Annotated in this window: 49 protein-coding genes, 1 tRNA gene, 1 rRNA gene, 1 pseudogene and 1 riboswitch; of the genes and pseudogenes, 9 read left to right on the forward strand and 43 right to left on the reverse strand. The window is 40.2% G+C overall.

Annotated elements, in window-relative coordinates:
* Positions 1–172 precede the first annotated feature (172 nt).
* The 5 genes from INF20_RS06640 to INF20_RS06660 form a co-directional block, all read right to left on the reverse strand.
* Entirely contained in the window at positions 173–1,486 is a 1,314-nt protein-coding gene (locus tag INF20_RS06640; protein ID WP_226385592.1) for a Na+/H+ antiporter NhaC family protein, read from the reverse strand.
* Positions 1,487–1,489: 3 nt separating this feature from the next.
* Positions 1,490–2,266, reverse strand: coding sequence for a TSUP family transporter (locus INF20_RS06645; RefSeq protein ID WP_226385593.1), 777 nt, complete (start codon positions 2,264–2,266; stop codon positions 1,490–1,492).
* 9 nt (positions 2,267–2,275) lie between these two features.
* On the reverse strand, positions 2,276–2,806 hold the full coding sequence (locus INF20_RS06650) for a putative ABC transporter permease (protein WP_226385594.1): 531 nt from the start codon (positions 2,804–2,806) through the stop codon (positions 2,276–2,278).
* A gap of 85 nt (positions 2,807–2,891) precedes the next feature.
* On the reverse strand, positions 2,892–5,492 hold the full coding sequence (clpB, locus tag INF20_RS06655; protein WP_226385595.1) for an ATP-dependent chaperone ClpB: 2,601 nt from the start codon (positions 5,490–5,492) through the stop codon (positions 2,892–2,894).
* A 138-nt stretch (positions 5,493–5,630) separates the two neighbouring features.
* Positions 5,631–7,016: a TrpB-like pyridoxal phosphate-dependent enzyme gene (locus INF20_RS06660; RefSeq protein ID WP_226385596.1), complete on the reverse strand. Its 1,386-nt coding sequence runs from the start codon at positions 7,014–7,016 to the stop codon at positions 5,631–5,633.
* Between the two features lie 676 nt (positions 7,017–7,692).
* On the opposite strand from INF20_RS06660, the gene INF20_RS06665 reads away from it, so the two are divergent.
* The gene (locus INF20_RS06665; protein WP_226385597.1) at positions 7,693–8,067 is read left to right on the forward strand and encodes a type II toxin-antitoxin system HicB family antitoxin; all 375 of its coding nucleotides are present in this window, start codon (positions 7,693–7,695) and stop codon (positions 8,065–8,067) included.
* Positions 8,068–8,123: 56 nt separating this feature from the next.
* Here INF20_RS06665 and INF20_RS06670 read toward each other — a convergent pair whose 3' ends face one another.
* The 3 genes and pseudogenes from INF20_RS06670 to INF20_RS08040 form a co-directional block, all read right to left on the reverse strand.
* Positions 8,124–10,013, reverse strand: a complete 1,890-nt coding sequence (locus INF20_RS06670; RefSeq protein ID WP_226385598.1) for an extracellular solute-binding protein — start codon at positions 10,011–10,013, stop codon at positions 8,124–8,126.
* A complete protein-coding gene (locus tag INF20_RS06675; protein WP_226385599.1) occupies positions 10,000–10,866 on the reverse strand; it encodes an ABC transporter permease in 867 nt (288 codons plus the stop codon). The genes INF20_RS06670 and INF20_RS06675 overlap by 14 nt, the downstream gene beginning before the upstream one ends.
* A 598-nt stretch (positions 10,867–11,464) precedes the next feature.
* A pseudogene (locus INF20_RS08040) lies at positions 11,465–12,448 on the reverse strand (ABC transporter ATP-binding protein); the annotation flags it as partial.
* 201 nt (positions 12,449–12,649) lie between these two features.
* Here INF20_RS08040 and INF20_RS06685 point away from each other — a divergent pair.
* Together INF20_RS06685 and INF20_RS06690 are read left to right on the forward strand one after the other, a co-directional pair.
* Positions 12,650–12,886, forward strand: coding sequence for a DUF6110 family protein (locus INF20_RS06685; RefSeq protein WP_226385600.1), 237 nt, complete (start codon positions 12,650–12,652; stop codon positions 12,884–12,886).
* Positions 12,887–12,904: 18 nt separating this feature from the next.
* Positions 12,905–15,055, forward strand: coding sequence for a heavy metal translocating P-type ATPase (locus INF20_RS06690; RefSeq protein WP_226385601.1), 2,151 nt, complete (start codon positions 12,905–12,907; stop codon positions 15,053–15,055).
* Between the two features lie 21 nt (positions 15,056–15,076).
* On the opposite strand, the gene INF20_RS06695 is transcribed toward INF20_RS06690, so the two are convergent.
* Positions 15,077–15,304 (reverse strand): hypothetical protein, encoded by a 228-nt coding sequence (locus tag INF20_RS06695; RefSeq protein ID WP_226385602.1) that lies wholly within the window; start codon positions 15,302–15,304, stop codon positions 15,077–15,079.
* Between the two features lies 1 nt (position 15,305).
* Positions 15,306–15,857 (reverse strand): HdeD family acid-resistance protein, encoded by a 552-nt coding sequence (locus INF20_RS06700; RefSeq protein WP_226385603.1) that lies wholly within the window; start codon positions 15,855–15,857, stop codon positions 15,306–15,308.
* 109 nt (positions 15,858–15,966) lie between these two features.
* Between INF20_RS06700 and INF20_RS06705 the strand changes: the two genes are divergently transcribed.
* The gene (locus tag INF20_RS06705) at positions 15,967–16,677 is read left to right on the forward strand and encodes a Crp/Fnr family transcriptional regulator (RefSeq protein ID WP_226385604.1); all 711 of its coding nucleotides are present in this window, start codon (positions 15,967–15,969) and stop codon (positions 16,675–16,677) included.
* Between the two features lie 88 nt (positions 16,678–16,765).
* Here INF20_RS06705 and INF20_RS06710 read toward each other — a convergent pair whose 3' ends face one another.
* The 17 genes from INF20_RS06710 to INF20_RS06790 form a co-directional block, all read right to left on the reverse strand.
* Positions 16,766–17,185 (reverse strand): DUF4854 domain-containing protein, encoded by a 420-nt coding sequence (locus INF20_RS06710; protein ID WP_226385605.1) that lies wholly within the window; start codon positions 17,183–17,185, stop codon positions 16,766–16,768.
* Positions 17,186–17,309: 124 nt separating this feature from the next.
* Complete coding sequence (thiC, locus tag INF20_RS06715; RefSeq protein WP_226385606.1) at positions 17,310–18,614, reverse strand: phosphomethylpyrimidine synthase ThiC; 1,305 nt, start codon at positions 18,612–18,614, stop codon at positions 17,310–17,312.
* A 253-nt stretch (positions 18,615–18,867) separates the two neighbouring features.
* Positions 18,868–18,974, reverse strand: a riboswitch (TPP riboswitch).
* Between the two features lie 51 nt (positions 18,975–19,025).
* On the reverse strand, positions 19,026–19,553 hold the full coding sequence (locus INF20_RS06720; protein ID WP_226385607.1) for a flavodoxin family protein: 528 nt from the start codon (positions 19,551–19,553) through the stop codon (positions 19,026–19,028).
* A gap of 53 nt (positions 19,554–19,606) precedes the next feature.
* The gene (locus INF20_RS06725; RefSeq protein ID WP_226385608.1) at positions 19,607–20,173 is read right to left on the reverse strand and encodes a sugar O-acetyltransferase; all 567 of its coding nucleotides are present in this window, start codon (positions 20,171–20,173) and stop codon (positions 19,607–19,609) included.
* Between the two features lie 116 nt (positions 20,174–20,289).
* A complete protein-coding gene (locus tag INF20_RS06730; RefSeq protein WP_226385609.1) occupies positions 20,290–21,024 on the reverse strand; it encodes a cyclase family protein in 735 nt (244 codons plus the stop codon).
* Between the two features lie 52 nt (positions 21,025–21,076).
* The gene (locus INF20_RS06735; RefSeq protein ID WP_226385610.1) at positions 21,077–21,559 is read right to left on the reverse strand and encodes a GNAT family N-acetyltransferase; all 483 of its coding nucleotides are present in this window, start codon (positions 21,557–21,559) and stop codon (positions 21,077–21,079) included.
* Between the two features lie 77 nt (positions 21,560–21,636).
* Positions 21,637–21,933, reverse strand: coding sequence for a thiamine-binding protein (locus INF20_RS06740; RefSeq protein WP_226385611.1), 297 nt, complete (start codon positions 21,931–21,933; stop codon positions 21,637–21,639).
* Positions 21,930–22,592, reverse strand: coding sequence for an HAD family hydrolase (locus INF20_RS06745; RefSeq protein ID WP_226385612.1), 663 nt, complete (start codon positions 22,590–22,592; stop codon positions 21,930–21,932). Before INF20_RS06745 ends, INF20_RS06740 begins: the two co-directional genes overlap by 4 nt.
* On the reverse strand, positions 22,589–23,416 hold the full coding sequence (gene thiM, locus INF20_RS06750; protein WP_226385613.1) for a hydroxyethylthiazole kinase: 828 nt from the start codon (positions 23,414–23,416) through the stop codon (positions 22,589–22,591). Before thiM ends, INF20_RS06745 begins: the two co-directional genes overlap by 4 nt.
* Before the next feature lie 219 nt (positions 23,417–23,635).
* Positions 23,636–24,700 (reverse strand): Fic family protein, encoded by a 1,065-nt coding sequence (locus tag INF20_RS06755; RefSeq protein ID WP_404812930.1) that lies wholly within the window; start codon positions 24,698–24,700, stop codon positions 23,636–23,638.
* Positions 24,701–24,741: 41 nt separating this feature from the next.
* Positions 24,742–26,184 (reverse strand): 23S rRNA (uracil(1939)-C(5))-methyltransferase RlmD, encoded by a 1,443-nt coding sequence (gene rlmD, locus INF20_RS06760; RefSeq protein WP_226385614.1) that lies wholly within the window; start codon positions 26,182–26,184, stop codon positions 24,742–24,744.
* Positions 26,163–27,122 carry a DNA-binding protein WhiA gene (gene whiA, locus INF20_RS06765; protein WP_226385615.1) on the reverse strand — a complete coding sequence of 320 codons (960 nt, stop codon included), beginning with the start codon at positions 27,120–27,122 and terminating at the stop codon, positions 26,163–26,165. Before whiA ends, rlmD begins: the two co-directional genes overlap by 22 nt.
* Positions 27,123–27,152: 30 nt before the next feature.
* Positions 27,153–28,010 carry an RNase adapter RapZ gene (gene rapZ / locus INF20_RS06770; RefSeq protein WP_226385616.1) on the reverse strand — a complete coding sequence of 286 codons (858 nt, stop codon included), beginning with the start codon at positions 28,008–28,010 and terminating at the stop codon, positions 27,153–27,155.
* Positions 28,011–28,049: 39 nt separating this feature from the next.
* On the reverse strand, positions 28,050–28,784 hold the full coding sequence (locus INF20_RS06775; RefSeq protein ID WP_226385617.1) for a PHP domain-containing protein: 735 nt from the start codon (positions 28,782–28,784) through the stop codon (positions 28,050–28,052).
* Positions 28,785–28,799: 15 nt separating this feature from the next.
* Positions 28,800–29,729 carry a UDP-N-acetylmuramate dehydrogenase gene (gene murB, locus INF20_RS06780; protein ID WP_226385618.1) on the reverse strand — a complete coding sequence of 310 codons (930 nt, stop codon included), beginning with the start codon at positions 29,727–29,729 and terminating at the stop codon, positions 28,800–28,802.
* A 4-nt stretch (positions 29,730–29,733) separates the two neighbouring features.
* Complete coding sequence (locus INF20_RS06785) at positions 29,734–30,981, reverse strand: AI-2E family transporter (protein ID WP_226385619.1); 1,248 nt, start codon at positions 30,979–30,981, stop codon at positions 29,734–29,736.
* Positions 30,982–31,018: 37 nt separating this feature from the next.
* Positions 31,019–31,558 carry a metallophosphoesterase family protein gene (locus INF20_RS06790; RefSeq protein ID WP_226385620.1) on the reverse strand — a complete coding sequence of 180 codons (540 nt, stop codon included), beginning with the start codon at positions 31,556–31,558 and terminating at the stop codon, positions 31,019–31,021.
* A gap of 116 nt (positions 31,559–31,674) precedes the next feature.
* Between INF20_RS06790 and INF20_RS06795 the strand changes: the two genes are divergently transcribed.
* Positions 31,675–32,082, forward strand: coding sequence for a hypothetical protein (locus INF20_RS06795; protein ID WP_226385621.1), 408 nt, complete (start codon positions 31,675–31,677; stop codon positions 32,080–32,082).
* A gap of 52 nt (positions 32,083–32,134) precedes the next feature.
* Here INF20_RS06795 and INF20_RS06800 read toward each other — a convergent pair whose 3' ends face one another.
* Positions 32,135–32,401, reverse strand: a complete 267-nt coding sequence (locus tag INF20_RS06800; RefSeq protein WP_226385622.1) for a type II toxin-antitoxin system Phd/YefM family antitoxin — start codon at positions 32,399–32,401, stop codon at positions 32,135–32,137.
* Between the two features lie 69 nt (positions 32,402–32,470).
* The gene (locus INF20_RS06805; RefSeq protein ID WP_226385623.1) at positions 32,471–34,369 is read right to left on the reverse strand and encodes a thioester domain-containing protein; all 1,899 of its coding nucleotides are present in this window, start codon (positions 34,367–34,369) and stop codon (positions 32,471–32,473) included.
* Between the two features lie 163 nt (positions 34,370–34,532).
* Here INF20_RS06805 and INF20_RS06810 point away from each other — a divergent pair.
* Positions 34,533–34,609, forward strand: a tRNA-Arg gene (locus INF20_RS06810).
* 62 nt (positions 34,610–34,671) lie between these two features.
* Here INF20_RS06810 and INF20_RS06815 read toward each other — a convergent pair.
* The 5 genes from INF20_RS06815 to INF20_RS06835 all read right to left on the reverse strand — a co-directional run bounded on the left by INF20_RS06815 (position 34,672) and on the right by INF20_RS06835 (position 40,830).
* Positions 34,672–35,379, reverse strand: a complete 708-nt coding sequence (locus INF20_RS06815) for a signal peptidase I (RefSeq protein ID WP_226385624.1) — start codon at positions 35,377–35,379, stop codon at positions 34,672–34,674.
* Between the two features lie 127 nt (positions 35,380–35,506).
* Positions 35,507–36,916 carry a SipW-dependent-type signal peptide-containing protein gene (locus INF20_RS06820; RefSeq protein ID WP_226385625.1) on the reverse strand — a complete coding sequence of 470 codons (1,410 nt, stop codon included), beginning with the start codon at positions 36,914–36,916 and terminating at the stop codon, positions 35,507–35,509.
* A gap of 42 nt (positions 36,917–36,958) precedes the next feature.
* Positions 36,959–38,290 (reverse strand): hypothetical protein, encoded by a 1,332-nt coding sequence (locus INF20_RS06825; RefSeq protein ID WP_226385626.1) that lies wholly within the window; start codon positions 38,288–38,290, stop codon positions 36,959–36,961.
* A gap of 33 nt (positions 38,291–38,323) precedes the next feature.
* Positions 38,324–39,430, reverse strand: coding sequence for a hypothetical protein (locus INF20_RS06830; protein WP_226385627.1), 1,107 nt, complete (start codon positions 39,428–39,430; stop codon positions 38,324–38,326).
* 2 nt (positions 39,431–39,432) lie between these two features.
* Entirely contained in the window at positions 39,433–40,830 is a 1,398-nt protein-coding gene (locus INF20_RS06835) for a hypothetical protein (protein ID WP_226385628.1), read from the reverse strand.
* A 258-nt stretch (positions 40,831–41,088) separates the two neighbouring features.
* Here INF20_RS06835 and INF20_RS06840 point away from each other — a divergent pair, with 258 nt between their 5' ends.
* From INF20_RS06840 to INF20_RS06850, 3 genes are read left to right on the forward strand one after another with little or no spacing between them, the layout of a single operon-like run.
* On the forward strand, positions 41,089–42,015 hold the full coding sequence (locus INF20_RS06840) for a selenium metabolism-associated LysR family transcriptional regulator (protein WP_226385629.1): 927 nt from the start codon (positions 41,089–41,091) through the stop codon (positions 42,013–42,015).
* Positions 42,012–42,452 carry a D-aminoacyl-tRNA deacylase gene (dtd, locus tag INF20_RS06845; RefSeq protein ID WP_226385630.1) on the forward strand — a complete coding sequence of 147 codons (441 nt, stop codon included), beginning with the start codon at positions 42,012–42,014 and terminating at the stop codon, positions 42,450–42,452. The genes INF20_RS06840 and dtd overlap by 4 nt, the downstream gene beginning before the upstream one ends.
* 38 nt (positions 42,453–42,490) lie before the next feature.
* The gene (locus INF20_RS06850; RefSeq protein WP_226385640.1) at positions 42,491–43,609 is read left to right on the forward strand and encodes an aldo/keto reductase; all 1,119 of its coding nucleotides are present in this window, start codon (positions 42,491–42,493) and stop codon (positions 43,607–43,609) included.
* Between the two features lie 80 nt (positions 43,610–43,689).
* Here the strand turns inward: INF20_RS06850 and INF20_RS06855 are convergent, their stop codons facing one another.
* The 9 genes from INF20_RS06855 to rrf all read right to left on the reverse strand — a co-directional run bounded on the left by INF20_RS06855 (position 43,690) and on the right by rrf (position 51,234).
* Complete coding sequence (locus INF20_RS06855) at positions 43,690–45,651, reverse strand: fructose-1,6-bisphosphatase (RefSeq protein ID WP_226385631.1); 1,962 nt, start codon at positions 45,649–45,651, stop codon at positions 43,690–43,692.
* A gap of 69 nt (positions 45,652–45,720) precedes the next feature.
* Positions 45,721–46,986 (reverse strand): UDP-N-acetylglucosamine 1-carboxyvinyltransferase, encoded by a 1,266-nt coding sequence (gene murA, locus INF20_RS06860; RefSeq protein ID WP_226385632.1) that lies wholly within the window; start codon positions 46,984–46,986, stop codon positions 45,721–45,723.
* 17 nt (positions 46,987–47,003) lie between these two features.
* Positions 47,004–47,246: an AbrB/MazE/SpoVT family DNA-binding domain-containing protein gene (locus INF20_RS06865; protein WP_226385633.1), complete on the reverse strand. Its 243-nt coding sequence runs from the start codon at positions 47,244–47,246 to the stop codon at positions 47,004–47,006.
* A 56-nt stretch (positions 47,247–47,302) separates the two neighbouring features.
* Positions 47,303–47,686 (reverse strand): hypothetical protein, encoded by a 384-nt coding sequence (locus INF20_RS06870; protein ID WP_226385634.1) that lies wholly within the window; start codon positions 47,684–47,686, stop codon positions 47,303–47,305.
* 103 nt (positions 47,687–47,789) lie between these two features.
* Positions 47,790–48,527: a tRNA1(Val) (adenine(37)-N6)-methyltransferase gene (locus INF20_RS06875; RefSeq protein WP_226385635.1), complete on the reverse strand. Its 738-nt coding sequence runs from the start codon at positions 48,525–48,527 to the stop codon at positions 47,790–47,792.
* Positions 48,527–49,426, reverse strand: a complete 900-nt coding sequence (locus tag INF20_RS06880) for a PSP1 domain-containing protein (RefSeq protein WP_226385636.1) — start codon at positions 49,424–49,426, stop codon at positions 48,527–48,529. Before INF20_RS06880 ends, INF20_RS06875 begins: the two co-directional genes overlap by 1 nt.
* Positions 49,427–49,430: 4 nt before the next feature.
* Entirely contained in the window at positions 49,431–50,255 is an 825-nt protein-coding gene (locus tag INF20_RS06885) for a DNA polymerase III subunit (RefSeq protein WP_226385637.1), read from the reverse strand.
* Positions 50,236–50,889 (reverse strand): dTMP kinase, encoded by a 654-nt coding sequence (gene tmk, locus INF20_RS06890; RefSeq protein ID WP_226385638.1) that lies wholly within the window; start codon positions 50,887–50,889, stop codon positions 50,236–50,238. The genes INF20_RS06885 and tmk overlap by 20 nt, the downstream gene beginning before the upstream one ends.
* A gap of 228 nt (positions 50,890–51,117) precedes the next feature.
* Positions 51,118–51,234: ribosomal RNA gene (rrf, locus tag INF20_RS06895) — 5S ribosomal RNA — on the reverse strand.
* Positions 51,235–51,243: the final 9 nt, after the last annotated feature.

Genomic DNA, 51,243 nt, shown 5'->3' on the forward strand with positions numbered 1-51,243 from the left:
AATTTCTATATTAATATTATATCATAAATACCGCCATAAGCGTTGATATTTCAACGATTTATATGTGTTTTATGCAAAAGAAAAAGCCCAATCTCAAAATTGAGATTGGACCTTTGTCTACAGTCTGAACGGAACTCCATTAAAGCGGAGTTCCGTTTTATATTAGTATTCTTTATCTTTTCTTAAAAAATAATCTTTTCGTAAATATATAGCATATCGGATTCATGTAAAGGAATATGCACCACGGTATTGCACCGTTACCTATATCCAACATGGAAAGAGGTACTGCACATGCCACGGACCACGGCACAAGACCGCAGATGGTTATAAGCGAATTTCCGATGTCCATTGCCAATTCCTCATTGCTGGCTCCCTTTCTCTTATATGTATCCCCTAGCAGCTGCACTGAAAGTATAGTTGCTATGGTCTGATTGCAGAAAATCATAACGGAAAGCACCGAAAACACCAACTGCAAACCGAACAGCCCAATCTTAGTTGCCGCCTTGTCCATCTTATCCTTAAGGCTATTTAGCATTCCCGTTTCTTCAAAGATTCCCGCATAGGAGCTGGACAGAATAACAACTATCATAACCTCCACCATGGAAATGACACCGCCTCCTGCCATAATATCTCCCAAAGCCGCCGAATCCAGCTCATATCCTGTTACCATATAGGTGACCAGAGCAGCCGGACTTTGATTTTGAAAGATAACAGCCACCACAAAGGAAGTAATTGCACTTATAAGTATCGTATTACTGACACTGACTTTCATCCACGGCAAAACTAAAAGCACAATGGCTGGCACCGCCGCCCACAGGGATATATCATATGTCCCGGAAAGGGATTCCATTACGCTCTGCGAAACACCGCTGATAGGATTTTTAAAGGAAAGAACAGTAAATATTATTCCAGTAACCCCCAGCGGGAAAACGCCCGTCTTAAGCAGCCATTTTTTATTTTCTTCGGGACTGACTCCTGACATGGTCGCAGTCAGAAAGGCTGAAGATGATACCGGAGAAGATCTGTCTCCAAAGTAAGCCCCGGAAAGTATAGCTCCCGCAGTTATAAACTCATTTACGCCCCCTGATCTTGCCAATATCATAAGCATAACTCCCGCAGTACTTGTTACACCGAAGCTGCTTCCTAAAAAATATGACATAAGTGCAGTAAGTAAAAAAGCTATAATTATAAAGGCTTGCGGCGTTATTATGTCCATGCCGTAATAAACAAAGAATGCTATCGTACCGCTAGCGCGCCACAATGCAGTAAGACATCCTATGAGAAAGAGAAGTTTCAACACAACCCAAGATGTTTTAACTCCTTCGAGGGACATTTTAAATACATGACGAGGCTTGTACTTTCTTGCCACAGCAACAGCAAAAAAACAAATAAAACCGCCGATGAGAGCTATCACCACTGAAAGGTTCATGGCGATGCAAACTATCATCAGCACCATAAATACTCCAAAAGCAATAATAAGATCCATAGGTCACCCCGCTATCATGTCATATATCATCTTAATCATCATCATCGCTACCACTGCAAACATCATAGGCCTTATGATTTTTGCACCGTTTTTCAATGCCATTTTACTTCCTATCCAGCTTCCGCACAAAGCAGCAATTGCACACGGCACTGCGATTGAAAAAATCATCAGCCCGTTTAAAATAAAAGTCGCAAGGGCAGCTGCATTGCTTGCTACATTTATCACTTTGGAATTGCCGCCCGCAGTAATATAATCATAATGCATCAGTGAAGCAAATGCGATAATCGCAAAGGTTCCCACGCCTGAGCCGATAAGGCCGTCATAGGCACCTATTGCCAGTCCGATACCGGCAGCTTTTAAAACCTTACTGAAGGTCAGCTTTCTTAAAGCATGCTCACCGTCCGGATCGTTTTTATGAAATACCATAGCAAGAGCCACAAGAGGAATCGCTATAAATACAAGTATCTCTAGCACCCTGTCTGATAAAAGCATTACAACACCGGCGGATACTAGGCCACCCACTGCACTTCCTGCAGCAGCAATAACAGATACCTTTATATCAACTGCTCCTCCGCGTATATATTTAACTGCGGCTGTTACAGAGCCTGTTACCGCAGCCAGTTTGTTGATGGCATATGCATTGTGCGGGGGTATTCCGGCAAACATATATGCAGGCAGAGTAATTACCCCGCCTCCTCCGGCTACCGCATCTATAAATCCGGCTATACCTGCTATGAATATCACAAAAATATACATTCCCGGGGATATCATGTCCATCATTCCGCTCCTCTATAAAAACGCATGCAGCACATCAGCCAGAAAAAGTACACCTGTCACACCTGCTGTGATATTAAGTGCTTTGTCCGAGAGCCTTCCCGTCATCTTTTCAAACAGAGGCTGCAGAATATACATGAATATCATGCCGCCTATTCCAAATCTTATACTTGGATTCAATGCAATCCTTCCCTGAAAATTAAAGGCGAACCTATCATAGTCCCACATCCATCCACCTCTGGTAAGCTCCATAATATAGCTTGCTATAAGTTCAATAACAGTGGCTATAATCACAATGCCTAAAAAAACCAGTACAGGAGTGATGTTTATCTTTCCTGCATATATTTTTCTTTCCTTAAGTTTTCGCAGTGAAATAACAAAAATCAGTGCTCCGATGCCGTATACAGGAAGCCATGGACCAAACAGCACTCCTCTGTTTGAAAAGCCCCATCTGTATACAACCACTTCAAGAAATACTTCATATATCCATCCTATCATGGCATACATGATAAAATACAGAAAATATTTTTCTATTGCTTTTTTCATAATAATAACCTCTCTCGGATTATTATAGCATAAAAGCATTAAAATAAGCCCGGAACTTTTCTTTCACGGGCTTATAAAGTCAATATTATTCTGTATCTTCAACACTGAATATCAGGTCTTTTCCATCACTGTCCACTATCACTTCCTGATCTCCGGTCAGTGTGCCTTCTATAATCATTGAAGCTATATTTGTTTCGACATGTTTTTGCAGATATCTTTTTACAGGTCTTGCGCCGTAGTTTGGTGAGTAGGAATCATCTGCAATCTGTTTTATACCTTTATCTGTCAAAGTGAGTTTTATATTTCTCTCTTCCAGCCTTGCCTCTATATCCTTTAAAGACAGCTTTATAATGCGTATGATTTCGCCTTCTGTCAGCGGTGAAAATACAACTATATCATCTATCCTGTTTATAAATTCAGGTCTGAAATGCTTTTTCATTTCGTCTTCCACCTGTTGTTTTATCTCTGGAGCTATGCTGCCGTCTTCCTGAATATTTTCTGTCAGATATGCGCTGCCGATATTGGATGTCATTATGATGATTGTATTCTTAAAGTCTACGGTTCTTCCCTGATTATCAGTCAATCTGCCATCATCAAGAAGCTGCAGCAGTATGTTAAACACATCAGGATGGGCTTTTTCTATTTCATCAAAGAGCACTACGCTGTACGGTCTTCGTCTTACGGCTTCCGTCAGCTGTCCTCCTTCATCGTAGCCCACATATCCCGGAGGCGCTCCCACAAGTCTGGAAACGCTGTGCTTTTCCATGTATTCGGACATGTCGATTCTTACCATGTTCTTTTCTGAATCAAACAACGCTTCCGAAAGAGCCTTTGCCAGTTCAGTCTTTCCGACGCCTGTAGGACCAAGGAATATGAATGAACCTATCGGTCTATTTTCGTCTTTAAGTCCTGCCCTTGCTCTGAGTATAGCCTCACTTACTGCCTCTATACCTTCTTCCTGACCGATTACTCTCTTATGGAGTATTTCCGGCAGATGCAACAGCTTTTCTCTTTCGCTTTCAACAAGCTTTGACACAGGTATACCTGTCCATGAGGATACTACCTCTGCGATTTCCTCTTCGGTTACCTCTTCTTTGAGGATTCTGTTTTCCTCGGCAGCATCGGCCTTTGCCTTTGCTTCCTCAAGTTCCTTTTCCTTTTCAGGAAGAGTTCCGTATTTCAACTGAGCCAATTTTTCAAGGTCGTAGTTTCTTTCTGCGTCCTCAATCTCCTGCCTTACATTTTCTATTTCCTGTTTTATCTCCTTGACTCTGGTGATGACCTTCTTTTCATTTTCCCACTGAGCCCTCATGCTGTCGCTTTCGCTTTTCAGCTGAGCAAGTTCCTCCTCAAGGGCCGCCATTCTCTTTTTAGAAGCATTGTCATCTTCCTTACCGAGGGCCTGCTTTTCAATTTCCAGCTGCATTATCTTTCTGGATATCTGGTCAAGCTCTTCAGGCATTGAGTCTATTTCAGTTCTTATCTTAGAAGCGGCTTCATCCATCAGGTCGATGGCTTTATCCGGTAAAAATCTGTCGCTTATATATCTGTCTGAAAGTGTAGCACAGGCAATCAGTGCATTATCGGTTATTCTTACGCCGTGATGAATTTCAAACCTTTCCTTCAGTCCCCTAAGTATAGAAATTGTATCCTCAACAGTAGGCTGATCCACCAGCACCTTCTGGAATCTTCTTTCCAGAGCTGCATCTTTTTCGATGTACTTTCTGTACTCATCCAAAGTAGTTGCTCCTATGCAGTGAAGCTCACCTCTGGCAAGTTTAGGCTTGAGCAGGTTACCGGCATCCATGGAGCCTTCTGTTTTACCTGCTCCCACGATGTTATGGATTTCATCGATAAACAGGATTATCCTTCCTTCGCTCTTTTCAATTTCATTTAAAACAGCTTTCAGTCTTTCTTCAAATTCTCCACGGTATTTTGCTCCTGCTATAAGAGAACCCATATCAAGGGCATATATTGTCTTATCCTTTAAGCCCTCCGGCACATCTCCTTTAAGGATTCTCTGGGCCAAGCCTTCAACAACAGCTGTTTTACCTACGCCCGGCTCACCTATAAGGACAGGATTGTTCTTTGTCCTTCTGGAAAGTATCTGTATAGTATGTCTGATTTCTTCATCCCTTCCGATTACCGGATCGAGCTTGCCTTCCTTTGCCATCTGCACAAGGTCACGACCATACTTTTCCAGAGCCTCATAATTGTCTTCAGGATTTTGGCTTGTTACCTTCTGATTTCCTCTTACATTTTCAAGGGCCTTTAAAAAATCATTTTTATTTATTCCGTACTGTTTAAAGAGATTTGCATTGACAGTACCTCTTTCCTCCATAAGAGCCAGATAAACATGTTCAACGCTGACATATTCATCTTTAAAATCGCCGCAAATTTTTTCGGCTTTCATAAATAGCTCGTTAAATTTTCTGGAAGCATATATGTTCTGATCTCCACCAGTTACCTTAGGCAGCTTGTCAAGTTCGCGCTGCAGGTCACCTTTTATCGCTTCAACATTAACTTCCATATATGTCAAAAGCTTTGGAATCAGACCATCCTTCTGCTGAAGCAGTGCCATATGAACATGTTCACTATCCACCTGGGAATTTCCAAGCCCTATGGCAATGTTTTGTGCATCCAGCAGAGCTTCCTGGGTCTTGCTTGTGTATCTTTCTATATTCATGTCATTTCACCTCCACGATTTAATTGTACCCCAATCAAATCAAAAAGCAACACTTTTTTAGCACTCTTTTTGATAGAGTGCTAACAAAAGTGCCACTTCATAACTTGCTTGATTGTATTTTCTTATCTTGTCTAATGATTATTCATCTATATCACTCATATCCGGCAATCCATTAAAGCCTATCTGAAGTTCATCATCTGTAGGTATATAATCTTGCATTTCGCCATCATTAAATTTACCGTAAGCCACCATATCAAAGTAACCTGTTCCTGTAAGTCCAAAGAGTATAGTCTTTTCCTCTCCGGTTTCCTTACATTTCATAGCCTCATCTATGGCGACTTTTATGGCATGGCTGCTTTCCGGCGCAGGAAGTATTCCCTCCACCTTGGCAAATTCCGTCGCTGCTTTAAACACCTCTGTCTGTTCAACGGCTCTTGCTTCCATATATCCATCATGATACAGCTGGGAAAGCGCCGGACTCATGCCGTGATATCTAAGACCTCCCGAATGGCTTGCCGACGGAATAAATCCGCTTCCCAAGGTGTACATCTTAGCCAACGGACATACCTTTCCTGTATCACAGTAATCGTAAGCAAATTTACCCCTTGTAAGAGTTGGACATGAAGCCGGTTCAACTGCAATAAACTTATATTCTTCTTCACCACGAAGCATCTCACCCATAAACGGAGCGATAAGGCCTCCCAGATTTGAGCCACCTCCGGCACAGCCTATGATTATATCAGGCTTAATGCCGTATTTGTCCATGGCTATCTTAGTTTCCATACCGATTACAGACTGATGAAGCATTACTTGGTTTAAAACGCTTCCTAAAACATATCTGTATCCCGGGTCCTTTGATGAAACCTCTACAGCCTCAGAGATTGCACAGCCAAGGCTTCCTGTTGTACCTGGATGCTCTGCAAGAATCTGCTTACCTACTTCCGTAGTCATAGATGGTGAAGGAGTAACATCAGCTCCATAGGTTCTCATAACTTCCCTTCTAAATGGCTTCTGTTCGTAGGAGCATTTAACCATATACACCTTGCAATCCATTTCCAAATATGCGCATGCCATAGCAAGTGCAGTTCCCCACTGACCTGCTCCCGTTTCAGTGGTAACGCCTTTAAGCCCCTGCTCCTTTGCATAAAAGGCCTGGGCAATGGCTGAATTAAGTTTATGGCTGCCACTTGTGTTATTGCCTTCAAACTTATAATAGATCTTAGCCGGTGTCTGCAGCTTTTCTTCAAGACAGTAAGCTCTCACTAAAGGTGCCGGTCTGTACATCAGATAAAAATCCCTTATCTTCTTTGGAATAGGAATATACCTGTTATCATTATCCATTTCCTGCTTCACTAGCTCATCACAAAATACCTCACCCAATTCCTCAGCTGTCATCGGCTTATGTGTTGCTGGATTGAGCAGCGGTGCCGGCTTATTTTTCATATCAGCGCGGACATTGTACCATTCTTTAGGCATTTCGTGTTCTTCAATATAGATTTTGTAAGGTATTTTCTTTTCAGTCATAGTCTTTTCCTGCCTTTCTCCGGTCAATGTGCCGGCTTCCTAGATGGGACAGCAATTTACCTTCGGTAAATTGGGTTAGGTCATCACTGAAGAATTGCACTGCGGCTAACTGAAAAATTACCCTGCATCTGAAGCCGCGCAATTTCTGTGTTTGACCTTCCGCGATTTCTCTACGATAAATCGGGATAGGTCATAAAAAAACTCCTGTCCCCAACAAATAACTGCAGGGACAGGAGTAAATATACACAACTCCTGCGGTGCCACCCGGCTTGACGCGTCCTCGCGCCCACTTATGAGCATACCATCATATGCTTCGTTTGATTACGAAGTACTCTCTCCGTCTCGCCTACCTACGCTTTTGCGCCCTTCAGCTCGCCCTCGGAAGCCCATTCCTCTCCGCCTTTATCCGCCGCGCTCTCACCTACCGCAGCTCTCTGTGGGACAAGTATCGAAAAGTACTTGCTCTTCTTCATCGGTTTACAGTACCTTACCACCAGTTTAAGGAATTGTCAAGAAAAATCCGAAAATATTTATTTACATTATTTTCCAATTATGATATTTTTATTTTACTCACTGATTAAATGCTGCTTAAGCGGATTGACATTACGTAAATTACGTAATATTATGAGGTTGTGAAATGAAAGGAAGAGAATTAGTATAGAAAGAAGGTATATAAATGTTAAAAGTATATCCTGCAATATTTCATGAAGAAGGCGGGTACTGGGTGGAATTCCCTGATCTTGAGGGATGTCAAACTTATGGAAGCACTTTAGAAGAAACTATGCAGCTTGCTCAAGAAGCTCTTGGCCTATATCTTGCCACCCTTATAGAAAACGGTGAGAATATTCCGGTCCCCTCTTCAATTAAAGATATAAGCACAAAAGAAATTGCTTCTTATGTAGCTGTTGATATTAACCGATACATCAGAAACAATCATTCTGTAAAAAAGACCCTGTCTATACCTGCTTGGCTCGCTAAAGCTGCTGAGAGGGAACATCTTAGTCTTTCTAAGATTCTTCAAGAGGGATTAAGAAATAAACTTGGATTATAAACAGATAAGGAGGCATCATTACGATAGCCTCCTTAATACATATTCAGTCAAACATCTCAGTTGTTCGATGCCGCTAGCTTTACCTTGCTCCAGAGATTTGAGATTATTACTCTAGTATCTTCATTGTAGGTAAATATCTCATCGTTTTCATTGTCTGTTCTAGGAACATAGGCATTTATACCTTCATAATCTCCGCCAGGGCCCTTAAGCTCATTCATGACCTCCTCGTTCGGGGAAGTGTAACCCACATATGAGGAATTATCCATAGCCCCTTCATAGGCGGATACAAAGTTGATAAATTCATGAGCCAGATCGACATTCTGGGCATTTTTCGGAATTACCATGGCATCGGACCACAGATTTGTTCCGCTTTCCGGCATATAGTATCCCATATCTGGATTTTCTGCCATTACATAGCTAGCATCACCGGAATATATGAGTCCGAGAGCTTTCCTGCCCTGGGCCATGTTATCTATTATCTCATCTGTTACGATTTCAGGATCAGTGTTTTCTACACACTCTACCAGCCATTCATAGGCTTCGTTAAGCTCCGCTTCACTGTCAGTATTCATGGAATAGCCTAAAGCCTTCAGAGCCATCATAAAGGAATCCCTTTCCGAATCGTAAAGGTATGTCTCTCCTCTGTACTTAGGGTCTTTAAATATATTGAAGCCTTCCCTTTCCAAGTCCTCAATATCGACCTTTGTCTTGTCGTATACAATACCCACTGTACCCCAGAAATACGGTACTGAGTATTTGTTGCCCGGGTCGTAGGAAAGATCTAATACGCCTTCAGACAGTTTTTCAAAGCAGTCCAGCTTATCATGATCCAGAGGCTGAAGCCTGTCTTCCTCAATCAATCTTTGTATCATATAGTCGCTAGGCACTAGCACATCGTAGCTTTCACCGTTTGCAACCTTGATATACATCTGCTCGTTTGAATCAAAAATATCCAAAACCACCTTTGCCCCTGTGGCTTCTTCAAAGTCTCCTATGATGTTTTCACCGGTATATTCGCCCCAGTTATATACATGAAGAGTCTGTCCCTCGTATTCACCTGTTGGAGTAACTACATGTCTTATACCAAAGAAACCGATAAGTACAGCCACCACGAGAATTCCCGCTGTAACCTTTGCTCCCCTATGGCTTGCTATCTTTTCCTCCTTCATCATCTTTTTTCGTATGGCAGGAATCACATTTACCAGTATCAGCACTATGGTTATAAGAACAACCACCAGTGTCGATATGGCGTTTATGCTCGGATTTACCCTCTTGCTCATGGTATATACCATTATACTGAGGTTCTTTACTCCGTCCCCCGTTACAAAATAAGAAATGATAAAATCATCAAAGGACATGGTGAAGGCTATTATAGCCCCTGCAAATATTCCCGGTGCAATTTGCGGCATGATCACCTTTCTGATTGCCTGCCAAGGTGTTGCACCTAAGTCCATGGCCGCATCTGCAAGATTAGGGTCAAGGGTTCTTATCTTAGGCATAACGCTCAGTATTACATATGGAATACAAAATGCTATGTGTGCCAAAAGCAAAGTCATAAAGCCTTTGTTTATACTAAAGGTTATAAACAGCAGCATCAGGCCTATGGCTGTAACGATTTCCGGATTCATTATAGGAAAATCGTTAATCTGTGAAACCAGATTTCTTACGGCCTTTCTGGATTTTGACAGTCCAATGGCCGTTATCGTTCCAACGAAAGTGGAAATCAACGTCGCCAATATCGCAACGATTATCGTTGTATAAAGTGAAGTCATCATATCGTGGCTTTCCAGCATTTTAACATACCACTGCATGCTGAATCCTTCAAAGCTCGTCAGCGATTTTGACGAGTTAAAGGAAAACACCACCATATATACAATCGGCAGGTAAAAGAACAATATCGTAAGGACGATGAGCACTTTACCGAAAATTCGTCTATCTTTCTTCATCGCTCACCCTCGCCTTTCTGTTCCTCTTAACACCGCTGTTCCTGTTTTCGATGCTTCTTACAGCCCAAATGCTTATCATCATTATTACGGCTATAATCATTGAAACAGCACTGCCGAAGGACCATTCTCCAACGGTTATGAACTGGTTTTCGATTACATTACCTATCAGGAAGTATTGTCCGCCTCCTAAAAGCTTAGGTATAAAGAATGAGCTTACCGCAGGTAAAAATACCAGTGTTATTCCGCTTATTACTCCCGGCATGGAAAGAGGCAGTACAATCCTTTTAAATATCTGGAATTTGCTCGCTCCAAGATCAGCTCCCGCCTCTATAAGAGATTTATCCATCTTACTTAAAGCCGAATTTATCTGCAATATCATAAACGGTATAAAGTTATATACCATACCCAGCATAACGGCTCCCTCTGTATACAGCAAATCTCCATTACCTAGACCGATAAGCTGTAACAGCTTTTGTGCTATACCGCCTTCAGAAAGAATACCTATCCATGCATATGTTCTCACCAGCATGTTTATCCACATAGGCAAAGTTACCAGGAGTATCAAAACACCCTGAGTCCTCGGCTTGCTGCCGGCAATAAAATATGCAATTGGATATCCTAAAATCACGCATATAATCGTAGTCTTTATGGCAATTTTAACAGAACGCCATAAAACTATAAGAAAATCTGGATCTGTAAAAAACCTTTTATAGTTATCAAAGGTAAAGCTTACATCCACGATTCCGTTGCCGCTATCCGTTACCGAATAAAATGCAATAAGCAGCATAGGCAGTACAATCATCAGGACGATCCAGACTATATATGGAATTGTCAACTGCGAAAATTTCTTCATAATCCTAATAAACCATTTTCTTCATCACATGGATGTCTTCCGGAAAGAAGGTCAGACCAACTTCTGCTCCTTCTTCGACGTAATCTGTAGTGTTAATTTTAAATTCACGTCCGGCAGTCATAAATGTTACCGGATATATGCCTGGAGTGATTTCATCGGCATCAAAGCTGTAATCCACATAAATTTCTACAGCTTCTTCTTCGTTGCTCAGCTTCCAGCCCTGAGCGCCTGCCCACATCTTAAGGTCATTGTCGAGGGCTGCTGATTCTGAAATTTCCTCCGGAGTTTTGTAGAAGTTAAATGCACTGACCGCTTCATTGGCCTTTTCATTTGAAACATATGGCTGATCAATGACATAAATTTTTCGTTCTATGCTTGTACCTGCGGAAGTTGAAAATCTAACAGGATATGCTCCTATTTTTTCTTCCAGCTCATACTCGATTTTGGAAATTGAAATATATTCATCGGTTGCAGGATCCCATGCCTGGGCATCGGCCCTTGCAATAATTTCTCTTTCATCTAGTTCTGCCATATCCTCTAAATCCACATAAAAGTCATTTGCGGATATCTTTTCACTTCCGTCTTCACTGGTAACATCATGCTCCGTTATAACATGCATATTAACAGTCACATTTGTTCCTGGTATCGTCTCAACGGTCACATCATAATAAACACCCTTAAAGAACACGTCCTCTACAGTTCCTGTCATTTTACCTTCTTCCGGCTTTACTATATCTATATCTTCCGGTCGTATAACCACATCAATTTTTTCGTTTTCACGAAATCCGAAATCAACGCAGTCAAAGGTAATATCATCAAATCTGACCTTATAGTCCTCAAGCATTATTCCGGATACTATATTGCTTTCTCCAATAAAATCAGCAACATATCTATTTTCCGGCTCGTTGTATATTTCCTGAGGTGTTCCCACCTGATATATTTCACCCTTGTTCATAACGACAATCTTATCTGACATAGTCAGGGCCTCTTCCTGATCGTGGGTAACATATATAAATGTGATACCTACCTCTTGCTGAATTCTTTTGAGCTCATACTGCATCTCTTTTCTGAGTTTTAAATCCAAAGCAGCTAAAGGTTCATCCAAAAGCAGCACTTTAGGCTCGTTTACCAGCGCCCTTGCGATAGCTACCCTCTGCTGCTGTCCTCCGGAAAGCAGATTTACATTTTTATTTTCAAAACCTTCAAGACCGATGAGTCTCAACATCTTCATGACCTTCTGATCTATGACATCCTTACTCATCTTTTTAATCTTAAGACCGAAGGCGATGTTTTCACCCACTGTCATATGAGGGAAAAGGGCATATTTCTGAAACACCGTGTTGACCTCCCTTTTATGAGGCGGAACGCTGCTTATGTCTTTTCCGTCAAAGATTATCTGTCCCTCGTTGGCATCCAAAAATCCGCCGAGTATCCTCAGTAGCGTCGTTTTACCGCAGCCTGACGGTCCCAGCAGAGTCACGAATTCGTTTTCATATATATCCAGGTCTATGCTCTTTAACACTACCTGGCCATCGAATTCTTTTACTATGTTTCTGAATTGAATAAGCTTATTTGTTTCCATCACTACCGTTTCCTTTCAAAACGATTACAATCCTTGAAAAGTCATAGATGTATTATATATAAACCACCTTGTGTTTTCAATATAAATATTGACTCTATAATAAAAAAGCGTTATTCTTATGAGTGGATAGTTTAGACTAACTAACGTGCGCTATAAAATAAAAATTTTAAAGTATTTAACAGTTCTAAGGAGGAATAAAAAATGAAAGCCAAAGATATTTTTTCAAAGAAAACAGTAATACCTTTCGTTGGAGGTGCAATCGCGGCACTTTCAGGCAGCAAATTTGTTAAAAGTGATACAGCTAGAAAGGTTGCAGTAACTTCCATGGCAAAAGGCATGAAAGCCAAAGATGATGCAATGGCCGCCTTTGAAACAATCAAAGAAGATGCAAAGGACCTTTGCTACGAAGCAAAAACCAAAAAAGATGAAGAAAACTAACCTGGAGACAATACACATATGAAATCCTATAAAATAGTTTTTGATATGCCCGGACGCCTTCGCATAAGATATGGTAACTACGCTTTTGACAGCGAAACAGCGGTAGCATTAAGATATGAAATTAAAAGGAAAGCTCCCGTAACAGATGTCCAGGCAAACGATATCACTGGTAGCCTTCTTATAACCTATGAACAGGAAAACAGAGATGAGCTTATTTCTTATCTAGACGATTTCGATCTAGACGGTTTTGATAAAAGGCCTTATATGGCTCTAATTAGGGAAAATAATTCCTATGAGCTTATGCAAAAGGAAATGTCCCGAGCATATGTAAAGAAATTTGCCAAAATGATAGGGCGCAGATATATATTAAGGTTACTGTTGCCTGTACCATGTAGACGAGTGATGATTGCCATTAAAGCAGCAAAATATATTAAAGCTGGCCTTATTTCACTTAAATCCGGACATATTGATGTTCCTGTTCTTGATGCCACTAGCATAACAACTTCCATGCTTAACGGCAACTTCAAAACTGCAAGAGATATCATGTTCTTACTATCAATATCAGAACTTCTTGAGGATTACACAAAGAAAAAGACATCTCTACAGCTTAAAGAAACACTCTCTCTAAATATCGACAAAGTGTGGATACTGCGTGAAGAGCAGGAAATTCAAATCCCTACAGCTGAACTGAACAAAGGAGATATAGTAATCGTAAATACCGGTCAAATGGTCCCTGTAGACGGTGAAATACAGGCCGGAGAAGCGATGATAAACGAATCAAGTTTTACGGGCGAACCTCTCAGTAAACATGTCTCTTGCGATGACACCGTATTTGCAGGAACAGTTGTTGAAGAAGGACGCATATTCGTAAAGGTGAGAAATCTTCAAAGCGAAAGCCGTATCAATAAGATTGTTGATATGATTGACAGTAACGAATCACTTAAAGCTTCAATACAGTCAAAGGCAGAACATCTGGCAGACTCCATCGTTCCTTATAGTTTTCTGGCATTTTTTGGACTGCTAGCTGCAACCCGTAGCCTGACAAGGGCTTGTTCTGTACTTTTAGTGGATTACTCATGTGCAATTAAATTATCCACTTCCATATCAGTCATAAGCGCTATGCAGGAAGCCGGCAAACAATCTATAATGATTAAAGGTGGTAAGTATCTCGAATCTATGGCAGAAGCGGATACTATAGTATTTGATAAAACAGGAACTCTCACTAACGCATCTCCTTTCGTAAAAACGGTAATGCCATGTGAAGGTTATACTAGAAATGAGGTTCTAAAAATAGCAGCATGTCTAGAAGAGCACTTTCCTCACAGCGTAGCCAATGCCATTGTAAAGCAAGCGCAAACAGAAGGCTTAAATCATCGTGAGGAGCACGCAAAGGTTGAATACATTATAGCCCACGGGATAGCCACAAGCTTATATGGTAAGCGCACCATAATCGGCAGTGAGCATTTTATATTCGAGGACGAAGGCATCAAACGCACTGCAGAAATTGATGGGATGATTGAAACTCTGCAAAAAGAAGGAGCAAACTCTCTAATCTACCTTGCTGTAGGTGACAGCCTTGCAGGAATCATAAGCATATATGATCCTCTTAAACCAGAATCTGCTGCCACAGTTCAACAACTAAGAGAAGCAGGATTTAATCATATTGTCATGCTGACAGGCGACTGTGAAAATGCTGCATCCCATATAGCCGATGAATTGGGAATAACCGAATATCGTTCGGGAATGCTTCCTGAAGGCAAGGCTGAATACATAAAGCAACTTAAATCCGAAGGTCACACCGTTGTAATGGTTGGTGACGGAGTCAACGATACTCCGGCTCTATCATGTGCCGATGTATCAATATCAATGCAGGATAGTTCTGATATAGCTAGAGAACTTGCAGATGTGACCCTTACATCTGGAAACCTTGCAGATATAGTAACATTCAGAGAACTTTCCGTTTGTCTCATGAATAGAATAAAAAACAACTATACAGGAATAGTTACATTTAACAGCGTTCTAATAGGTGGTGGGCTTCTTGGACTGTTACAACCGGGAACTAGCGCATTTCTACATAACGCATCTACTTTCGGTTTTGCTATTTCCTCTACAAGAAAGCTGATTAAAGAGGACAAATCAAAGCAAGATAATAAAAAATCCTCTCTGTAATTATACTCAGAGAGGATTCTTTTAAATTTCCTTTATCAATTCTCCTGTTTTTTCCGTACGCTTTTTAATAATACTGTCATCTACATACAATCTTTCCGATATTATCAGTCCGTTTATGTCTATCCAATGTTCCATCATTTCATATACCATAGAGCTTTTTCCGAATTCTCTTTCCGGAACCGGCATTCTTGCCAAGCTGTCCCTTAAGGCATCGGTGCTTTCTTTCAATTCACATATGCAATTTCTCATTTTAAACACCAGCTTCCTTTCTTATCACTCTGTTAATCATCATAATGCTTATAATATCCATAACACCTACCGCTGTCATAAATGCTCCGAAGCATGCTACCATTGCTGCAATTCCTGCTATAGGATAAGCAATCAGTACAATCCCCAGTATGATCGGAAGAGCAATAGCCAATATCAATGGTAACAGTGAAGCCTTGTGTTCCTTATACACCGCTACCGCAGAAGGTATTTTTACAGCTCCATCGGCAATCAGTAATCCGCCTGTTACTACCGGCAGAAATGCCACAACCCACGGAATATTGAATATCATCACCAGTCCGGCTAAAGCGATTATAATTCCTGACACAAGGTCTCTGCCGTAGGCTTCTCCTTCCTTACGACTTCTAACCCATTTCATTATCCCCGACACTCCGTATATCAGTATCAAAACCGATACAACATTGGCAAAGAGAAATGCGGTCATTGCCGGATACAGCATTATTATCAGTCCCGCCAGTATATATATGATGCCTCCCGATATTCTCGGTGTCCATAACTCGTAATTCTTAAACATTTTCTTCCTCCTATTCACTTTACATTCAATTGTTATGTTTATCTGTCCACATTATATGGTATGATTGATTAAGAGTATGTGTCACAGACAACAGAGAGGAGGACACATTATGATTGAGGGAAAGGATATACTTAAGAAAAATATACTGTTTAGAGGGCTTACAGACGATGAAATAGACCGTATGATAAATTATCTCAACGGAAAAGTTGTACAAATTCCCAAAGGAAATATCTTAAAAAACGAAGGAGATATGATGGAAAATATATGTGTAGTACTTTCCGGAGATATCTATGCACAAAGAGTTGACGAAAACGGTGTCAATTGCATAATTCAGATTTTTAACCCCGGAGATTCCTTTGGAGAAATGAATGCCATAGGCGGTTATCCCATGAATGTTTCCCTTATGGCAAAGGATGATTCATCCGTGCTATGTCTTTCCGCTGGAAGCTTATTTCGCCACGAAGAGCATGTATCGCCTTTTGCCGCAAAGGTATTTCATAATTTATCACTCGTGCTGGCCCGCAAGGCCTATTACATGTCCGACAAGCTGACTGACAGGATACATCGCACCACACGCCAGCGCATACAGGATTATCTTTCGGAGCAGTATCATATAAACGAGCAGAGGGAATTTACTATTCCTTTGGATAGACAGGACCTTGCCGATTATCTCTTTGTGGATAGAAGCGCCATGTCTAAGGAGTTAGGTAAAATGAAGGAGGAAGGACTCATCAGTTTTGACAAGGCAGACTTCAAGCTGATGATTTCCATGCCAATAACCGATAAAAAGCCGGAGCCCGAAGAAAACTCAGGCAAATAAGAATTATAGGGTTATAGGACAAAAAGGACCCGCAGCCATGTGACTGCGGGTCTTAGATTTTTCATAAACTTTTATAATCGGTTATAAATTATTCAAAATCCTTTTCAAGTATAGCGGAGCCATCTCCGTTCTGATATAAAACTTTAATTACTATACCGTCTATGCCTGTTTCATCTTCAAGCTGAGTTCCCAGGGATTCAAAGGTTGAAGCCATGTTATCAAGCGCTGAATCCATAATACCCTTCATGTAGTCAACCTGTTCAGCAGTATAGGTTGTATCGTACTTGTAAATATAAGTAAGAGTATTATCCTTTATCTCTATTTCCATTCCGGAAGAAGCTGCTACGCTGTCAATTCCTTCTTCTGCTTCTGGGTTTTCTGCGATGTACTCTTCAAGTGTGCTTGGGCTTCCACAGGAAGTCATGGTCATAACAACCAGTACGCAACACAGAAGCAGAGCTAAAAGCTTCTTTACCATTGACTTGTTTTCACTTTTTGAAATCATCATATTGCTACCTCTCTTTCATCCTTTCGTTGATTTATAGTAAAATCAACAAGTTCATTTGTTACTTTAATAATACTACGCTTTAAAGCAGTTAACAATCTGATATTTTAAAACCATACTATATTTTTTACAAAATATCTATATATTCTCCAGCTAAGGCTTTATTCATACTCCTTACAGCGCAGAATTTTCCGCACATGGAACATGTATCGTCATGCTCCGGCTTTCTGTCATCTCTGATTGCCTTTGCAGTTTCCGGATCCATGGCACATGCCCACTGAGCCTCCCAATCCAGCTCTCGTCTAGCATCCGCCATCTTATCATCTATTTCTCTTGCCCCTCTTACGCCTTTAGCTATATCTGCCGCATGGGCCGCAATCTTTGATGCGATAATGCCCTGTTTTACATCATCCACATTAGGAAGTGCAAGATGTTCTGCCGGCGTTACATAACAGAGGAATGCAGCTCCTGCCGCTGCTGCAACCGCTCCGCCGATGGCAGATGTTATGTGGTCATATCCCGGTGCAATGTCTGTTACGATAGGTCCAAGTACATAGAACGGAGCTCCTCCGCAGATTGTCTGCTGTACCTTCATGTTTGCTTCAATCTGATCGAGAGGCACATGACCCGGTCCTTCGACCATTACCTGAACATCCTTTGCCCAGGCTCTCTTTGTCAGTTCACCCAGTCTTACCAGTTCTTCAATCTGGCATACATCCGTTGCATCTGCAAGGCATCCCGGTCTGCAAGCATCCCCTAAAGATATAGTCACATCGTATTCTCTGCAGATTTCAAGAATCTCATCGTAGTATTCGTAGAAAGGATTTTCCTCACCTGTCATTGACATCCAGGCAAATACCAAAGAACCCCCTCTTGATACGATATTCATTTTTCTTTTGTGCTTTCTTATCTGCTCGATGGTCTTTCTTGTTATTCCACAGTGAAGCGTCACAAAGTCAACACCGTCTTCGGCATGAAGTCTTATTACATCGATAAAGTCTTTTGCAGTCAATGTTGCCAGATCTCTCTGATAGTGAATAACCGAATCGTACACAGGCACTGTTCCTATCATTGCAGGACATTCGCTGGTTAGCTTTCTTCTAAAAGGAATCGTATCTCCGTGGGAAGAAAGGTCCATAATCGCATGTGCTCCGAGATTTACGGCGCTCATAACCTTTTCCATTTCCACATCGTAATCCTTACAGTCTCTGGAAACACCGAGGTTTACATTGATCTTGGTTTTTAGCATTGAGCCTACTCCTTCAGGGTCAAGGCATTTGTGATTTTTGTTGGCGCATATCACCACTTTGCCTGCTGCCACCAACGGCATAAGCTCTTCTGGTGTCATTCTTTCCTTTTCTGCAACTCTTTTTAGTTCTTCGGTAACGATACCCATTTTCGCTGCCTGCATCTGTGTTTTATATTCTCTCATTTTAAATCCTCCTATTCGTTGTCCGAGAGATAAAACACCGATACCGCACTATCAGCTTTATCTGTTATGTGTGATTATCGGCGCCTGCGCAAAATGCGCTGTGTTAAGCATATGTGCATAAGCACTTTTGTTATGCGATATAAAGTGGTGCCCCCGATATACCGCTCCACCATTTTATGCAATCTGCAAATAGCAAGATTCACATAAAAACGGCAGTACCTTTTTCTGATACTGCCGCTACGTTTTTACGTGTATACAATTTACTTCGCATTCCTACGTCGGCATTATCCGAATCAGGTATATGGGTCGAAGTTCCTTTCGGAGCTTCCTCTCAGCTGTTACGCTCCCCATGCATATTCATTTAATTCATTAAACTACTTTTCGAGTGTTTTGTCAATCTTATGGTTGCATTTACAGGTTTCTGCCCATATCATAGGCTTCCTTCATCTTAGGAGATTCAAGCATGCTTCCCTTCTTTGCCATGCCAGGAGCTTTGATTACTCCCTTGTTTTCCCATTTGAGGAATCCTGTCAGATCTTCAAACATCTTTTCTGCTGCGCCGTATACATTGTCGGAAGTGGAATCCAGCAGCATTGCCGCGCAGCTGATGTTATATCCCTTGGAAGCTCTTGCATAAAGTCTGTCGATTACAGCTTTAATCTGAGCCGTTACATTAAACCAATATATTGGGGAAGCAAGCACTAGACAGTCTGTTTCATCGAGTTTCTTAATTATCTCTGTCATATCGTCCTTCTGTACGCATTCTCCATCATGGGCAAAGCAATATTCGCAGGCTTTACAACCGCCAACATTTTTATCAGCCAGTAAAATCTTTTCCACTTCATGGCCTACTTCCTTTGCACCTTTAACAAATTCATCAACCATAAGTTCTGTATTTCCGCCTTTTCTAGGGCTACCAACCAATACTGTAACCTTCATTTCCATTACCTCCTTTTATTTGTTATCCTTATTTTGTATTATATCACATCAAGTTATTCTATATTCTTAATAAATTTAGCTGGTACACCACCAACTATAGTATTAGGTTCCACATCCTTTGAAACAACTGCTCCTGCGGCAACAATAGCTCCATCTCCTATGGTAACACCTGGTAGTATAGTGCAGCTTGCTCCTATCCAAACATTTTTACCGATTTTTACTGGCGATGGAAAGAGCGATTTTCTATCTTCAGGTGCCATGGCGTGATTGAGGGTTGCGATAACTGTATTATGACCGATTAAGCTACCATCACCGATATATATGCCACCGTGATCTTGAAAAAAGCATCCGGCATTTATAAAAACATTTTTACCAACATGAATGTTTTTCCCAAACTCAGTATAAAATGGCGTAAACATGGCAAAAGTCTCATCTTCAGGATCACCTGTTATCTGAAAGAAAAGTTTTCTTATCTCTTCAGCCGTATGAGGACTGTCATTTAACTGATGACATAGAGCTGAAGCTTCTTCACTTATATCATGCATAAACTGATGCACTTCGGATCCGCCTACAATCTTTTCTCCTGTTTTAACATACTCCTTAAATTCTTTTAAATCCATTTTATCCTCCATTTCATATATTAAAATATCTTTTTCAAAATACAGCCGGAGCAACTATACTCCGGCTGAAATATCATATTTACTTGTAAACTATAAGCTATTGCGTTTTACCAATCCTATTTAGGACATACGGCAATACATCTTACTGGGAATCCCGGTCCATCTTTTACCTTAGGAGCCATTACAAATATTATGCCTCCTGTAGGCGGAACCTCAGACAGATTTATCATCAGCTCAACCTGATATCTGTCATGCTTAAGGATTGCTATTTCCGCAAGGAATCCTTCAGATGCTGCAACCACTGCCGGGTCAGTATCACTTGTTTCGTGACCGATTGCCCTTACATTTCTTTCCTCTACGAGGAAATCCACTGCAGCTACGCTCCATCCCGGATAATGCTTATTGCCATCAGCATCCACATTGTCCAGTTCGCTGTCTGGCCTCTTTGACCAATCCGATTTGAAAGCCACAAATGCGTTTTCAGGTATCTGTCCGTGCTCTGCTTCCCATTCCTTAATATCATCAACAGTTAAAGCATAATCCACATTATCCTTAACCTTGTCGCTCTTATCGATTACGCACAGAGGACATACCATTTCAATAGGCTCAATCTCATTCAGATAACGTCCACCTTCAATAAAATGAATCGGAGCATCAATATGAGTACCATACTGTGAAACTGTTGTATACTTATTTACATAAAAACCGTCTGCCAATGTAAATATAGTTTCAACTTCCATAGGTTTAAATCCTGACCAGTGAGCAGTCTCAGGACTCATCTCACGGGTAAGATCCACCCATTTCATTTCCTTCTGCCATTGATTTACCTGATCCCAAAGTACATTTTTCATAACAAGCCCTCCTTTTTCCAAGGCCCGCTATCACCTCAAATCAAGTCGCGTTTTACAGGTCATATTTCATATATATAAGATGTCCAAGCGGTGCCCCGTTATAGCTATCTATCTCGTAAAACCCTAAATTTTGATAGAGCTTTATGGCACTTTTCAGAAAAGGCAGAGTGTCTAAAAGCATATGCTTATAGCCTATTTCTCTAGCATCTTCTATAAGCTGTTTTACCAACTTTTCACCCAGCTTATATCCTCTGAATTCAGGCTTTACAAACAGCCTTTTGACTTCTGCGTTTTCCTCATCTATTTTTCTTAAGGCTATGCATCCTGCAACCTGATCATCAACCAGAGCTGCATACAGTCTGCCTTCTGGCATTCCGTATTTTACTTCTAGATTTTTTATCTCTTCGTTATAGTTCTGAACGTCGAGATACATTGCCATCTCCCTGTCGTTTTCTCTGAGCATATCCGTATATTCGGAAAACAGTTCTACTACATCGTCGTGCATATGATATGCCTTTACAAGCTTGATTTCCAAATTCGCATCCTCCTTGATATGTTTTCTACATTATATCACGGGACAAATTTTCAGACAACTTCCGCAGACATTAGACTTTATCTGTATTTACCTATTTTATCGTCAATGGTAAGAATCTGTTCTTCCGGATTGTATACTACTTTAACATAAGCAGATACCTGAGGCGCACCAGCTTTTATTGCCACATGCTGACACTCTTTAACAATATCCATCAGCTGATCATAATCATCACCTTCGATTGTTGTTTCAAAAGGTCCAACTTCGTACTTAAGGCCTGTGCTTTTTATATAAGCTATAACTTCATCCACCATACGGCAAAGTTCCTTATCGTTTTCTGCCTTAGGTAATACCTGTAATGCTATACTTGCGCTCATAATATTTCTCCTTTCAATTTTTTAAAATCGCAAATTGTTCCATCTGCAATTTTCTTTATCTTATCCCAGCGCTCCCTGGAATTTTCATCGTAAACACCAATAACATAAAATCCTGCGTTTTTAGCAGTCTTTACTGCATAAAATGCGTCTTCGTACACAACAGTTTCTTTTCGAGAAGCACCAAGCTTTTTTGCTGCCATCTCGTACACTGCCGGACTGTTTTTCCCTGCACCTGCACTGTCACAGGAAACGGCAAATTCAAAATACTCATATACACCTAATCGCGAAAGACACTTTACAACCAGTTCCTCTGCTGTGGCAGAGGCAACGCACATGTGCACACCTGCTCTCTTAAGATTATCGAGATAATCCTTAACACCTTCTTTGAGTCCCACATCATTTATGTAATGAGCATCCATCATATGATTCATCTCATCTTCAACATCTTGCACAGTGCCCTTTATCCCAAACTCATCTATAAACATAGCTGCCGATTCTGTCATGGTCATGGGCTTGATTTTCTCATTCAAATCTACAGGCAAATCCTTTATTCCTTTTGAATGTAAATACTCTGCTGCAAGGCCTTTCCAATATTTCATGGAATCCACCAGCGTGCCGTCCATATCAAAAATTGCGTATTTAATCTTTTCTATATTCATCGTATAATCTCGTATCTGGCACCTTTATTAAGTCCTTCACCGGTCATATTAAATACTGCATCTATCAAATCCGTACGGAAGGTCGCATTGCCTGTACCTTTAGCAATTCTGTCCGCCTCCGCCTTTTCACCGGCTATACCCATGGCTGCCATTGCGCTGCACACTGCCGTAATACCATCATCAGGCATAGCTCCGCAAAAGGCACCTATCATTGAAGTTACCATGCAGCCGCTGCCTGTTATTCTAGACATGGTTGCGCAGCCATTTTTAAGGATAACTGTTTCCTTTCCATCGGAAATTATATCTGACTCTCCGGACAATGCTATTACGCTGCCGGTGCTAATTGCCAGATTTTTTACAAGGTCAGCTGTTTTAAGCAAACTTACGGATGTTACGGCATCCTCTCTACTCACATCAACCCCGCTGCCCAGAGTTTCCTGACCTGCAAGATATTTGATTTCCGATGCATTGCCTCTTATTGCAGTAAATTTTACATTTTCTAAAAGCTGTTTTGCTGAATCTCTGCGAAGCTGCGTGCCTCCAACTGCCACCGGATCTAGCACAACTGGAATTCCCCGTCTGTTAGCCTCTTTTCCGGCCAGTATCATCGCTTCTGTATCTTCAATTGCCCCCATATTACAAACAAGGGCCTGAGAAACAGCCACCGATTCCTCCACTTCTCTCTTATCGTGAGCCATGGACGGCGACCCTCCGCAGGCCAGTATTATGTTGGCGCAGTCATTGACTGTGACAAAATTAGTAATGCACTGGACCAGCGGTTCTCTTTCTCTGACGCTTTCGAGCGCCTTTCCCATATCGTTCATCTTAACCTCCTTATGAGTTTCATGATGTTAGCGGTCGAAGCTTGCTGGCTTCCTCTCACCCCGGAACACGGGTTCCCATCGCTGCGATACGAGACCTATGGCGCTCCCCACAGGTCCGTCACGAATACAATTCGCGCGACTTTATTATACACCTCTGTGTTATTTTTGAGCAAGTTTATGCTCATATGGATTTCTACCGAACTCCACTATTAAACTAATTTATCGAAATCGATACTTTCCCTTTCCGTGTCCGGTCACTGGCTCAATGACTCCATGTTCAACCATGTCCTTCAAAAAATCAGAAGCTCTGGATGCTTTAATATCAATTACCTTCATTACATCTGACCGTCCAAAGATTGTCTGCCCCGGAAATGCCTCACGCAGCTTCAAAATATTGCTTACAGTTTTTGGTTGAAAAAAAACTTCAATGTCCGGTTTTGGTTCGTCAATGTCCGGTTTTGCAGTTTCAATATCCGGTTTTTCTGTTTCCTTGAAGGTGCCACTGATATGCAATGTCCTATTATGAAGCGGATGATTTTCATTTAACAAAAGGTTTCGCAAAAATATTTCAAGGAACTCTGTAGTTTCATAAATGCCATTTTTAATGTCATTATAGTTTGCTCTTACCAATGAATTTCGAAAATACCAAGCATTTTCAGCAAAAATATCATTTGTAACATCAAATCCTAGTGTACGCAAATATTTAATGAAAAATACTGCTGTCGTTCTAGTATTGCCTTCCCCAAATACATGAATCTGCCACAGCCGAGATATAAAAACAGCTAAATGATGAATTATCTCTTCCATCGAAAGATTCTTATATGAAAATTTTTTTTCTTCAGCTATGTCATATTCAAGAGTTGCTTTTAATTCTGTAGCACTACCATAGATTACAGTAGCACCATTCAACACCCATTCTTTTTTTGTTATATTGTAATCGCGAATGCAACCGGCATTATAATAAATATCCTCAAACAATTTTCTGTGAATAGAAAGGTACTCATTAGGAGTAAGGCTGAAGGAACTCTCCGAAATAAGAGCTGCAATTCGAGCAGAAACCTTATCTGCTTCCTCAGTACGATTAGTCGCATCCCGGGTAGGGTTCTCTTCGTAATAATTTTGCAATAGCGCATTTGCTTCTTCAAAGGAAATTTCACCCTCAATGTTTCTTATGGCAGTATGCAAAAGATATTCTGAAGTCTTAAGTCCGTCAACCGCCTGTAAGCCAATGGCCGTATGCCATGCATACCCCTTATATCTCTTATTCGGTTCCGTTTCCTTCATATATTCCTTAAATGGATCCCTATCCAATTTTATCACCTACCTTAAACCCTTGACAGCAATGCTGCTGTCTCAATATGACCTGTCCAACCGAACATATCATGAGGTTTTGCTTTAACAAATTTAAAGTCCTTTTCCGTAAGAAGCTTAATATCTCTTGCCAAAGTTGCAGGGTCACAGCTTACATATACTATCCTTTCCGGTGCAAGCTCAGCTACTGCATCAAGCAGCCTTTCATCGCAACCTGCTCTCGGTGGGTCCAGTATAACTACATCTGCATTTTTTGCTGCATTAACAAGCTGCTCATCTCCTTCTCCTGCCAGCAGCTTTGGTAATTCTTCTTCCGCCTTGCCGCATATATATCTGGCATTTACTATACCGTTGATTACTGCGTTTCTGTTGGCATCTATTACAGCTTCCTTTACTGCTTCCACACCAAGTATAAAGCCTGCTTTATCAGCACAGTAAAGGCCTATTGAGCCTACCCCACAATATAAGTCTAAAATATTTTCTCCGCCTGTCAGTCCTGCGTATTCTCTAACCGTATCATACAATTTCTCGGTCATATACGGATTTACCTGATAGAAACTCCTCGGTGACACCTCAAACTTAACATCTCCAATATAGTCTGTTATAACAGGCTTTCCGGCGATGTTTTTAATTTCCTGTCCGTATATCTCACCGGCTACAGTCTTATCCTTTTTAGTGCTTATGTTTACACTTTCCAAAGAATATCCCGCTTCATAAATTGCTTCATCCAACATACCTATGAGCTTTTCTACATTAGGAATTCCTTTACCGTTTATCACATAGGTAACCATGACCTCATCGGTGGCAAAGGCCGTTCTCACAATCATATGGCGCATAAGGCCCTGCTGCCACTTTTCATCCCAGGCAGTTATGTTATCCTCCTCCATAAACTGCCTAGTTGCCTCAGCAGCGGCCATTGCTGCAGGGCTCTGCAGTGCGCAGTCTGTACAGTCAACCACCTCATGGCTTCTGCTTCTGTAAAAGCCAATCTTTGGAGAATCAAGATTTTCGATTATGCCGCCTTTACGCTTTATATTGCCGCCAGTGCTTATAGGCATAGTCGCTTTATTTCTGTAACCGAATTCAAAGTCTTCGGGCATTCTCTCTATCTTTTCAACGACAGGATTCGTCAATCCTCCGATTCTTGTGAGGCTGTCATATACATGCTTTTCTTTAACTGCTAACTGTGCTTCATAGTCTGTCTGGGCAAATACGCATCCACCGCAGTCTCCTGCATAATCACATATCGGTTCTATCCTGTGTTTAGATGGCTCTTTTACTTCAACTACTTTTCCAAAGCAAAACCTCTTTTTCACCTTTGTGATTTCTGCATGCACCACATCGCCGATAACGCCTCCGTTAACAAATACCGTAATACCGTCGGCTTTACCAATGCCCTGTCCTCTATCACTTATATCCGTTATTTCAAATTCTATTAACTGTCCTTTTTCAAACATTCGTTTTTCGCTATCTCCTCTATTTTAAGAAGTCTTTTATTTATTCCCGATTTTTTCATAGGAGGATCCATCATCTCTCCCAGCTCCGTTAGAGAAACATCCGGGTGTTTTAATCTCAGCTCTGCCACTTCCCTGAGCTTTTCTGGAATATTTTCAAGACCTATGGTTTCTTCTATTTTTCGTATATTGGCAATATGCCTTTCAGCGGCGGCAACCGCCTTATCAATGTTAGCCTGGTCACAGTTGTTAATTCTGTTGGCTTGATTTCTTATGCCCTTTTTAATGCGTACATCCTCGTATTCAAAGAGCTTTCCCGATGCTCCCATTATGGCCAAAATATCCACTATCTGCTCGGAATTTTTGACATATACAACATAATCTTTTTTTCTTACGGTTTTCTTTGCCTTGATACCGTCAAAGCTATTTATCATTTTCATTAAGTCGGAAGCCAATATATCGGTGGCACAGGTTATTTCAAAATGATATTCTTTTTCCGGATCCGTCACTGTGCCGCTTCCCAAAAATATACCTCTCAAATAAGCCTTTTTACAGCACTTCTTTCTTATAATCTCAGAGTGAATTCCGTCACTGATAAAATTCATGCCTTCTCTTATCATGAGAATTCCCGTTTCTCTTAAAATCTGCTCCGAAAGCTGTTCAGGGCCTATGGTAACAATATAGCACTTGCCTTTTTTTAGAGAAGTACCTTCTCCCACCTCAAGAGAAGTTTCTACATTGAAATACTGTTTTACGAGCATCTTAAAATGCCTCGCTACGGCTGGATTTTCAGTAGTAGTCACTATTCTGAACTTTCCACCGCCTGCAAGGCCTATGCTTCCGCACACTCTTATAAACCCTGAAATTTCGGCCAGCATGCAGCATTTTTTATCCGCCTGCACCCTGGCCAATTCATTTCTCGTTTCGCTGGCAAAGGACATCTGTTTTCTCCTTGTTTAATCAGCTTCCGCCTAATGCTTTTTTATATCCCTGTGATCTAAAGTAACCTGTCTTCCCTGCTTTGTAAAAAGGTCATAAAACTCATTGGCCATGGCAACGGATCTGTGCTGTCCTCCAGTGCATCCAAAGGCCAGATTGAGATTGTACTTTCCCTCTCTTGCATAACACGGAATAATGTCATTTATGAGTTTAGAAAGATTCTTTACAAACATCTGCGACTCAATATGTTTCATCACATACTGTCGTACCTTTTTATTATTTCCCGTAGCCTTTTTTAATCCCTGCACATAATATGGATTTGGAATAAATCTCATGTCAAAGACCATATCTGCAGTAATAGGGATACCGTTTTTAAAGCCAAAGGACATAATGTTAATTACAAAAGTCTCTTCCTTATCCTCATCGGAAAGCACTTCGATAAGCTCGCTTTTAAGCTTGGCGGTTTTCATATTGGAAGTGTCTATTATAAAATCAGCTGCCGACCTTATATCCTTAAGCTGCTCTCTTTCATTTTCTATATCATCCACTGTCGGAAAGTTGCCTGTTACAGGATGCCTTCTTCTTGTCTCGCTGAACCTTCTTATAAGGACCTCATTTGAAGCCTCAAGGAATATAACTCTCGTTCTTATACCAAGGGCTCTCACATCCTCAAGGGCTTTCCTGACATCTGGTTTAAACTCAGCGCCCCTTATATCCACCACGAATGCAGCTTTTTCCACCACACCTCCGTTGGCCACAGAAAGATCTATAAAATTTTTCATCATCTCCAGGGGCATGTTATCTATGCAGTAATAGCCCTGGTCTTCAAGACAGTTTACCGCCTGGGATTTTCCGGCCCCCGACAGGCCTGTAACTATGATTATCTCCATTTTACACTTCCGTTTCCGCAGTTTTACCTGCTTTATATGCTACACCTTCTGAATATTTACTATCCTGTTTAAATCAAGTCCTGCATCCACAGCTCTTTTTAGGGCCGCTTCAAAGGTTCCCACCCTTTCAGAAATATGGGCATCGCTGCTTATTATAAATTTAACATCTTCTTTAGCCGCTATTTTAATCTCATCCACAGTTAGATGTGGATGCTTCATATTAAGCTCCATAAGCACGCCTCTTTTAGCACATGCCTTTGCAACCTCCGCCATGTTTACCGGAGCTTTATCACCGGGATGGGTAAGTATCTTTATATTATTTTCCTCTATGGCTTTTACGACCATCTTTGTATTTCTTTCTTTGAGAAAGGCCGTTCTTTTTGCTCCTGTGCCGATACCGTGGCTGTACATGAAATTAGCTGCACTGTAACATTCTCTTATGCCAAAATGATAACCTGCTAAAATGAAATCGTATTGAGGAATTTCCTCAGAAGTCACATCCAAATTATTTCCAGTATCGATTATATTAGCCTCTACTCCCAGATATATTTCTATTTGAGGATAAAGAGGCTTGAGTCTTTCTATTTCGGCTCTCATTACCGGAACATCCTCTCTTTTTATGCCATATGTCATATGTCCCGGTCCGTGGTCCGTTATGGCTATTGCCTTTAGACCTTTTTTTACGGCTTCTTTAACATTATCCTCAATGCTTCCCTTTCCATGGGAAAACGTCGTATGAGTATGGTAGTCAAAAAGCATTTTATATTCGTTCATTGCTATTCCTCTATCTTAATCTTCTCCAAGTATTCTTACTTCCGGCTCAAGATTAACCCCGAATTTATCATACACCTCTTTTTGACAGTGCTTCATAACTGCAACTATATCCGATGCCGTGGCTCCTCCGATGTTGATTACAAACCCGCTGTGAAGCTCAGACACCTGTGCACCGCCGACAGTATATCCCTTTAAGCCGGCATCTTGCACAAGCTTTCCTGCAAAATAGCCTTCCGGCCTTTTAAAGAAACTACCGGCGCTAGGATAATTAACAGGCTGTTTTTCATTTCGCCTTTTTCCAAGCTCAGCCATTTTAGCTTCTATTTCTTCTTTATTACCCTGTTTAAATTTTAATTCCGCTGAAATAATTACATCTCCCGTGTTGTGAAAAATACTGTGTCTGTAGCTAAGCTCCATATCCTTAGCATCAACGGTTTTTATCTCGGTACCGTCCTTATCGATTACCTCAGCGCTTACTATAATGTTCTTGATTTCACCGTCGTAAGCTCCTGCGTTCATAAAAACAGCTCCTCCAAGACTTCCTGGTATTCCGGAAGCAAATTCAAATCCTGCCAAGCTATTATCCGCCAATTTCCTTGCAAGAACACCCATGAGCATTCCTGCCCCCACTCTGACATACACATATCCTTTTTCTTCTTTTAAAATCTCAAAATCGGAAAAGGCTGCTGAAGAAATTTTTACCACAACACCTCTATATCCTCCGTCTTTAATAAGCAGATTGGAACCGTTGCCCATAACAAGATGATTTACATCTTCTTTGCTGAGCAGTGAAAGAACTTCAATAAGTTGTTCTCTATTTTGAGGTCTTACGAGAATATCCGCCTTTCCTCCAGCTCTGAAGGATACTTCTTTACTCATGTCCGCATCTTTTTCTATATTTTCGCTTCCTACCGCCTTGGCAAGTATTTCATATAGCTCTGTCATAGGTTTAAACTCCTTCGCTGTTGTTTTGCTCAAATTCTTCATCAAATTTAGCATCCATTTTTTTATAAACCGTAAGGTCTGTTGTAAGACCCTTCTTTTCAAGTTTATTATTTACTGTATATGCAGTGTAAGCGTATACGCAGGCAAATATAGGTATTCCCAGTATCATTCCTGCAAATCCAAATAATCCGCCTCCTACTACTATGGCAAACATAACCCAGAAGGAAGGAAGACCCGTACTACCTCCAAGAATCTTCGGTGCCAGGATATTCCCTTCTATCTGTTGTAAAATCAATGTGAAAATCAAGAAGTACAAACATATCCACGGATCTACCATAAGCAAAAGCAGTGCTGAAGGTATCGCTCCGATAAACGGTCCAAAAAACGGTATGATGTTCGTAACGCCTACAATCACACTTATAAGCATAGCATAAGGCCAATTGAACAGACTCATTACTATAAAGCATACTACCCCTACAACTAATGAATCTATCAGTTTACCGTTTATGTATTTTCCAAACACTCTATTTACATAGTGAGCGCCATAAAGAAATCTATTTGCCTTTTCTTCATTTACTACAGCAAAAACTAACTTTCTGCTGTGAGCCGCAAAGATTTCCTTGCTATTGAGAAAGAACATGCAGATTACTATTCCGATTATAAAATTCCATACTCCTGTGATTATATCAAAGGCTACATTTGAAAGGCTTGTTATTATAGTTTCACTTCCTGGAATCATGGTATTTTCAATCCATTCTCTCGCGTTTAGCACTACCGCATCCAGAAAAGCTGCCATAGGCGCAGAACTATCTTTCATATTGTGGAAAGTATTTTCAACCCATATGGTAAGGTCATTTATCTGACCCGGCATCATCCTTACAATTGCCGTGATACTTTCAATCATTCCCGGTATTACCATCCACAAAAGACCTATTATAATGCCGAAAAGCGCCAACAGCGAAACTATAGAAGCCAGTATCTTAGCAATTATTCTTCTATAATCTTTTTTGCCTAGCTTAAAAAATTTAACCTTTCTGCATCCTCGATATGTCACATTGTAAAGGGGACATAGAAGATATGCCACCACAAGTCCATATACGAAAGGTGCTATTATGCTTCCCGCAGAACGCAGAGCTTCCATCAAACCTTCTGCTCTGAAAATAGCAAAAAAGAGCACAATAGATGCCGCTATAACGATAAACGCTACTATCCCCGCTCTTATATATTTTCCCTCTATCCTGTTTCTTATCATTTGTTTTCTTTCTGTTATAAAATATTATTATCTAAAATTAAAATCTGTCGCTGTAGTTAATCAGACCCTTAATATATCCGCCTCTTGGCTTTGTACTTTTTCTATAATATCTGATATCACATTTTATGCCGTCTTTACCTGTTTCCACAATGGCATAGGATCCGTCAGAACCGTCCCTCGGTCTTGTTAAACTTCCAGGATTAAGAAGTATAACTTCTCCTGACTCTTCCAGATGCGGAACATGGGTATGTCCGAAAAAAGCCGCAACACAGCCTTCTTCTAGCGCTCTATAATAAAGCTGAGTGAGATTATAATTCACTCCGTCAGCGTGTCCGTGAGTAAGAAGAATCTTTCCTGCTTCAGTGTTTATTATCATGGAAGAATCCTCTTTTGTTCTGGCTCCATCCATATTGCCCTTTACACCTGCAACCTCAATTCCCAGCTTTTCCTCGAGGTCATTGGCATCAGACTTAAGATCTCCCAAATGCACTATCATATCTATGTCTTTAAGGCTTCTGTAAACCTCATACACCTTGCCCATTTCACCATGGGTATCACTTATTACAAGGATTCTCATTCCTTCACCTCACTACCTTTAAATTATAACTAAATTTATTTACAATGTCCACAAAATGGAGTACAATATTGTGATAGTAATGGAATAATCCAACCACATCAAAGGAGTTTAATTTAATGGGATTTAGAGAAAGAATAAAAATGTTCATGGCAGGGAGAAACGGAGTTGACGCTCTTTTTTATTTCTGCTTTATAGTTTATTTTGTAATATTTGGTCTCAATAGAATATTTCGCTCTCCATGGCTCTACTACGGAGATTTTATCATTTTGATTTACGCTATGTTCCGTCTGTTATCCAAAAACCTGGAAAGCAGGCATAAAGAGAACGAAGCCTTCAAAAAGATACTGCGTAAGTTAAGTCCTAATTATGAACTTAACAGAAGAAAAATCGTAGAAGGCAGAACTCACAGCTTCCACGAGTGTCCTTACTGCGGAGCTATCCTCAGATTCGAAAGAAGAAGAGGTAAGTTCAATGTTACATGCCCAAGATGCAAACACAAGATAACTATTAAAAACTGGTTTTAAGATTTTAAAAAGGAGTGACTTGAGTACAAACTCAATTTCACTCCTTTTATTTTTATACATCTGTAATCTCTCTTAAAGCCTGTAAAACTTCCTTTGTAGAGTAGGTTTTATCAGAATGCTCAGCTTCCCTTTCAGCTTCTAACAATTTAGCATACACTTCGCTTTCAAATTGCAGATTTTCATATGCTTCCATACTTAAAACTACCATATCTCCGTATCCGTTTTTAGTAAGAAAAACAGGTTCATTATTTTCATGTACTATTTTAGATATTTCCGCAAAGTTATTTCTCAAATCAGAAACAGGTCTGATATTCTTCATAATGTCACCTCCTGTTTCCGATAATTTATCATAATTATGACAACTCGTCAATCTGCCAAATCTCATACGTTATCTATCCTTTCTGCGTACGGCTGCAAAGCATGTTCCCAGCAATCCCATTGCCCCTAATGCCATAAGTGCACCAGCAGGAAATGCATCGGCAGTTTTAACAGTCTTTTTCGGCTCCTTTGGTTCAGACTTAGGTTCTTCAGGAACAGGTTTCTCAGGTATCTCTTTAATATAATCCTCTACCTGAACCGTCACATCTATATTTGCCGTATTCTGATCAACATAGGACAATTTCACTTCATGGATGCTTTCGTCTAGAACACACCCTTCAGGAGCATTTATCTCTTTCACATAATATTTTCCCATAGGCAATCCTGTTATTGCTTCGGCAAAACCGTTTTCATCGGTTACAAACTGTCCTATTTTTTCATCCTTATCATAGTATGTTATATTTTCTGATTTGTCGGTAATAACATCAGCAGCATAAAGGCCGTAAACTGCGCCTTCCAATGTGGCAGCTTCCTTTTCCTCATCCGTCACTTTCTGATCCTTTGCAAAGGATTTCTGAAGAGCTATACTGCCCACAGGTTCATCATTTGACACACTTTCCCTTTGCTGTATCAAAGCAGTTTTATTGTCCTCATATCCGATTTCAAAGCTATGGATTGTTTCATCTATAAGGTAGCCTTCTGGCGCCTGAATTTCCCTGTAGAAATATGTTCCAGGAACAAGATTCTTTACAACTATCAGCCCGTTCTCATCCGTTGTAAATTCTCCATTAAATCCTATCTCATTTCCCTCCAGGTCATTTCCTTCAGAGTAGATTTCAAAAACTGCTCCTGCAAGAGGCACTCCTGACTTATCTGTCTTTTCTAGCGTAAACTCACCTGACGGCATATTATTTGTAAACTCCACTGATGCGGTTTGCCCGGCAGTAATTACTACTGTCTTTTCTGTGCTATCTAATAGATATGGTTCAGGGACACTGACTTCTTTTATTACATATGTTCCCTGTACCAGACCCGATGCCAAAAACCTGCCGTCCTCGCCTGTGGTATATTCTTTAACGAATGAACCGTCTTCACTTCGTATTTCAAAAGTTGCTCCGCTTACAGCCTTACCAGATGAAGATGTTTTTAAAATACTTACACTACCTTTGTCGTCTACTCTAATCGGTATTTTAAAGCTTGTATCCTCAATATATCCTATATTACCCACATCCTGACTGGACTTATGATAGTAAAATCTGTTGCTGCCTATCAGATTGTCCGATTCAATCTTTAAGGTGATTTCAGTCTTTCCCGACACTCCCTTTCCTGCAGTTACCTTCATAGAACCAGCTTTTTTATTTATGGATACCTGAATATCATCCCTTGCAGAAATAACTTTATACGGATATTTTGACAATGCTCCTGAAGTATCCGTCAAAGTAACGCTTTTACCACTTACAACCTGTACACCTGTTGAAGCAAAGGAAGGTCTGCTTTTTATCATGGCATCATATTCTTTAATTTCTTTTTCAATGGCATTGATTTTCTGAGATAGCCCCGGAACATTTGTATCCTTTATGGATGCCGGTTCTATATTCCTCCACATCCACAGCTGTCGCCATATCATAATCTGAGTTGCAGCATAATCTGCATTTGTCTTTTTTTCTTTGTTGTAGCCAAAGTGAGCAATCTTTATAAGTCTTTCCCACTGGGCATCTGTAAAGTTAGGTTCCTGCTCCTTATATCCTGATGTTGTGGACACATACTGGTCAGGCTCAAGACAAAAGGCATGGTTTCCGTTTACCTTCATAATGCTGATTTCTCCACTTTCTGCCCAGTAGTATCCTGTGTTTATAGGGTTTCCCCATTTTACTGCTGCCTTTGCCTTTAAATCAGTAGACCAGATTCCGGAAAAGGCTACTATGGCAGCAAGCGTCATGCAAAACGCTTTTCTTATCCTTTCTTTCATATTTTCCTCCTTAATCACATTTTACATATTTTACCATTTGTAACTGCATGTTAATATTTTTGGAAATATTTGTCAATAGTTTTAGATGCAATATTTTAAATCAGTTTAAATTGACAAGAAACATCACCATATTGTATACTTATTGAGTTATCAAATCTTATATGCGCCATTAGCTCAGCTGGATAGAGTAGCGCACTACGAATGCGAAGGTCGGGAGTTCGAATCTCTCATGGCGCACCACAAAAAAACAGCCTTGAAAACCAAGTCAAGGCTGTTTTCTTTTGTTTGTCTAATCATATTGATTACACTTTTTTATCTTCCTCATCCGAGTTTAGAGGCTGATTTATATTTTGCTCTGCAGCTAGCTGTGCTTTAAGCATTTCAAGTTCCTTTTGCATCTGCTGAGTTTTAAGCTTTTCTTGCTCTAGAGCTTCACTATTCTGATTTATTATTTCCTGTTGCTCTCTTTTGTACTGCTTAAGCAGCTGGAAAAATCTTATTGCCTGCATGATAATAAGTATCATAAACGGCGTAAATATCAGCAAGAAATATCCCGGAACAGTCTTTAGAAATTGGAAGAAATATCCCATTTTAGCAAGATGAAATTGATACTGTCCGATAACATTATCCGCAGGCACAGGATACGCATCATCAGCGCCTGTCGCTATGCCATAAGTAGTAAATGCCAATTCTCCCTCATAGGTGGTCACTTCTCGAATTTTATGAGTCATCACTCCACCATAATTATTAGGATCTATTGAACGGAAAGTAATTATATCGCCTTCCTTAAGAGTACTGGAATCCACTTCTTTACTCACCACTATGTCGCCAGCTTCAAATTCTCCTTGCATGGAATCGGATAATACTATAAATGGCTTATATCCAAATAAGCTAGAGTCTTCTTTGTTTACCGTACTAACCGATATTATGGTGAATATCATAATAAAGATTGCAAATATCAAGATGATAAATGAAATAACCCTGGCAGCAATCTTTCCTTTTTGTTTCATTGTTTTAAATTCCTCCTCGTGTAGTCTAAATATTTTCAGAGAACAAAAGGCACAACTAACTATTTTAAATCAGTTATGCCCTTTGCTCTCTGTCCTGCTTATGCAGGACAGAGGTGCTTATATCATACTATTCTTGACTTATCAACCAATATCCATCGCCATTATCTGTAACTTTACAACCTGCCGCTACACTTGTCGGTTTACTTGGGGAATACTCTTTAGATACAAGAATCGTTCCTCCATTAGCTACACCAAAACGTTTTCCATTCGCAATTATAGAATCTATATTATCTATCTTAATTGTTCCTCCGTTAGCGTATATAACTATGCTTTGAGCACCGGAGCTACTAAAACTTCCGCCGTTTATGTATATCACAGATTCAGCTTCTGCAATTACCGCATGCCCCTGATACCCAGATGTTGAAAACCTTCCTTCATTTAAATAAACCGTACCGCCATTACTTGCAGTAATTTCAGAACTTCCCGCGCCGCTATTGGCATAACTACCACCATTGACTGTTAAAATCGAATTCAAACCATCCGCAACCAGCTTTCCAGCAGTGTATGTAAATCCAGAATTTGCTTCCGCATTTATAGTCAGTTTTCCTCCATCTTTTACATTTATATTAGTTCCTGTAATTTGTAATCCATTAGGATGTATAGTATTCGATCCTAAATTCATAGTCACATTTCCAGTAACATCAAAATGTTTTTGATTTAACATATCCTCTGTTGCAGTAATTTCCACAGGAGTATTTGGATTATTTACAATATCACTTAAATCCGTATCTGCGGATGCATTATAAAAAACTGGATATTCTGCATCTTTGTCATAATCAGGATTTCCAAATCCATCTTTTTCAGAATTCAGCTGCGTAGCTACAAGCTTAACATCAAAAGTTGTTCCGACGCTTGCTCCCTGATATTCATTTCCAGCAGCTTCATCCATATGCAAAGCTATTGCAACATATGCTTCTTTTGGAGTTTCAGTTGCTGTACTTGGATAAAGATTACCATAAGCAGCTCCGTCATTATCCGCCATAAGTTCTGCAAGAGTACCCGCTTTTGTATAACCTGTTAACTTATCAAAAGATGCCGGCTTTGTATCATTTATTGGAGTATTACTTGTTTTAACATAGACATCTATTACATCAGCTAATTCACCAGCATCACCATTGGCTACAATATCCAATTTATATTTTAAAGCTAGCGTTCCTGTGTTCTTAACACCGATAACTTTGTAGTCAGTGTATCCCGGTTCCCATTTATCATAGTTGAAAATCGGTACTTCGATATCCGAAATATCGGTGTATGCACCACTTGTGTCTATACTTGCTTCTGTCGCCGCTGTCTTCTGAGCCTCAGACATTGTATCTGTCTTCTGTATAAGCGCAATGGACAGATTTCCAGCTTGAATCTTGTTACCACTATTCGTAACGCTATCCGTAAACCAAGCAAAGGTTGTCGCAATCAGCAAAGCTATACTGATTAGCAACGCCAATCCGGCTGCCCATAGGGACTTTTTAGTCTTAATCATTTTCCCTCTCCTTTTTAATCTAACTTATATCAATAAACTTTTTTATTCAGGTACTACTGTGTACCAAATTTCTGTTCCGTGTTTTTCTGAAATTACTTTATAACCGTCTGCAAGGAAGTTTGTTCCAGCCCCTTCTGCAGCATTATTAGACGGGTCAAAATTAACAAAGGTGCCGCCTTTGATTTTAACTATTGCACTTCCGTCTTTATATGATGCATCTATACAATTTATTAAATAAGTTGCATATTCTGGTGCATCTGATTTTATTGTTGGAGCAAGATCAAAAAAGCCTCCATTTATAATCAAAGTACCTTTCTGTACTTGAACAGCTGACATAGCTCCATAATAGTTTCCATCTTCTATCACTACAGTTCCACCAGTTACGTTGATACCATACGCTGTGTTATAACCTGCCTCTGCGTTGATTGTTCCTTCTCCTGTCAATGTTAATGTGCCGCTGTTAACAGCTATCAACGACGGTACATATGGCAAGCTTTCATTGGTTTTGGAAGTGTCTAACGATAATGTTTTATCGCTTAAATTCATCGTCGTATCTTTTGTGATAGTTGTTTGAGGAACTAATGAGCCATCGTCAACTCCATTGCCTTCCGGGGTAATATTTATATCATCGCCTAAAACTACCGAACCACCTGCTGCAAGATCAGCTTTCAAACTTTCAGCGCTTATTGATTCATACCGAGATTCTGAATCATACTGATTGCTTCCAAAACCGTCCTTTTCAACGGTATCCTGTTTAGCAAGTATGGTCACATCAGCACCAAAGGTTTTACCCTGATAGTCATTTCCTGCATGCTCATTCATTCCGTATACAAGGATAAAGCTTATGGACTGACCTGTCGCAAGAGAAAACTCTCTGTTCTTTCCAAGGCTTGCCAGCTCGCTCATAGGTCTTTTCGTAAATTCTCCTACAAGATTTCCGTCGCTTCCCACCTGGATAAAGTCAAACCAAAGGGCATTCTGAAGTCCGTCGCTGTTGACATCAAAGCTCAAACTAAGTTTTGCCGCAAGGGATCCTTCATTTTTTACTGTAAGCAATTTTGCATTGGACTTACCAGGTTCCCACAGGGATTCATTTATGATTGGATTCGAATCATTTTTAAGATTTTGTCCTGTTGCTTCAAAATAAATCTTATTTCCGTTGTTAACTCCTGCAATTTCGTATGACTGTCCTGATGTATTACGCATATCAACATCATATGCCGTAGCAGAAATTTTTAAGTCGCCAGCTGAAATTACATTGCCTTTATTGATTACGCTATCCGTAAACCAAGCAAATGTTGTTCCAATCAGCAACGCTATACTGATTAAAAGTGCTATCCCAGCTGCCCATAGGGATTTTTTTGTCGTATTCATCCTTTTTTCTCCTTTACTTATAATTTTTTAGTCTTATATTTCATTTCCTAATGACTTAACTTCCTCTAAAGTCCTGTAAGGTACATTGCAGAAAACATTATCTATATTTGCTGCGTCAATTAAAATCTCTTCAGTCTTTATATCATCTATTACTGATATTGATATATTGACTATTTCTCCTGTGAATTTGTTAATCACTTCTATAACTGGCAAATCTGTACTGTGTAGTTTGCCATCCTTTACATTTACAGATGCAGTATTTGCCTTGTCCTCATCATTTTTAACGAGTATTGCATTACCATTTTCTACGCTTATTTCACCTCCACTCATGTTTAACTGATTCATATACTCACCATCAGCAACGTTATTATCTTTTATGCTATCCGTCTTGGTTGCTGCGGTGCTGTCCATAATTACTCCGTAGGACTTTTCTCCGAATATTTTGCCGTCAGTCATATTGACAATTGCCTTTTCGCCATTATCATTGTTGCCGTTATAGATAGCCGATCTCATTGGCAGTTTTTCTATAGATTTTTGAGGCTGAGTAGCTTCGTTAGATTCTGTGATTTCAGTAGATTCAGTTGCTTCTGTTTCTTTTTCTATTTCCTCTATTGCCAGTTCAATAGTTCCTCCGGTCACATTGAGAGTTCCTCTATTAACTACGGTATAGATGCCTTCGGCTTCTTCATCTATTAAAAGGGAAATTTTACCGTTTTTAGTGTCTGCTATGCTCAGCTTTCCTTCATTGATGACAAGATTGCCGTCACTAACTCTTCCATCCTTTGATATGGTGTGCCCGTTAAGCTGAAGCGTGATGTCTTGATCTTTACTAATGCTCAAGCTTTCGGAAACTGCTATATCATTTTCCAAGGTTATAACTGTCTTACCTTCTGTAGCATTTGAAATTGCCAATCGCAGAGATGTTTCGTCTTTAACTGCTGTTCCCTGATTATTTTCTTGAACAGCAATGCTTTCCTCTTTTGTTTCGGCACTATTGTTAAACTTGTTAGCTGCCTGTATTACATTTCCCGCGTTGCTGATGCTATCTGAAAACCACGCAAATGTCGTTCCCATAAATAGTGCTGCACATATCAATAATGACAACGTACTTGCCATAAGGAGCCTGTTTTTGTCTTTCATAATTATTCAAACTCCTTTCCTTCGTTATTTCTCACCTGCACTGCATCGGCTGTTATATCAAATGATAAGTCTTCGTTTTGATATTCATTTCCTGCGCTTTCAGGCATTTTAACCGTCATAGTAAAAAATCTAATTTCTCCAGGTGTAAGCGGATTATCATCTGTAAATGGTTTGCTTTTATCTATATCCGATGCCTTTCCCGAATAAAGGATATTTCCGTTTTCATCTGATATAGTGAATATCAGAACATCACTTAATTCTCCTGTTGCATCCTGAATATACAGTCTATACCACGCATCGGCTGACCCTTCATTTTCAATATAGAAATCACTCTTAATAGTCTGACCCGGTTCAATATTGAGATGGGAATCTTTTGCTGTGCCAAATACTGGTTTACCACCATTTAAATCTATTTTTATCCTTCCCGTCTGGAAGCTGTTATCTGTAATTGTCACCACAGATGAAATCAGAGCATAAGTCGTAGCCGCAAGCATAAGACTCAATACTGCTATTACACCAATTCTTGTATATATTTTTTTGTTTGAATTGTTACTCGACTCTTTTTTCCTTCCTAACATAAGCAGTACTGCTAAGGTAACCGCTAATATTCCCAAAGTCCACCAAAGAATCAAATTGATATTATCTCCCGTTTTAGCTGTTAATGCGGATTTTCCATCATCTTTGATATACCATTTGAAATCAGCATTGAGCAAAGATCCTTGATATTCGTTTCCCACAGATGTATCGAGATATGCTTCAGCTTTGTAATAGAGTCTGCTCTCCCCATCACTGCTTGCCTCAATCATTTGAGCAAATTCTTTTCCATTTATATGAGAAAAAGTATCATCAAACAGAACCTTATCAGAAACAAGTTCTGTCACTCGCAATTTCAGTACGTTACCGAGGTTTTTTGTTTCCTCTGTTACATCCGAAACAAAAAATAACTGAACATCTTTGTCGTGATATACATTTACGGCAAAGAATTCAGTTACTTTATCGCCCGGAAGCATATTTCTAACTTGGAATTTTTGATTGAAATAAGTGTTATTTTTATCTAATTCAAGATAAGGTGCTTCTTGATTATTACTTGTAGCATCTCCATCTGTAACTGCAGAATTATCATCTGCAGACTCATTATTGTTTTGATGTATATCAAAACCACCGTCCTTATTTTCAAGGCCGGCCTTTTCACTTAAATTGTTGTCATTTACAGTATTCTGATTATCGTCATTGGTTTGCTGCTCAGATATCAGGCTTTGTGGAACAGAAGTTTTACTGTTATCAGACTCTGTCATATGCCTGTAAAGATATGAAATACCTAAAGCAATCGCCACTAAAATCAGTAACACAAGGATTACGATAATCGCTTTTCGCAATTTCCCTTGATTATTATTTTCCATTTTACTTCTTTAATCTAACCTATATATAACTATGTTTTAAATATACCCCCTCCCAGTCCACTTTGTCAACACCGTATGGTTACTGGGGTTGAGGGATTTCGCACTATCATTTAATAGCAAAACATATCCAACACTAACTCTTACAACAGGTTCATTTATTTGATAGTTTATAGTTTACAAATATATAAAAATTCGATATCATTTGATGTATAATAAATACTATCAATAACATCCCACAAAACAGGAGGTGCTGAACATATGGATTTTAAACAGATAGAAGCCTTTGTAAATGTAGTCAGATACAAAAGTTTTTCAAAGGCCGCTGAGGCAACATTTCTTACTCAGCCGACCATCAGCGTACATATAAGAAGCCTTGAAAACGAGCTCGGTGTCACCCTTTTAGACAGACAGGGTAAGAGCATCACTCCTACTCCCCAAGGCCGAACCCTTTACAAATACGCCACGGAGATACTTTCCACTAGGGAACAGGTGCGTAACATATTTGCCAACGCCGCAGAAAACCTTTCCGGCATCTTGGAAATTCAGACTTCCAGTACCCCAGGACAAGATTTTGTTCCATGGACCATCAAAGGATTTAGCGATATCCACAAGGGTGTTCACTTTACCGTTGAGCAATCCGACAGCCAGAGGGTAATCGAAAACCTTCTTAACGGTATAGGAGAAATCGGTTTTGTGGGCAGTATAGGCAGCGACGAACTGGTTTACGAGCCGGTATTTGAAGACGAAACGAGGCTGATAGTTTCAAACACCAGACCTGCCGGCAAAATCCCTGGAGATACCATTTCCCTTTCTGAATTTATCGATGAGCCTTTCCTATGGCGAGAGCAGGGTTCTGCCTGGCGTGAAACCAGTCCTTCAAAGGAAGCCTTTGAAGCTTTCCTTAAGGAAAACGGCTACAAGGAAAACCGTCTTAATATAGTAGCCCGCATAAACAGTATCGGAGTTATCAGAAAGGCTGTTGCAACTGGCCTCGGAGTTTCCTTGGTTTCCCGTTCCTCAATAGGTGAAAAGGACTTTGAAATGGGTCTTCGCAGCTACAAAATAAGAGAATATGACAGGAAGAGAACATTCTATATGGCGTACAGGAAAAAGATATATCTTTCCCCTGTAGCCGAAGCCTTCAGAGATTATGTGCTTCGCAGAAAGGAGGAAAACGCCGAATGAAATTTGTAATACAGCGTGTTACCGAAGCTTCCGTTAAAGTGGATGGGAAAGTAACCGGTGCAATAGAAAAGGGATTTATGGTGCTTATAGGCATTGCTGAAGAAGACACCTATGAGGATGCCGATAAATATGTAAAAAAGCTGATAAACCTCCGTATTTTCAGCGATGAGAACGATAAGATGAATCTTTCCCTAAAGGATGTAGGAGGTCAGCTGTTGATGATTTCCCAGTTTACACTGTGTGGAAATTGTAAGAAAGGAAACAGACCAAGCTTCACAGGTGCAAAGGCTCCTTTAGAAGCCGAAAAAATGTATGAATATATTGTTGAAAAAGCACGGGAAGAAATCGATGTTGTTGAAACCGGTATTTTCGGTGCCGATATGAAGGTTTCCCTTGTCAATGACGGCCCCGTGACTATTATTATGGAAAACCTGTAAACAACTGACGAAAGAAGGAATACAAAATGACCATAAACATGCCTGTTAAAAAGCTGGGCTTCGGATGTATGCGCCTGCCCCTTACAGATCCTGAAAATCAAAAGAGCATAGATCTGGAAAAGTTCTGTGAAATGGCAGATACTTTTTTGGAAAGAGGTTTTACATATTTTGATACAGCTTACATGTATCACAAATATCAAAGCGAAAACTTCGTCCGCCAAGCTCTGGTGGAAAGGCACCCAAGGGATTCCTATACCCTTGCCAGCAAGCTTCCGCTTATGAATCTCAAGGAAGAAGGAGATATGGAGCGTATATTTGATGAACAGCTTAAAAAATGCGGTGTAGACTATTTCGACTATTACCTTCTCCACAATATTAAGAAGGATAACTACGAAACCGCAAAGAAATTTGACTGCTTCAGTTTCGTCGCCAAGATGAAAGAAGCTGGAAAGATTAAGCACATAGGATTTTCATTCCATGATACCCCTGAACTTTTAGAAGAAGTGTTAAGCCTACATCCAGAAATGGAATTTGTGCAGCTTCAGCTTAATTATATCGATTGGAATAATAGCAGCATACAGGCTGGCAAATGCTATAGTCTAGCAGAAAAATACAACAAGCCCGTTGTTGTAATGGAACCGGTAAAGGGCGGCTCCCTTGTTAATTTACCGCAGGAAGCAAAGGAACTTTTCAAAGCAACACGCCCGGATATGTCCATCGCTTCCTGGGCTATTAGATTTGCCGCTTCACATAAAAATGTCATGGTAGTATTAAGCGGCATGTCAAATATCGAACAGCTTTTGGACAATACATCATACATGTCCGATTTCAAACCTTTAAATTTGGAAGAAACAGACACCATTGACAAAGTTGTAGACATTATAAACAAGACCTCTACCATAGGTTGCACCGCATGCGGATACTGCTTGGAAGGATGTCCTCAGAGCATACCTATTCCTGAGTATTTTTCCATATATAATGCTCAGAAATTTGCCATTGACCAAGGCTCTGACGCTCAAAAGGTATACTACGAAAATCTAGCTGCCACCCACGGAAAAGCCTCTGACTGTATCGCTTGCGGACAGTGTGAAAAGGCATGTCCTCAGCATCTCTCTGTAATTGAGTATCTTAAGACTGTGGCCTCGATATTTGAATAACTAAAACAAATCAAACCGGCACCCATTTGTGCCGGTTTATTATTTGCATTCTTTTATTCTATTTTATCTTATAAACTCAATTACTGCTGGCTTGTGTCTTCCTTAATCAGGCCCTTTCTGTAGGCCTCAATTAAATCTTTAAGCTCGTTTACCTGCGCCTGCAGTTCTTCCGCCTGATCAGTATCCCTTACGAGAATTCTCTTATCCAACTTATCTACTATAAAAATCCTAGGAGCCACAAAAGTCTGCTTTCCATTAGGCTGTAGTGGCATGTAAGGCTTGTGTTCTGCCAGTGCCATGAGCCATGAATTATATATGAATGTATATCCAGCTATACCTGTTGTCTTTTGATATGCCTTGGAAATACCTCCATCTATGACAAAGAGCTTTCCTTCTCCCTTTATCGGACTTTCTCCATCTTTGATTTTTACAGGAACGTGACCGTTTAATATATGGCCTCTCTTAGGGTCAATTCCGAATTCCTTTAATATTCTTTCGCAGAAAACTCTATCATCTCTGAACTTGTAATAACCAGAAGTATGTTCCTTATGAGTCGCTTTATCTGCTATAAACAGTCTTTCAAAAGTCGTCATTTGATCTTTTCCGAAAAGCGGAGATTTTGCACCTAGCCACAGATACCACATGATATCGCCTTCAGCCCCTTCCTTTGTATCCTCATCAGGGCTAAAGTATGCCTTACGCACCAAACCGTCAAGATAATCGAAAAACGCCTTGCCGCTGTGACTTTCACCGTAAATCGTGCATTTCTCAAATTCCCCATTGGCATCCACCGGAATACAACCGTGGAACATAAGCTTGTCGTTCATAACTTTATACAAAGCTCCATGACTGAAAAGGAATTTAATATGATCCTGCAGTTTTTTACTTCTTGTCACGGAAGCCTGCAGATTTCTTATAACTCTCAATTCCTCATCTGTAAGCTTATATGGATCCTCCGGATCTATTGTTGGAAAGTTAGTATCCTTCAATTCGTATGTTTTGCCTTTGATTTCTATGGTACCATTTTCGTAATCAATCTTATCTAGCAGCAATCTGTGGTTTAAGTTAAATTCCGGATTATCCTTTATCCTCTGGCCTTCAATTTTAAACTGCATAATCGCAATAGCCTTATGCATTTTTGCAGCTGTTCTTTTAGATACAGGGTCATACTTGTTTTCTTCAAGAATTTTAGGCATAAAAGCTTCACAAGAATCCTTCGCATATACTCTGTTCGCAAAGGAAGAAAGCGGTCTTAAATTGATACCGTAACCAATTTCCAGCATATCAAAATTGTTGTAACTGATATTCATCCTCAAGATATTAGCTGTACATGCCCAACTTCCTGCAGCAGCACCCATCCATACAATATCATGGTTTCCCCACTGAAAATCCACATCATCATACTGCATCAGGTAGTCCATTATCTGATCCGGATGAGAGCCTCTGTCAAATATGTCCCCGATAATATGCAGTCTATCCACGCATAGCTCCGTTATAGCCTGAGTCAGCTGAGAAATATACACCTCTGCCATACCCGTTTCTATAACACTGTCTATAATCGCATCATAATATGTCCCCTTGTTTGCTTCGTCGTCCGCATGAAGCAATTCATCCATGCTGTACTCCCAGTACTTAGGTAGTCTCTTACGCACCTTTGATCTTGTATATTTTGTAGATACAGCCTTGCACACAATTATGAGTCTTAAAATATTATCCTTGCACCATTGCCTGTAATCAATGGTAGGGTTAAGTTTTACCCTCTTTATTTCTGCAGGGGCATTATATATCAGCGATGCCAGATGATAACGCTGTCTTCCATTGAGCTCGTCTGCAAAGATCTCATTTATTTTCATTTTAATAACACCGGAAGCGCTCTGTATCATATGGCGAAATGCTTCATACTCACCGTGAAGATCGCTGAGATAATATTCCGTTCCCTTTGGAAGGGCTAAAATAGCGTTAAGATTTATAATCTCCGCCGATGCTGCTCTTCTATTAGGATATTTCTGCGACAGCAGCTTAAGATACTTTAAATCGTACATATTAAACCTTTCTCTTAAATATCACAAAAGCACCTGCCAATCACCTAAGGCAGGTGCATTTTATCAATATCAGTCTTCAACTCTCGTAATCTTTCCTCCAAGAGCAGCAAACTTTTCTATGAATTTTTCATATCCTCTTTCGATATGGTATATATCCGAAACAATTGTCTGACCTTCAGCCACAAAGCCAGCAAGTACCAATGCAGCTCCTGCTCTAAGGTCTGTCGCATTAACTTCCGTTCCGTGAAGTTTTTTGCTACCTTCAATTATGGCACACTTGCCTTCTGTCTTGATACGGGCTCCCATGCTGTTCAGTTCAAGAACATGCATATATCTGTTTTCAAATACCGTTTCTATTACAATGCTTCTGCCTTGTACTGTAGTCAAAAAAGCCATAAACGGTGACTGAATATCCGTAGGAAATCCCGGATAAGGAAGTGTCTTTATATCCGTGCTTATAAGAGGATTTACATCTCCTCTCACCACCATACCGTCATCGGTCATATAAATATCTACGCCGCACTCTTTTAGTTTAGCAATAATAGGCTTAACATGATCCGGAACAATATTTTTAATCAATATACTTCCTCTTGTTATTGCCGCCGCTATCATAAAAGTACCGGCTTCTATTCTGTCCGGTATTACGCTGTGCTCTGTACCGTGTAGACTTTCTACTCCCTCTATTTTAATCGTATCGGTACCGGCTCCCTTAATTTTGCCGCCCATTTTATTTATAAAGTTGGCAAGGTCTACAATTTCTGGTTCTTGCGCGGCATTTTCTATTATTGTGGTACCCTCAGCCAACGCCGCTGTCGTTATTATATTTTCCGTAGCCCCGACGCTAGGGAAATCCAGATAAATTGTTGTTCCTATAAGCTTATCGCATGTAGCTGTAACCACGCCGTTTTCCGAAATATCTATCTGTGCTCCTAAAGCTCTTAAGCCTTTAAAATGCAATTCCACCGGTCTTTCACCTATGGCACATCCTCCCGGCAGATTAATTACGCATTTTCCTGTACGAGCAAGCAACGGTCCCATAACAAGTATGGATGCTCTCATCATCCTTACCAGTTCTTCCGGTGCATGATTTGTTATAAGCTGACCAGCACTTGCCGTCAGTCTGCTGTTTTCAAGATTTCTTTCTATTTTGACTCCAAGAGAAGCTAACAGACTGCAAAGTATGGTTACATCCTTAAGATCCGGTACTTCGTCTATTATACATTCGTCATCCGTAAGCAACGTGGCAGCTAAAATCGGCAGCACCGAATTTTTGGCTCCGCTGATGCTCACTTCACCTCTCAAAGGGCCGCTTTTTTCAACAATAAATTTTGCCATTGATTCCTCCCGACAGATTAAAGTTTCTTTATTTCGTTGAGGCATTTTGCGCATACATTTTTGCCGTTAATTTCTGTCACATCCTTGGCGCTGCCGCAAAAAACGCATGCCGGTTCATATTTTTTAAGCATGATAAAATCGCCATCCACATAGATTTCAACGGGATCTTTGATATTGATATCAAGAGTTCTTCTAAGTTCGATTGGAAGAACTATTCTTCCCAATTCATCAACTTTTCTTACGATTCCTGTAGCTTTCATAAAATCCTCCCTCTGATTTCGTATAACTTATTTCCTCGTCTTTTCAATCGTAATTACTATTCCTCTGTTTCGGCTTCAGTCTCAGTGTTACCGGCTTTCTCTTCGTATTCATCTTTTTTATTTCTTCCGGTTATCATGCCGACTATACTCATTACAGCTCCTGCTATTGTACTGAGCTGCTTAAATATATTTTCCTGACCTTTAATTGCATTGGAAACCGTATTTAAAGTATCGGTAACATTACCGATGGTTTCATCTAGCTCAACAGTCCTTTTTTCGGTAATCTCTGTTACTGTTTTTACATCCTCAAGCACTTCATAGCTTTTCTTGGCAGTTTTGCTCAGATTTCTAAAAAGAGTAATAAGATAAACCACCATTATAATAAGCGTTATCAGAAGTACAATCAGACATATATCCTTCAGTGGTACGGTTACGTACATACTAAATACCTCCCTTTGCATTATACTAATATTATCTCCTATTAACTGGAAATATTCAACAATTAATTCAATCTTTTACATAAGATATAAGAACTTCCTGTCTTTATCTCCTTTCGTAAATGCGGTCTATTTCTTCTGTGTAAGAACCGTTTGGAGTATGTACATCCAGATTTTTCAAGACTTTCAGCTGCTTACCTGCACCCTTAATGAAATGTACTAGCACTATATTAGGTTCTCTACCTTCCATCGGACATACAAGGCGCATAGTTTTTGCTTCAAACCCGGTTTCTCTGGCATAGCAAAATATATCAGCAAGCCTGTAAGGTCTATGAACCAAAAAGAATTCTCCGCGTTTATCAAGAAGATGAGAAGCTGTAATAAAAAAGTCCTTTAGCACAGCTGTAGTTTCATGTCTTGCAGCTGCTTTAGCACCATCGACACCGATTAAACCGCTATCTTTTTCCATATAAGGAGGATTGCTCACCACAATATCCGCAGCAGCTCGATAGCCTTTTTTAAGATCTTTAATGTCGGAATTTATAATTTTTATTCGATTTCCAAGACCGTTTAGTGCTACATTTCTCTCGGCTCGTTCCGCTGAATCCCTTTGAAGCTCCACTCCTGTTATGACGCTTTTAGGCATCTTATGGGAAAGTATAAGTGGAATAACTCCTGATCCCGTACCAAGGTCAAATACTCTTCTTCCACCTGTGGCAAGGGTTGCTGCAAAATCAGCTAATACAACCGCATCGACACCGTAACGGAAACCCTCACTGGACTGTATCAGCTTAAGCCCTCCAAAGCCTATTTCATCTATCTTTTCGTCTTCACGTATAAACATCAGTCTTTAAGCAGTTCCTTCATTTCCTCGGTCATTTCCTCATCTTTAACCTTGCCGCCTTTCTTCTTTCCGAGTCTCTTTACCTGTTCCTTCTCATATGTGTAAACTTCATCTGAAAGCTGTTCATCTGCGGCATCGATGTTCTTCACAATTTTTCTAGCTTTAATGACATTTCCGAGAACATCAACTTCACTCACCCTTAAAATCCCGTCAGAAGTTTTTATTTTCTCACCTGCATCCGGCATACCTTCCTTAGCCTGGCAATATGTATCGTTTTCATATTTAAGGCAGCACATCAGCCTTCCGCATATACCTGATATCTTTGTAGGATTAAGAGAAAGACCCTGGGTTTTAGCCATCTTTATGGAAACAGGCTGAAACTCTGACAGCCACTGATGGCAACATAAAGGTCTTCCGCAGTTTCCTATACCGCCCATCATTTTAGCTTCATCCCTTACACCAATCTGTCTGAGTTCTATTCTCATTCTGAATACACCGGCAAGGTCCTTTACTAACTCTCTGAAATCTACTCTTCCATCAGCTGTGAAATAGAAAATTACCTTACTGTTATCAAAGGTGTATTCCACGTCCACCAGTTTCATTTCAAGCTCGTGTTTATCTATCTTTTCCTGACACAGTTTCATAGCTTCCGCCTTTTTGCTGTTGTTTTCTTCATTTCTGGCTATGTCTTCCTGCGTAGCTTTTCTTATTACAGGTTTAAGGGGAGAAACTATTTTTTCCGGATGTATTTTTTCCTCGCCCATTACAACTGTGGCAAATTCCAGCCCTTTGGCCGTCTCAACAATGACCTTGTCACCTACTTCGACATCCTTTCCTGCAGGGTCAAAATAATAAACCTTACCTGCATGCTTGAATTTAACTCCCACTGCTTTAACCATATATTTATCCTCCGATATTAAGTACCATTTTCTTTAAAGCGTATCCTGGAACCGCATTTCTGACCAGTTCTCTTCTAGCCTCTTCTATACAATCCACCGCTCTGTATATCTGTTCCTTCGTAATCCTTATATCCCTTTCCTCTTTTCCGAAGAGAATATCTCTGTATATGGACTCCATTGCATCCAAAAGGGTATAAGCACTTTCTCTATCCTTTACAAAGGATTCTATCAGCTGCTTTTCGCGATAAAAATAATCTCCATCAGCCATAAAGGAAATAAGTTCCCAGGCTTCCTTTGAAGCCTTCATATTATCTTTTCCTTCATTGCCATATAATCTCACATGAACACATCTTGACCTTATGGTCTGAGGAAGTTTTGCGGCATTTTCCGACAGTAAAAAAATGACGGTGCCTTCCGGCGGTTCTTCCAAAGTCTTTAAGAATCTGTTAAAGGCTCTGGCCGTCACTGTATCTGCGCCATCAATAACAGCAATTACTCTATCCCCTTCAAAGGGTTTACGCATAAGTCTTTCCTGAAGCTGTTCAATTTGTTCATCCTTGACGCTTCTAGTCTTACTGCCCTTCTTTGCATATGGCTCTATGAAAACAAAATCCAAATGATTGCCGTCCTTTAACTTACGGCATATAACACACTCTCCGCAGCCTACGCCCGGCATCTGTTTGCATAAGATGGCCTGAGCAAGCTCCACGGCATAGTTTTTCTTATCTGCACTGTACGGACCTTCAATTATAAAGGCGTGATGCAAAGTGCCGTTGATTATATTTTTTCTAAAATCATAAGTCATAATATTATCGGTTTCTTTCTTCAAAAAGCCTATCCAACTCCGCCTTTATATCGTCGCTAACCTGTTCTATAGATTGTCCTGCGTCGATGCCACGAATTCTCTCTGGAAAATCCCTTTCGAGCTGTAGATATCCTTTGTACACTTCCCTATGAAAATCCATGCTTTCACTTTCCAGCCTATCCTTAGGACGTACCTTGCTGCCTTCGCTGTCTATTCTATCCATACCTCTGTCAGAATCTAGCTTAAGCAATATAGTAAGATCTGGCATGCAGTTTCCGACTGCAAAACCGTTTATAATCCCTACGCTCATCCCAAGTCCTCTGCCGTATCCTTGATAAGCAATGCTGGAATCTATAAATCGGTCACATATAACGTGATTTCCGGAAGCCAATGTCGGTTCTATAATTTCTTCCACCAACTGCGCTCTTGCAGCAGCATAAAGAAGTGCCTCAGTCATATATGACATATTTTCGTTGGTCTTATCAAGAATCAGTGTTCTTATTTTTTCACTGATTTTAGTGCCTCCGGGCTCTCTAGTAAACAGCGCCCTTTCGCCTCTTTCTTCAAAATATTTTTTTATATAATTTATCTGTGTGGATTTACCTGCCCCATCGGGACCTTCTACTGTTATGAACAGTCCTCTTTTTTCTTGAGTCATTTCTGTTTTTCCTTCTGTCAGACATCACTTGATCCATGAGTTTATCGCCCATCCAAAGAAGGAAATAACCTATCGGTATGCACATAAGCAAAACAAGAATTATTTTTAGAATTGCCATACTATCCGAACTTTCCTCCTTACAAAAATCAATCATATTATTATACCATATTAGTGACTGTTTGCGTGGTAAAAAAAAAGGAAACGACTAAATAGTCGTTTCCCAGTTCAAACCGGCGATGTCCTACTTTCCCAGGCAGTCTCCCACCAAGTATCATCAGCGCTACGGAGCTTAACTTCTGTGTTCGGGATGGGTACAGGTGTAGCCTCCGCGCTATTATCACCGGATTACCTTAA

The organism is Gallibacter intestinalis (genome assembly GCF_014982745.1).
GTDB lineage: Bacteria > Bacillota > Clostridia > Peptostreptococcales > Anaerovoracaceae > Gallibacter > Gallibacter intestinalis.

What these genes read in the sequence shown, in the direction of transcription:
- whiA (WP_226385615.1), bottom strand. Translation starts at nt 27,122, where the DNA reads ATGTCCTTTGCCAGCGAAACGAGAAATGAATTGGCCAGGGTGCAGGCG.
- INF20_RS06820 (WP_226385625.1), bottom strand. Translation starts at nt 36,916, where the DNA reads ATGATTAAGACTAAAAAGTCCCTATGGGCAGCCGGATTGGCGTTGCTA.
- INF20_RS06840 (WP_226385629.1), top strand. Translation starts at nt 41,089, where the DNA reads ATGGATTTTAAACAGATAGAAGCCTTTGTAAATGTAGTCAGATACAAA.
- INF20_RS06815 (WP_226385624.1), bottom strand. Translation starts at nt 35,379, where the DNA reads ATGAAACAAAAAGGAAAGATTGCTGCCAGGGTTATTTCATTTATCATC.
- INF20_RS06705 (WP_226385604.1), top strand. Translation starts at nt 15,967, where the DNA reads ATGATTGAGGGAAAGGATATACTTAAGAAAAATATACTGTTTAGAGGG.
- rapZ (WP_226385616.1), bottom strand. Translation starts at nt 28,010, where the DNA reads ATGGAGATAATCATAGTTACAGGCCTGTCGGGGGCCGGAAAATCCCAG.
- INF20_RS06690 (WP_226385601.1), top strand. Translation starts at nt 12,905, where the DNA reads ATGAAATCCTATAAAATAGTTTTTGATATGCCCGGACGCCTTCGCATA.
- INF20_RS06700 (WP_226385603.1), bottom strand. Translation starts at nt 15,857, where the DNA reads ATGTTTAAGAATTACGAGTTATGGACACCGAGAATATCGGGAGGCATC.
- murB (WP_226385618.1), bottom strand. Translation starts at nt 29,729, where the DNA reads ATGACAGAGCTATATGAAATACTTGCCAAGGCGGTAGGAAGCGAAAAT.
- INF20_RS06775 (WP_226385617.1), bottom strand. Translation starts at nt 28,784, where the DNA reads ATGAACGAATATAAAATGCTTTTTGACTACCATACTCATACGACGTTT.
- INF20_RS06720 (WP_226385607.1), bottom strand. Translation starts at nt 19,553, where the DNA reads ATGAAGGTTACAGTATTGGTTGGTAGCCCTAGAAAAGGCGGAAATACA.
- INF20_RS06740 (WP_226385611.1), bottom strand. Translation starts at nt 21,933, where the DNA reads ATGAGCGCAAGTATAGCATTACAGGTATTACCTAAGGCAGAAAACGAT.
- INF20_RS06785 (WP_226385619.1), bottom strand. Translation starts at nt 30,981, where the DNA reads ATGATAAGAAACAGGATAGAGGGAAAATATATAAGAGCGGGGATAGTA.
- clpB (WP_226385595.1), bottom strand. Translation starts at nt 5,492, where the DNA reads ATGAATATAGAAAGATACACAAGCAAGACCCAGGAAGCTCTGCTGGAT.
- thiC (WP_226385606.1), bottom strand. Translation starts at nt 18,614, where the DNA reads ATGAGAGAATATAAAACACAGATGCAGGCAGCGAAAATGGGTATCGTT.
- INF20_RS06825 (WP_226385626.1), bottom strand. Translation starts at nt 38,290, where the DNA reads ATGAATACGACAAAAAAATCCCTATGGGCAGCTGGGATAGCACTTTTA.
- INF20_RS06805 (WP_226385623.1), bottom strand. Translation starts at nt 34,369, where the DNA reads ATGAAAGAAAGGATAAGAAAAGCGTTTTGCATGACGCTTGCTGCCATA.
- INF20_RS06875 (WP_226385635.1), bottom strand. Translation starts at nt 48,527, where the DNA reads ATGTTTATACGTGAAGACGAAAAGATAGATGAAATAGGCTTTGGAGGG.
- thiM (WP_226385613.1), bottom strand. Translation starts at nt 23,416, where the DNA reads ATGAACGATATGGGAAAGGCGCTCGAAAGCGTCAGAGAAAGAGAACCG.
- INF20_RS06835 (WP_226385628.1), bottom strand. Translation starts at nt 40,830, where the DNA reads ATGGAAAATAATAATCAAGGGAAATTGCGAAAAGCGATTATCGTAATC.
- INF20_RS06645 (WP_226385593.1), bottom strand. Translation starts at nt 2,266, where the DNA reads ATGATGGACATGATATCCCCGGGAATGTATATTTTTGTGATATTCATA.
- INF20_RS06725 (WP_226385608.1), bottom strand. Translation starts at nt 20,173, where the DNA reads ATGGATTTAAAAGAATTTAAGGAGTATGTTAAAACAGGAGAAAAGATT.
- INF20_RS06695 (WP_226385602.1), bottom strand. Translation starts at nt 15,304, where the DNA reads ATGAGAAATTGCATATGTGAATTGAAAGAAAGCACCGATGCCTTAAGG.
- INF20_RS06870 (WP_226385634.1), bottom strand. Translation starts at nt 47,686, where the DNA reads ATGTACGTAACCGTACCACTGAAGGATATATGTCTGATTGTACTTCTG.
- INF20_RS06745 (WP_226385612.1), bottom strand. Translation starts at nt 22,592, where the DNA reads ATGAATATAGAAAAGATTAAATACGCAATTTTTGATATGGACGGCACG.
- INF20_RS06790 (WP_226385620.1), bottom strand. Translation starts at nt 31,558, where the DNA reads ATGAGAATCCTTGTAATAAGTGATACCCATGGTGAAATGGGCAAGGTG.
- rlmD (WP_226385614.1), bottom strand. Translation starts at nt 26,184, where the DNA reads ATGTTTGAAAAAGGACAGTTAATAGAATTTGAAATAACGGATATAAGT.
- INF20_RS06650 (WP_226385594.1), bottom strand. Translation starts at nt 2,806, where the DNA reads ATGAAAAAAGCAATAGAAAAATATTTTCTGTATTTTATCATGTATGCC.
- INF20_RS06640 (WP_226385592.1), bottom strand. Translation starts at nt 1,486, where the DNA reads ATGGATCTTATTATTGCTTTTGGAGTATTTATGGTGCTGATGATAGTT.
- INF20_RS06800 (WP_226385622.1), bottom strand. Translation starts at nt 32,401, where the DNA reads ATGAAGAATATCAGACCTGTTTCTGATTTGAGAAATAACTTTGCGGAA.
- INF20_RS06755 (WP_404812930.1), bottom strand. Translation starts at nt 24,700, where the DNA reads ATGAAGGAAACGGAACCGAATAAGAGATATAAGGGGTATGCATGGCAT.
- INF20_RS06730 (WP_226385609.1), bottom strand. Translation starts at nt 21,024, where the DNA reads ATGAAAAATGTACTTTGGGATCAGGTAAATCAATGGCAGAAGGAAATG.
- INF20_RS06865 (WP_226385633.1), bottom strand. Translation starts at nt 47,246, where the DNA reads ATGAAAGCTACAGGAATCGTAAGAAAAGTTGATGAATTGGGAAGAATA.
- INF20_RS06660 (WP_226385596.1), bottom strand. Translation starts at nt 7,016, where the DNA reads ATGACTGAAAAGAAAATACCTTACAAAATCTATATTGAAGAACACGAA.
- INF20_RS06670 (WP_226385598.1), bottom strand. Translation starts at nt 10,013, where the DNA reads ATGAAGAAAGATAGACGAATTTTCGGTAAAGTGCTCATCGTCCTTACG.
- tmk (WP_226385638.1), bottom strand. Translation starts at nt 50,889, where the DNA reads ATGACTCAAGAAAAAAGAGGACTGTTCATAACAGTAGAAGGTCCCGAT.
- INF20_RS06850 (WP_226385640.1), top strand. Translation starts at nt 42,491, where the DNA reads ATGCCTGTTAAAAAGCTGGGCTTCGGATGTATGCGCCTGCCCCTTACA.
- INF20_RS06830 (WP_226385627.1), bottom strand. Translation starts at nt 39,430, where the DNA reads ATGAAAGACAAAAACAGGCTCCTTATGGCAAGTACGTTGTCATTATTG.
- INF20_RS06880 (WP_226385636.1), bottom strand. Translation starts at nt 49,426, where the DNA reads ATGGTTAAAGCAGTGGGAGTTAAATTCAAGCATGCAGGTAAGGTTTAT.
- INF20_RS06665 (WP_226385597.1), top strand. Translation starts at nt 7,693, where the DNA reads ATGTTAAAAGTATATCCTGCAATATTTCATGAAGAAGGCGGGTACTGG.
- INF20_RS06675 (WP_226385599.1), bottom strand. Translation starts at nt 10,866, where the DNA reads ATGAAGAAATTTTCGCAGTTGACAATTCCATATATAGTCTGGATCGTC.
- INF20_RS06685 (WP_226385600.1), top strand. Translation starts at nt 12,650, where the DNA reads ATGAAAGCCAAAGATATTTTTTCAAAGAAAACAGTAATACCTTTCGTT.
- INF20_RS06795 (WP_226385621.1), top strand. Translation starts at nt 31,675, where the DNA reads ATGGGATTTAGAGAAAGAATAAAAATGTTCATGGCAGGGAGAAACGGA.
- dtd (WP_226385630.1), top strand. Translation starts at nt 42,012, where the DNA reads ATGAAATTTGTAATACAGCGTGTTACCGAAGCTTCCGTTAAAGTGGAT.
- INF20_RS06855 (WP_226385631.1), bottom strand. Translation starts at nt 45,651, where the DNA reads ATGTACGATTTAAAGTATCTTAAGCTGCTGTCGCAGAAATATCCTAAT.
- murA (WP_226385632.1), bottom strand. Translation starts at nt 46,986, where the DNA reads ATGGCAAAATTTATTGTTGAAAAAAGCGGCCCTTTGAGAGGTGAAGTG.
- INF20_RS06710 (WP_226385605.1), bottom strand. Translation starts at nt 17,185, where the DNA reads ATGATGATTTCAAAAAGTGAAAACAAGTCAATGGTAAAGAAGCTTTTA.